Annotated in this window: 50 protein-coding genes, 1 pseudogene and 1 other annotated feature (2 of these 52 only partly in view); of the genes and pseudogenes, 19 read left to right on the top strand and 32 right to left on the bottom strand. The window is 54.4% G+C overall.

Annotation, left to right across the window (positions count from 1 at the left end):
• The 5 genes from araA to rluA all read left to right on the top strand — a co-directional run.
• Positions 1–702: the final stretch of an L-arabinose isomerase gene (gene araA, locus ACMWKA_RS15430; RefSeq protein WP_020688483.1), read on the top strand. The gene continues 801 nt to the left of window position 1, outside the view; only the last 702 of its 1503 coding nucleotides appear in the window; its start codon lies beyond the left edge, outside the window; its stop codon occupies positions 700–702.
• 86 nt (positions 703–788) lie between these two features.
• Positions 789–1484, top strand: a complete 696-nt coding sequence (araD, locus tag ACMWKA_RS15425) for an L-ribulose-5-phosphate 4-epimerase (RefSeq protein ID WP_013095548.1) — start codon at positions 789–791, stop codon at positions 1482–1484.
• A gap of 74 nt (positions 1485–1558) precedes the next feature.
• Positions 1559–3916 carry a DNA polymerase II gene (gene polB / locus ACMWKA_RS15420; RefSeq protein WP_250181595.1) on the top strand — a complete coding sequence of 786 codons (2358 nt, stop codon included), beginning with the start codon at positions 1559–1561 and terminating at the stop codon, positions 3914–3916.
• Positions 3917–4044: 128 nt separating this feature from the next.
• On the top strand, positions 4045–6951 hold the full coding sequence (gene rapA / locus ACMWKA_RS15415) for an RNA polymerase-associated protein RapA (RefSeq protein ID WP_045292756.1): 2907 nt from the start codon (positions 4045–4047) through the stop codon (positions 6949–6951).
• A 12-nt stretch (positions 6952–6963) separates the two neighbouring features.
• Positions 6964–7623: a bifunctional tRNA pseudouridine(32) synthase/23S rRNA pseudouridine(746) synthase RluA gene (gene rluA, locus ACMWKA_RS15410; RefSeq protein ID WP_020688480.1), complete on the top strand. Its 660-nt coding sequence runs from the start codon at positions 6964–6966 to the stop codon at positions 7621–7623.
• Positions 7624–7655: 32 nt separating this feature from the next.
• Here the strand turns inward: rluA and djlA are convergent, their stop codons facing one another.
• Positions 7656–8474 (bottom strand): co-chaperone DjlA, encoded by an 819-nt coding sequence (gene djlA, locus ACMWKA_RS15405; protein WP_013095544.1) that lies wholly within the window; start codon positions 8472–8474, stop codon positions 7656–7658.
• A gap of 239 nt (positions 8475–8713) precedes the next feature.
• On the opposite strand from djlA, the gene lptD reads away from it, so the two are divergent.
• From lptD to apaH, 6 genes are read left to right on the top strand one after another with little or no spacing between them, the layout of a single operon-like run.
• The gene (gene lptD, locus ACMWKA_RS15400; protein WP_414760394.1) at positions 8714–11065 is read left to right on the top strand and encodes an LPS assembly protein LptD; all 2352 of its coding nucleotides are present in this window, start codon (positions 8714–8716) and stop codon (positions 11063–11065) included.
• 53 nt (positions 11066–11118) lie between these two features.
• Positions 11119–12405 (top strand): peptidylprolyl isomerase SurA, encoded by a 1287-nt coding sequence (gene surA / locus ACMWKA_RS15395; protein ID WP_013095542.1) that lies wholly within the window; start codon positions 11119–11121, stop codon positions 12403–12405.
• A complete protein-coding gene (gene pdxA, locus ACMWKA_RS15390; RefSeq protein ID WP_102751641.1) occupies positions 12405–13391 on the top strand; it encodes a 4-hydroxythreonine-4-phosphate dehydrogenase PdxA in 987 nt (328 codons plus the stop codon). The genes surA and pdxA overlap by 1 nt, the downstream gene beginning before the upstream one ends.
• Positions 13388–14209 carry a 16S rRNA (adenine(1518)-N(6)/adenine(1519)-N(6))-dimethyltransferase RsmA gene (gene rsmA, locus ACMWKA_RS15385; RefSeq protein ID WP_013095540.1) on the top strand — a complete coding sequence of 274 codons (822 nt, stop codon included), beginning with the start codon at positions 13388–13390 and terminating at the stop codon, positions 14207–14209. The genes pdxA and rsmA overlap by 4 nt, the downstream gene beginning before the upstream one ends.
• Positions 14210–14212: 3 nt before the next feature.
• On the top strand, positions 14213–14590 hold the full coding sequence (gene apaG, locus ACMWKA_RS15380) for a Co2+/Mg2+ efflux protein ApaG (protein WP_013095539.1): 378 nt from the start codon (positions 14213–14215) through the stop codon (positions 14588–14590).
• Positions 14591–14594: 4 nt separating this feature from the next.
• The gene (gene apaH / locus ACMWKA_RS15375) at positions 14595–15443 is read left to right on the top strand and encodes a bis(5'-nucleosyl)-tetraphosphatase (symmetrical) ApaH (protein WP_013095538.1); all 849 of its coding nucleotides are present in this window, start codon (positions 14595–14597) and stop codon (positions 15441–15443) included.
• Positions 15444–15482: 39 nt separating this feature from the next.
• Here the strand turns inward: apaH and folA are convergent, their stop codons facing one another.
• The 3 genes from folA to kefF form a co-directional block, all read right to left on the bottom strand.
• Positions 15483–15962 (bottom strand): type 3 dihydrofolate reductase, encoded by a 480-nt coding sequence (gene folA, locus ACMWKA_RS15370; protein ID WP_008502023.1) that lies wholly within the window; start codon positions 15960–15962, stop codon positions 15483–15485.
• 114 nt (positions 15963–16076) lie between these two features.
• On the bottom strand, positions 16077–17942 hold the full coding sequence (kefC, locus tag ACMWKA_RS15365) for a glutathione-regulated potassium-efflux system protein KefC (protein ID WP_414760393.1): 1866 nt from the start codon (positions 17940–17942) through the stop codon (positions 16077–16079).
• Complete coding sequence (kefF, locus tag ACMWKA_RS15360) at positions 17935–18465, bottom strand: glutathione-regulated potassium-efflux system oxidoreductase KefF (protein ID WP_023620041.1); 531 nt, start codon at positions 18463–18465, stop codon at positions 17935–17937. The genes kefC and kefF overlap by 8 nt, the downstream gene beginning before the upstream one ends.
• Positions 18466–19211: 746 nt before the next feature.
• On the opposite strand from kefF, the gene ACMWKA_RS15355 reads away from it, so the two are divergent.
• Complete coding sequence (locus tag ACMWKA_RS15355) at positions 19212–21755, top strand: autotransporter outer membrane beta-barrel domain-containing protein (protein WP_414760392.1); 2544 nt, start codon at positions 19212–19214, stop codon at positions 21753–21755.
• Between the two features lie 47 nt (positions 21756–21802).
• Here ACMWKA_RS15355 and ACMWKA_RS15350 read toward each other — a convergent pair whose 3' ends face one another.
• The 10 genes and pseudogenes from ACMWKA_RS15350 to ACMWKA_RS15305 form a co-directional block, all read right to left on the bottom strand.
• Positions 21803–22036, bottom strand: coding sequence for a YgdI/YgdR family lipoprotein (locus ACMWKA_RS15350; RefSeq protein WP_013095533.1), 234 nt, complete (start codon positions 22034–22036; stop codon positions 21803–21805).
• 139 nt (positions 22037–22175) lie between these two features.
• A complete protein-coding gene (gene carB, locus ACMWKA_RS15345; RefSeq protein ID WP_013095532.1) occupies positions 22176–25400 on the bottom strand; it encodes a carbamoyl-phosphate synthase large subunit in 3225 nt (1074 codons plus the stop codon).
• Between the two features lie 18 nt (positions 25401–25418).
• Positions 25419–26567 (bottom strand): glutamine-hydrolyzing carbamoyl-phosphate synthase small subunit, encoded by a 1149-nt coding sequence (carA, locus tag ACMWKA_RS15340; RefSeq protein ID WP_045292772.1) that lies wholly within the window; start codon positions 26565–26567, stop codon positions 25419–25421.
• A 454-nt stretch (positions 26568–27021) separates the two neighbouring features.
• A complete protein-coding gene (dapB, locus tag ACMWKA_RS15335) occupies positions 27022–27843 on the bottom strand; it encodes a 4-hydroxy-tetrahydrodipicolinate reductase (protein ID WP_349704915.1) in 822 nt (273 codons plus the stop codon).
• Positions 27844–28048: 205 nt separating this feature from the next.
• Complete coding sequence (ispH, locus tag ACMWKA_RS15330; protein WP_013095529.1) at positions 28049–28999, bottom strand: 4-hydroxy-3-methylbut-2-enyl diphosphate reductase; 951 nt, start codon at positions 28997–28999, stop codon at positions 28049–28051.
• A 1-nt stretch (position 29000) separates the two neighbouring features.
• Positions 29001–29450, bottom strand: coding sequence for an FKBP-type peptidyl-prolyl cis-trans isomerase (gene fkpB, locus ACMWKA_RS15325; protein WP_013095528.1), 450 nt, complete (start codon positions 29448–29450; stop codon positions 29001–29003).
• A 117-nt stretch (positions 29451–29567) separates the two neighbouring features.
• Positions 29568–30068 (bottom strand): signal peptidase II, encoded by a 501-nt coding sequence (gene lspA / locus ACMWKA_RS15320; RefSeq protein WP_013095527.1) that lies wholly within the window; start codon positions 30066–30068, stop codon positions 29568–29570.
• A complete protein-coding gene (gene ileS, locus ACMWKA_RS15315) occupies positions 30068–32899 on the bottom strand; it encodes an isoleucine--tRNA ligase (RefSeq protein WP_414760391.1) in 2832 nt (943 codons plus the stop codon). The genes lspA and ileS overlap by 1 nt, the downstream gene beginning before the upstream one ends.
• 45 nt (positions 32900–32944) lie before the next feature.
• Entirely contained in the window at positions 32945–33871 is a 927-nt protein-coding gene (ribF, locus tag ACMWKA_RS15310) for a bifunctional riboflavin kinase/FAD synthetase (protein ID WP_038981167.1), read from the bottom strand.
• Between the two features lie 7 nt (positions 33872–33878).
• Positions 33879–34097: pseudogene (locus ACMWKA_RS15305) on the bottom strand (DUF2575 domain-containing protein).
• A gap of 101 nt (positions 34098–34198) precedes the next feature.
• Between ACMWKA_RS15305 and rpsT the strand changes: the two are divergent.
• Positions 34199–34462 (top strand): 30S ribosomal protein S20, encoded by a 264-nt coding sequence (gene rpsT, locus ACMWKA_RS15300; RefSeq protein WP_003856458.1) that lies wholly within the window; start codon positions 34199–34201, stop codon positions 34460–34462.
• Between the two features lie 57 nt (positions 34463–34519).
• On the opposite strand, the gene nhaR is transcribed toward rpsT, so the two are convergent.
• The 4 genes from nhaR to dnaK all read right to left on the bottom strand — a co-directional run bounded on the left by nhaR (position 34520) and on the right by dnaK (position 39971).
• On the bottom strand, positions 34520–35419 hold the full coding sequence (gene nhaR, locus ACMWKA_RS15295; protein ID WP_020688469.1) for a transcriptional activator NhaR: 900 nt from the start codon (positions 35417–35419) through the stop codon (positions 34520–34522).
• Between the two features lie 56 nt (positions 35420–35475).
• Positions 35476–36651, bottom strand: coding sequence for a Na+/H+ antiporter NhaA (nhaA, locus tag ACMWKA_RS15290; RefSeq protein WP_038981162.1), 1176 nt, complete (start codon positions 36649–36651; stop codon positions 35476–35478).
• A 173-nt stretch (positions 36652–36824) separates the two neighbouring features.
• Positions 36825–37970, bottom strand: a complete 1146-nt coding sequence (gene dnaJ / locus ACMWKA_RS15285; RefSeq protein ID WP_014830600.1) for a molecular chaperone DnaJ — start codon at positions 37968–37970, stop codon at positions 36825–36827.
• Between the two features lie 87 nt (positions 37971–38057).
• Positions 38058–39971 (bottom strand): molecular chaperone DnaK, encoded by a 1914-nt coding sequence (gene dnaK, locus ACMWKA_RS15280; RefSeq protein WP_013095521.1) that lies wholly within the window; start codon positions 39969–39971, stop codon positions 38058–38060.
• A 297-nt stretch (positions 39972–40268) separates the two neighbouring features.
• Between dnaK and satP the strand changes: the two genes are divergently transcribed.
• Positions 40269–40835: an acetate uptake transporter gene (gene satP / locus ACMWKA_RS15275; protein ID WP_013095518.1), complete on the top strand. Its 567-nt coding sequence runs from the start codon at positions 40269–40271 to the stop codon at positions 40833–40835.
• Here the strand turns inward: satP and ACMWKA_RS15270 are convergent.
• The 3 genes from ACMWKA_RS15270 to tal form a co-directional block, all read right to left on the bottom strand.
• Entirely contained in the window at positions 40812–42134 is a 1323-nt protein-coding gene (locus ACMWKA_RS15270; protein ID WP_020688467.1) for an MFS transporter, read from the bottom strand. The genes satP and ACMWKA_RS15270 overlap by 24 nt on opposite strands.
• 122 nt (positions 42135–42256) lie before the next feature.
• Complete coding sequence (gene mog, locus ACMWKA_RS15265) at positions 42257–42844, bottom strand: molybdopterin adenylyltransferase (RefSeq protein WP_013095516.1); 588 nt, start codon at positions 42842–42844, stop codon at positions 42257–42259.
• A gap of 110 nt (positions 42845–42954) precedes the next feature.
• Entirely contained in the window at positions 42955–43908 is a 954-nt protein-coding gene (gene tal, locus ACMWKA_RS15260; RefSeq protein WP_013095515.1) for a transaldolase, read from the bottom strand.
• Positions 43909–44170: 262 nt separating this feature from the next.
• Here tal and ACMWKA_RS15255 point away from each other — a divergent pair, with 262 nt between their 5' ends.
• Both ACMWKA_RS15255 and yaaA read left to right on the top strand, forming a co-directional pair.
• Entirely contained in the window at positions 44171–45601 is a 1431-nt protein-coding gene (locus ACMWKA_RS15255; protein WP_029882677.1) for an alanine/glycine:cation symporter family protein, read from the top strand.
• A 66-nt stretch (positions 45602–45667) separates the two neighbouring features.
• Entirely contained in the window at positions 45668–46441 is a 774-nt protein-coding gene (gene yaaA, locus ACMWKA_RS15250) for a peroxide stress protein YaaA (RefSeq protein ID WP_013095513.1), read from the top strand.
• Positions 46442–46473: 32 nt separating this feature from the next.
• On the opposite strand, the gene ACMWKA_RS15245 is transcribed toward yaaA, so the two are convergent.
• The 7 genes from ACMWKA_RS15245 to yjjY form a co-directional block, all read right to left on the bottom strand.
• Positions 46474–46767 carry a DUF2502 domain-containing protein gene (locus ACMWKA_RS15245; RefSeq protein WP_013095512.1) on the bottom strand — a complete coding sequence of 98 codons (294 nt, stop codon included), beginning with the start codon at positions 46765–46767 and terminating at the stop codon, positions 46474–46476.
• A 243-nt stretch (positions 46768–47010) separates the two neighbouring features.
• Entirely contained in the window at positions 47011–48297 is a 1287-nt protein-coding gene (thrC, locus tag ACMWKA_RS15240) for a threonine synthase (protein ID WP_040020120.1), read from the bottom strand.
• A 3-nt stretch (positions 48298–48300) separates the two neighbouring features.
• The gene (gene thrB, locus ACMWKA_RS15235) at positions 48301–49230 is read right to left on the bottom strand and encodes a homoserine kinase (protein ID WP_013095510.1); all 930 of its coding nucleotides are present in this window, start codon (positions 49228–49230) and stop codon (positions 48301–48303) included.
• Between the two features lies 1 nt (position 49231).
• Positions 49232–51694 carry a bifunctional aspartate kinase/homoserine dehydrogenase I gene (gene thrA, locus ACMWKA_RS15230; protein ID WP_414760390.1) on the bottom strand — a complete coding sequence of 821 codons (2463 nt, stop codon included), beginning with the start codon at positions 51692–51694 and terminating at the stop codon, positions 49232–49234.
• 24 nt (positions 51695–51718) lie between these two features.
• Positions 51719–51836: a sequence feature (Thr leader region), on the bottom strand.
• Positions 51775–51843, bottom strand: coding sequence for a thr operon leader peptide (gene thrL / locus ACMWKA_RS15225; protein ID WP_015572623.1), 69 nt, complete (start codon positions 51841–51843; stop codon positions 51775–51777). Its footprint overlaps the feature before it by 62 nt.
• Positions 51844–52054: 211 nt before the next feature.
• Complete coding sequence (locus ACMWKA_RS15220) at positions 52055–52741, bottom strand: tRNA/rRNA methyltransferase (protein ID WP_150057578.1); 687 nt, start codon at positions 52739–52741, stop codon at positions 52055–52057.
• A gap of 399 nt (positions 52742–53140) precedes the next feature.
• Complete coding sequence (yjjY, locus tag ACMWKA_RS15215; protein ID WP_414760389.1) at positions 53141–53281, bottom strand: protein YjjY; 141 nt, start codon at positions 53279–53281, stop codon at positions 53141–53143.
• A 95-nt stretch (positions 53282–53376) separates the two neighbouring features.
• Between yjjY and arcA the strand changes: the two genes are divergently transcribed.
• On the top strand, positions 53377–54093 hold the full coding sequence (gene arcA, locus ACMWKA_RS15210) for a two-component system response regulator ArcA (protein ID WP_003856501.1): 717 nt from the start codon (positions 53377–53379) through the stop codon (positions 54091–54093).
• Between the two features lie 46 nt (positions 54094–54139).
• Here arcA and creA read toward each other — a convergent pair whose 3' ends face one another.
• Complete coding sequence (creA, locus tag ACMWKA_RS15205) at positions 54140–54613, bottom strand: protein CreA (protein WP_013095506.1); 474 nt, start codon at positions 54611–54613, stop codon at positions 54140–54142.
• A gap of 211 nt (positions 54614–54824) precedes the next feature.
• Between creA and robA the strand changes: the two genes are divergently transcribed.
• Positions 54825–55694 (top strand): MDR efflux pump AcrAB transcriptional activator RobA, encoded by an 870-nt coding sequence (gene robA, locus ACMWKA_RS15200; protein WP_013095505.1) that lies wholly within the window; start codon positions 54825–54827, stop codon positions 55692–55694.
• Here robA and gpmB read toward each other — a convergent pair.
• On the bottom strand, positions 55691–56338 hold the full coding sequence (gene gpmB, locus ACMWKA_RS15195) for a 2,3-diphosphoglycerate-dependent phosphoglycerate mutase GpmB (RefSeq protein ID WP_095455068.1): 648 nt from the start codon (positions 56336–56338) through the stop codon (positions 55691–55693). The genes robA and gpmB overlap by 4 nt on opposite strands.
• A gap of 49 nt (positions 56339–56387) precedes the next feature.
• Between gpmB and yjjX the strand changes: the two genes are divergently transcribed.
• Entirely contained in the window at positions 56388–56903 is a 516-nt protein-coding gene (gene yjjX, locus ACMWKA_RS15190) for an inosine/xanthosine triphosphatase (RefSeq protein WP_045292821.1), read from the top strand.
• 27 nt (positions 56904–56930) lie between these two features.
• Here the strand turns inward: yjjX and trpR are convergent, their stop codons facing one another.
• Both trpR and sltY read right to left on the bottom strand, forming a co-directional pair.
• Positions 56931–57260, bottom strand: a complete 330-nt coding sequence (trpR, locus tag ACMWKA_RS15185; protein WP_013095502.1) for a trp operon repressor — start codon at positions 57258–57260, stop codon at positions 56931–56933.
• Between the two features lie 55 nt (positions 57261–57315).
• Positions 57316–57671, bottom strand: the 3' portion of a protein-coding gene (gene sltY / locus ACMWKA_RS15180; RefSeq protein WP_414760388.1) for a murein transglycosylase. It continues 1582 nt past the right edge of the window; the window shows 356 of its 1938 coding nt (coding positions 1583–1938); the start codon falls outside the window, past its right edge; the stop codon is at positions 57316–57318.

Here is a 57671-nt window from a genome sequence, read left to right as displayed (position 1 = left end):
GAACAGGGTGGCTTCCACGCCTTTACCACGACATTTGAAGATCTCCATGGTCTGAAACAACTGCCGGGTCTGGCAGTACAACGTCTGATGCAGCAGGGCTACGGCTTCGCGGGCGAAGGCGACTGGAAAACTGCCGCTCTGCTTCGCATCATGAAAGTGATGTCAACCGGTCTGCAGGGCGGCACCTCCTTTATGGAGGACTACACCTACCACTTCGAAAATGGCAACGACCTGGTACTCGGTTCACACATGCTGGAAGTGTGCCCGTCCATTGCCGTCGAAGAGAAACCGATCCTCGACGTGCAGCATCTCGGCATTGGCGGCAAAGCGGATCCGGCACGTTTGATCTTCAACACCCGTACCGGCCCGGCCATCAACGCCAGCCTGATTGACCTGGGCGATCGTTTCCGCCTGCTGGTGAACTGTGTGGATGCGGTTGAAACGCCACACGCGCTGCCAAAACTGCCGGTCGCCAACGCCCTGTGGAAAGCGCAGCCCGATCTGCCAACCGCCTCCGAAGCCTGGATCGTCGCCGGTGGCGCGCACCATACCGTCTTCAGTCACGCGTTGGATCTCAACGATATGCGTCAGTTCGCTGAACTGCACGATATCGAACTGACCGTGATCGATAACGATACCCGCCTGCCCGCGTTTAAAGACGCGCTGCGCTGGAATGAAGTCTATTACGGTTCGAAACGTTAAGTACGACGTGCCCGGTGGCACTGAGTTTACCGGGCCTACGATTGTGTAGGCCGGATAAGCGAAGCGCCATCCGGCGGGAGACAACAATGCTAGAAGATCTCAAACGCCAGGTACTCGAAGCCAACCTGGCGCTGCCTAAACATAATCTGGTGACCCTGACCTGGGGCAACGTCAGCGCCGTTGACCGCGAAAAAGGGGTGTTCGTCATCAAGCCTTCCGGCGTGGATTATACGGTGATGACCGCTGACGATATGGTTGTGGTCAGCATTGCAACCGGTGAAGTGGTGGAAGGGAAGAAAAAACCCTCCTCCGATACCCCCACCCATCGCCTGCTGTATCAGGCATTTCCGACCATCGGCGGCATTGTGCATACCCACTCGCGTCATGCGACTATCTGGGCGCAGGCAGGCCAGTCCATCCCGGCTACCGGTACCACGCACGCAGACTACTTTTACGGCACCATCCCCTGCACCCGCCTGATGACCGATGCGGAAATCAACGGCGAGTACGAGTGGGAAACCGGCAATGTGATTGTCGAAACCTTTGAAAAACAGGGAATCGACGCAGCACAGATGCCCGGGGTGCTGGTGCATTCTCACGGCCCGTTTGCGTGGGGCAAAAATGCGGAAGATGCAGTGCATAACGCGATTGTGCTGGAAGAGGTAGCCTATATGGGCATCTTCTGTCGTCAACTGGCACCACAGTTGCCGGATATGCAACAGACGCTGCTGGACAAACACTACCTGCGCAAGCACGGTGCAAAAGCCTATTACGGGCAATAAACTGTATATAAACCCAGCATAAAACCGCTAACCAGGCTATAATCAGGCCTGGTTTTGTTTTATGGGATAACGGCGTGACGCAGGCGCAAGAAGGTTTTTTACTGACCCGACACTGGCGGGATACGCCTCAGGGAACAGAGGTGGATTTCTGGCTGGCGACGGACAACGGCCCGCTGCGTGTTACCCTGCCGCCACAGGAATCCGTGGCGTTTATTCCTGAAGCCCACGTCGACAAAGTAAAGCAGCTACTGCGCGGTGAAAACAACTGGCGCATCACGCCACTTGAGCTGAAAGATTTCCATCGCCAGCCGGTTTTTGGCCTCTATTGTCGCGCCCATCGCCAACTGATGCGCTATGAAAAACTGCTGCGCGAGGCGGGCGTCACCCTGTACGAAGCCGATATTCGTCCCCCGGAACGTTTTCTGATGGAGCGGTTTATTACCGCCCCTGTCTGGGTTGATGGCACGGCGCACAACGGCGGGCTGATTAACGCCCGTCTGAAACCCAACCCGCACTACCGTCCGCCATTGAAATGGGTCTCACTGGACATCGAAACCACCCGTCACGGTGAACTGTACTGTATTGGACTTGAAGGCTGCGGCGACCGGGTTGTCTATATGCTCGGGCCACCGAATGGCGATGCCTTCGCGCTGGACTTCCGGCTGGAGTACGTCAACAGCCGGCCACAACTGCTGGAAAAACTGAACCAGTGGTTTGCCGATCGCGATCCCGATGTCCTGATCGGCTGGAACGTGGTGCAGTTCGACCTGCGGGTACTGCAAAAACACGCCGAGCGTTACCGCATCCCGCTCATGCTTGGGCGGGGTCATAGCGAACTGGAATGGCGCGAGCACGGTTTCAAAAACGGCGTCTTCTTCGCACAGGCCAACGGTCGCCTGATTATCGACGGCATCGAGGCACTGAAATCCGCATTCTGGAATTTCTCTTCCTTCTCGCTGGAGGCAGTGGCGCAGGAGCTGCTGGGGGAAGGGAAATCCATCGATAATCCGTGGGACCGAATGGATGAGATCGACCGCCGCTTCAACGAAGACAAACCGGCACTTGCCACCTATAACCTGAAAGATTGTGAGCTGGTTACGCAGATTTTCCACAAAACCGAGATCATGCCTTTTCTGCTGGAACGCGCCACAGTGAACGGTCTTGCCGCTGATCGGCACGGCGGTTCCGTGGCGGCATTCAGCCATCTGTACTTTCCCCGCATGCACCGGGCAGGCTACGTCGCACCGAACCTGGGGGACGTGCCGCCGCAGGCAAGCCCAGGCGGCTACGTGATGGATTCCCGGCCGGGACTGTATAACTCCGTGCTGGTACTGGACTACAAAAGCCTCTACCCCTCGATTATCCGCACCTTTTTGATTGATCCGGTGGGGCTGGTAGAGGGGATGGCGCAGCCGGACAATACGCACAGCACCGACGGGTTTCTGGGGGCGCGTTTCTCACGGGAGAAACACTGCCTGCCGGAGATCGTGGGGCAGATCTGGCACGGGCGCGACGAGGCCAAGCGCCACGGCAACAAGCCGCTTTCTCAGGCGCTGAAAATTATCATGAACGCCTTTTACGGTGTGCTGGGCACCAGCGCGTGTCGCTTCTTCGACCCGCGTCTCGCCTCGTCTATCACCATGCGCGGGCATGAGATCATGCGCCAGACAAAGGCGCTGATCGAATCCCAGGGCTATGAAGTGATCTATGGCGATACCGACTCCACCTTCGTCTGGTTGAAGGGCGCACACGCCGAAGAGGAAGCCGCGCGAATTGGCAAACAGCTGGTGGCCTTCGTGAACGACTGGTGGCAAGCGCATTTGCAAAAAGAGCGGTTAACCAGTGCGTTAGAGCTGGAGTATGAAACCCATTTCAGCCGCTTTTTAATGCCCACTATCCGTGGAACCGATCAGGGCAGCAAGAAACGCTACGCCGGACTGATTCAGGAAGGTGAAAAGCAACGCATGGTGTTTAAAGGGCTGGAGACGGTACGCACAGACTGGACTCCGCTGGCTCAGCAGTTCCAGCAAACGCTCTATTTGCGGATCTTTCGTAATGAGCCTTATCAGGACTACGTCCGCGAGACGATAGCCAGCCTGATGGCCGGCGAGCTCGACAACCAGCTGGTGTATCGCAAACGCCTGCGCCGCCCGCTGGCCGAGTATCAGCGTAACGTTCCGCCGCACGTCCGCGCCGCGCGTCTGGCGGATGAAGAAAACGTCCGTCGGGGGCGCGCCCCGCAGTATCAGAACCGGGGCACCATCAAGTATGTCTGGACGACAAACGGGCCAGAGCCCGTGGATTATCAACACTCTGCGCTGGACTACGACCACTACCTGACGCGCCAGCTTCAGCCCGTCGCGGATGGAATTTTGCCGTTCATTGACGACGATTTTGCTACACTAGTGACAGGGCAGCTTGGCCTATTTTGACACGTGACGAAATCGCTGCCATCCAGTACCATAGCGCCCTTTCCACTCCCGGACCCATTTTTCGATGACCGTCTTTTTTGACGGTGGTTGAACTATTGCCTGCAATTAAAGATTAGAGCCGAACACATATGCCTTTTACACTTGGTCAACGCTGGATCAGCGATACAGAAAGCGAACTTGGATTGGGAACCGTGGTTGCAGTCGATGCACGCATGGTCACCCTCCTTTTCCCTGCTACCGGTGAAAACCGCCTGTACGCTCGCAATGACTCCCCTGTTACCCGCGTGATGTTCAATCCAGGTGACACCGTGACCAGCCACGACGGCTGGCAGCTAAAGGTTGAAGACGTAAAAGAAGAGAATGGTCTGCTCGCCTACATTGGGACTCGCCTCGACACTGACGAGAGCAATGTCATCCTGCGTGAAGTGCTGCTCGACAGCAAACTGGTTTTCAGCAAGCCGCAGGATCGCCTGTTTGCCGGGCAAATCGACCGTATGGATCGCTTCTCCCTGCGCTATCGCGCACGTAAATTCCAGAGTGAACAGTACCGCATGCCGTGGAGCGGCCTGCGTGGTCAACGCACCAGCCTGATCCCTCATCAGTTGAATATCGCCCATGACGTTGGTCGTCGTCATGCGCCTCGCGTACTGCTGGCAGACGAAGTGGGCCTCGGTAAAACCATTGAAGCCGGTATGATCCTGCATCAACAGCTGCTTTCTGGCGCCGCCGAGCGCGTGCTGATCGTGGTACCGGAAACGCTGCAACATCAGTGGCTGGTTGAGATGCTGCGCCGCTTTAACCTCCGTTTCTCGCTGTTTGACGACGAGCGCTACGCCGAAGCCCAGCATGACGCGGACAACCCGTTTGAAACCGAACAGCTGGTCATCTGCTCCCTGGACTTCGTGCGCCGCAGCAAGCAGCGTCTTGAGCATCTGTGCGACGCAGAGTGGGATCTGCTGGTGGTCGACGAAGCGCACCACCTGGTCTGGAGCGAAGAGGCACCGAGCCGTGAATACATGGCAATTGAACAGCTTGCCGAGCGCGTGCCGGGCGTCCTGCTGCTGACCGCAACGCCGGAACAGCTGGGGCTGGAGAGCCACTTCGCCCGTCTGCGCCTGCTCGATCCAAACCGCTTCCATGACTTTGAGCAGTTTGTCGAAGAACAGAATAATTACCGCCCGGTTGCCGATGCTGTCGCCATGCTGCTGGCGGGCAAACGCCTCTCGAATGACGAACTCAACACCCTGAGCGATCTGATTGGCGAACAGGATATTGAGCCGCTGCTGCAGGCAGCCAACAGTGACAGCGACAACGCGGGTTCCGCGCGTAAAGAGCTGATCGATATGCTGATGGATCGCCACGGCACCAGCCGCGTGCTGTTCCGTAACACCCGTAACGGCGTGAAGGGCTTCCCGAAACGCGAACTGCATACCATCAAGCTGCCGCTGCCGACGCAGTATCAGACGGCAATAAAAGTCTCCGGCATTATGGGGGCGCGCAAAAGCCAGGAAGAACGTGCGCGCGACATGCTCTACCCGGAGCAGATTTATCAGGAATTTGAAGGCGATACCGGAACCTGGTGGAACTTCGACCCGCGTGTTGAATGGCTGATGGGTTACTTAACGGCTCATCGTTCACAGAAAGTGCTGGTGATCTGCGCCAAGGCGGCCACCGCGCTGCAGCTGGAGCAGGTTCTGCGCGAGCGCGAAGGTATTCGAGCCGCCGTGTTCCACGAGGGCATGTCCATTGTCGAGCGCGACCGCGCCGCGGCCTGGTTCAGTGAAGAAGACAGCGGCGCACAGGTTCTGCTGTGCTCTGAAATCGGTTCTGAAGGGCGTAACTTCCAGTTCGCCAGCAACCTGGTGATGTTCGATCTGCCGTTCAACCCCGACCTGCTGGAACAGCGTATCGGCCGTCTGGACCGTATCGGTCAGGCGCATGATATTCAGATCCACGTCCCTTACCTGGAAAAAACCGCTCAGTCGGTGCTGGTACGCTGGTTCCACGAAGGTCTGGACGCGTTCGAACATACCTGTCCGACGGGACGCACCATTTACGATCAGGTGCATACGGATCTGATCGGTTACCTGGCAGCGCCGGAAAATACGGACGGTTTTGATGAGCTGATCAAATCCTGTCGCGAAAAGCATGAGGCTCTGAAAGCGCAGCTGGAGCAGGGACGTGACCGCCTGCTGGAAATCCACTCCAACGGTGGCGAAAAAGCGCAGGCGCTTGCCGAAAGCATTGAAGAGCAGGATGACGACACCAGCCTGATCAGCTTCGCCATGAACCTGTTCGACATCGTCGGGATTAACCAGGACGATCGCGGCGAGAACATGATCGTGCTGACCCCATCCGATCATATGCTGGTTCCGGATTTCCCGGGCCTGCCGGAGGATGGTTGCACCATCACCTTTGAGCGTGACGTGGCGCTGTCTCGCGAAGACGCGCAGTTCATCACCTGGGAACACCCGTTGATCCGCAACGGCCTCGACCTGATCCTTTCCGGCGACACGGGTAGCAGCACGATTTCCTTATTGAAAAACAAAGCATTACCCGTTGGTACGCTGCTGGTTGAGCTGATCTATGTTGTGGAAGCGCAAGCGCCGAAACAGCTGCAGCTCACCCGCTTCCTGCCGCCAACGCCAGTGCGTCTGCTGCTGGATAAAAACGGCACCAACCTGGCTGCACAGGTTGAATTCGAGAGTTTCAACCGCCAGCTGAGCGCAGTAAACCGCCACACGGGCAGCAAACTGGTCAACGCCGTACAACAGGACGTGCACGCCATTCTGCAGTTGGGTGAAACGCAGATCGAAAAAGCGGCCAGGACGTTGATTGATGCCGCTCGCGAGGAAGCCGATGAGAAACTGTCTGCAGAGCTGTCTCGTCTGGAAGCGTTAAAAGCGGTGAACCCAAACATCCGTGATGACGAACTGACCGCGATTGAGAGCAACCGTCAGCAGGTGCTGGAAAGCCTGAATCAGGCAAGCTGGCGTCTGGATGCCCTGCGTCTTATTGTTGTGACGCATCAGTAAACGGAGCACAAGATGGTGATGGAGCCTTACAATCCGCCGCAAGACCCGTGGCTGGTTATCCTTTATCAGGATGAGCACATTATGGTGGTCAACAAGCCTAGCGGCCTGTTGTCCGTGCCGGGGCGTCTGGATGAGCACAAAGACAGCGTGATGACACGTATTCAGCGTGATTATCCCCAGGCGGAGTCCGTTCATCGCCTGGACATGGCAACCAGCGGCGTGATTGTGGTGGCGCTGAACAAAGCGGCTGAACGTGAACTCAAACGTCAGTTCCGCGAGCGTGAGCCGAAAAAGCAGTATGTCGCACGCGTCTGGGGCCATCCCGCTCAGGCGGAAGGGCTGGTGGATCTGCCGCTGATTTGCGACTGGCCAAATCGACCAAAGCAGAAGGTATGCTATGAGACGGGCAAGGCCGCGCAAACCGAGTATGAAGTGCTGGAGTACGCGCCGGATAACACCGCGCGCGTGCTGCTTAAGCCCATTACCGGGCGTTCACATCAGCTGCGTGTGCATATGCTCGCGCTGGGGCACCCGATTCTGGGAGACCGTTTTTACGCCCCCCCGGAGGCGCTGGCTTCAGCGCCGCGTTTGCAGCTTCATGCCCAGACGCTCACCATCACCCACCCGGCGTTTGGCAACGCAATGACGTTTAAAGCCCCGGTGGACTTCTAAAAAAAATGGCCCGACTGTGTCGGGCCATTTTTTTATTTGAAATTTTTCTGCTCTTTTATCAGCTCGTACGCTTTCTGGATTTCCTGCGCTTTTTGCTTCGCCATCTCCATCATCTCTGGCGGTAAACCCTTCGCGACCAGTTTATCCGGGTGATGTTCACTCATCAGCTTACGATAGGCGCGCTTGATGGTTGTCGCATCATCCGAAGGTTTCACGCCAAGCACGTTACAGGCGTCTTCCAGCGTCGGGCCTCGCTGCGCCTGCTGCCAGCCGCCGCCAGAGGATTGATGCTGTTGATAGCCGCCACCAAAGTGTGCGCCGCCCTGCATCATGCGCAAGAACTGGTCGAACTGCATGCGGGAGATCCCCAGCTCTTCGGCAATCACGTATAACACATCGCGTTCATTTGGATGAAGAGACCCGTCGGCAAACGCCGCCTGAATCTGGATCTCCAGAAACATCCGAATTAAATCAAAACGGCCGAAACAGATACTGCGGAACTGACGCATTTTTTCGCGCAGCGGATAGTTATCCGATTTACCGATGCGAAACGCATTTTGCGCCGCCACACGAGATTCCCCGTGCAGATTCATGCGGTCCATAAATACGCTGGCAATCTGGATATCGGCTTCCGTTACCCGCCCTTTTGATTTGGTTAAGTGCCCCATCACCTCAAAGGTGGTGGAGAAAAAGAGGGACTGACGCTCGCGCTGGTTGGCGAACCACGCCATTTTGCGGCTGCGTGCCTTATCGAACATATGGCCAATAATCAGGCCAAGTACGATGCCCCAAAACCCGGCACCCATGATGATGGCGAACGCAACGCCGATGATTTTACCCCAATACTGCATATACTCCCCGGATAGTCATGTCCCTTGTCGACGCAACGCCATCATTACAGTGGTCGAGCCACGGTCAATTGAGGGACATCGCCTATAATTTGCATTATCATACTCGTCATTCGATAGCGAGCCTAACACTCTGGCACGCAAACGGGCAGGATTAACGCTGGTACTGCGCTGATGAGTAAGATAGTCTCTGAGCGTTTGTAAGCCGTAGCCACTGATGACGGAACACTAAAATATAACGTATGAAAAAACGTATCCCCACCCTCCTGGCCACAATGATTGGCACCGCCCTGTACAGTCAACAGGGGCTGGCGGCCGATCTTGCCTCGCAATGTATGCTTGGCGTCCCAAGTTATAATCGCCCACTGGTGAGTGGCGATACAAATAGCTTGCCGGTAACCATTACTGCCGACAGTTCAAAAGGAACTTATCCTGACAATGCCACGTTTACGGGCAGTGTGGATATTAATCAGGGCAATAGCCGCCTGCAGGCAGATGAAGTGCAGTTGCACCAGAAGCAGCCGGAAGGTGCGGCCGAACCGGTACGAACGGTGGATGCGCTGGGTAATGTGCACTATGACGACAATCAGATCATCCTGAAAGGTCCGAAAGCATGGTCAAACCTGAACACCAAAGATACGAACGTCTGGGAAGGTGATTACCAGATGGTGGGTCGTCAGGGGCGTGGTAAAGCAGATCTGATGAAACAGCGCGGTGAAAACCGCTATACGATTCTGGAAAACGGTTCCTTCACCTCCTGTCTGCCGGGTTCGAATACCTGGAGCGTGGTTGGAAGTGAGGTAATTCACGACCGTGAAGAGCAGGTCGCAGAAATCTGGAACGCCCGGTTTAAACTCGGCCCGGTGCCGGTTTTCTATAGCCCATACCTGCAGCTTCCCGTGGGCGACAAACGTCGTTCAGGCTTCCTGATCCCAAATGCCAAATACAGCACCTCGAACTATTTTGAGTTCTATCTGCCGTATTACTGGAACATCGCGCCCAACATGGACGCCACGATCACGCCGCACTATATCCATAAGCGCGGCAACGTCATGTGGGAAAACGAGTTCCGCTATCTGACCCAGGCGGGTACCGGTTTGATGGAACTGGATTATCTGCCATCAGATAAGGTCTTCCAGGATGAGCACCCAACAGAAGGTGATAAACACCGTTGGATGTACTACTGGCGCCACGCTGGTGTTATGGATCAGGTCTGGCGTTTTAACGTCGACTACACCAAAGTCAGCGATCCTTACTATTTCAACGACTTCGATTCCAAGTACGGTTCCAGTACCGATGGCTACGCCACGCAGAAATTTAGCGTTGGCTATGCCATCGAGAACTTCAACGCCACGGTGTCGACGAAGCAGTTCCAGGTCTTTAGCAGTCAGAATACCAGCACATACGGTGCAGAACCGCAGCTGGATGTGAACTGGTATCAGAACGATGTTGGTCCATTCGATACCCGCGTCTACGCGCAGGCAGTGCATTTCGTCAATACCAACTCGGACATGCCGGAAGCCACGCGTGTACATTTAGAACCGACGATCAATTTACCGCTGTCGAACAACTGGTCGAGTCTGAATACCGAAGCCAAGCTGATGGCGACCCATTACCAGCAGAAAAATGTGGACTGGTATAACAACCGTTATGGCACCGACCTTGACGAATCCGTGAACCGCGTTCTTCCGCAATTCAAAATGGACGGTAAGCTGATCTTCGAGCGCGATATGGGTCTGCTGGCGGATGGGTATACCCAGACGCTTGAGCCACGTATGCAGTATTTGTACGTGCCTTATCGCGATCAGAGCAAAATCCAGAACTATGACTCCGCTTTCCTGCAGTCTGACTACAGCGGCCTGTTCCGTGACCGTACCTACGGCGGTCTCGACCGTATTGCTTCCGCAAACCAGTTAACGACCGGCGTCACAACGCGCGTTTATGATGAATCTGCCGTTGAACGTTTTAACGTTTCTGTTGGTCAAATCTACTATTTCACCGAGTCTCGTACCGGTGATGACAATATCAACTGGGAGAAAGACAACAAAACAGGTTCGCTGGTGTGGGCGGGCGATACCTACTGGCGCATGACCGATCGCTGGGGCTTACGCGGGGGTCTGCAGTACGACACGCGTCTCGACAATATTGCGACCAGCAGTGCAGCCGTCGAGTACCGTCGCGATGAAGATCGTATGGTGCAGTTGACCTATCGTTACGCCAGCCCGGAATATATTCAGGTAACTCTGCCGAACTATGCCACCAGTGAACAGTATAAAGACGGGATTTCGCAGGTGGGTGGTGCAGCCAGTTGGCCAATCGCTGACCGCTGGTCAATTGTTGGCGCTTACTACTTTGACACTAACGCCAACAAGCCTGCTGACCAGATGGTTGGTCTGCAATATAACTCCTGCTGTTACGCGCTGCGTGTCGGCTACGAACGCAAGCTTAACGGCTGGGATACTCAAAACAATCAGAGCAAATACGATAACGTGATTGGCTTTAATGTCGAATTGCGCGGCCTGAGCTCCAACTACGGCCTGGGCACGCAGCAGATGCTGCGCTCGAACATTCTGCCGTACCGCAGTTCCTTGTAATGTGCTTGTTTTGCAACGTAATCCGCTTTGCGGTTAATTGAAATGGAAAAAGTATGAAGAACTGGAAAACGCTGCTGCTCGGTGTCGCTATGGTTGCGAATACCAGCTTCGCGGCCCCCCAGGTTGTTGATAAGGTCGCCGCTGTGGTTAACAACGGTGTCGTGCTCGAAAGTGACGTTGACGGTTTGATGAAATCTGTGAAGCTCAATTCGGGCCAGGCGGGTCAGCAACTTCCGGATGACGCAACGCTGCGCCATCAGATCCTGGAACGTCTGATCATGGATCAGATTGTCCTGCAAATGGGTCAGAAAATGGGCGTGAAGATCACTGACGAGCAGCTTGATCAGGCGATCGCTAACATCGCTAAGCAGAACAATATGACCCTGGATCAGATGCGTAGTCGTCTGGCCTATGATGGCATCAGCTATTCAACCTACCGTAATCAGATCCGTAAAGAGATGCTGATCTCAGAAGTGCGTAACAATGAAGTTCGTCGCCGCGTCACCATCCTGCCGCAGGAAGTCGACGCGCTGGCAAAACAGGTGGGCAACCAGAACGATGCCAGCACCGAGCTGAACCTGAGCCATATTCTGATCCCGCTGCCAGAGAACCCAACGTCTGACCAGGCCGCTGAAGCGGAAAGCCAGGCGCGCGCTATCGTTGAGCAGGCACGTAACGGCAGTGACTTTGGCAAGCTGGCCATTACCTACTCTGCCGACCAACAGGCGCTGAAAGGTGGCCAGATGGGCTGGGGACGTATTCAGGAACTGCCATCCATCTTTGCCCAGGCGCTGAGCACGGCGAAGAAAGGCGACATCGTGGGTCCAATCCGTTCAGGTGTTGGCTTCCACATCCTGAAAGTCAACGACCTGCGTGGTCAGAGCCAGAACATCTCCGTCACCGAAGTTCATGCTCGCCACATTCTGCTGAAACCGTCACCGATCATGACGGACGATCAGGCGCGTGCGAAGCTGCAACAGATTGCTGCGGACATTAAGAGCGGAAAAACGTCGTTTGCGAATGCCGCAAAAGAGTTCTCTCAGGATCCTGGCTCTGCTAACCAGGGCGGCGACCTGGGCTGGGCGGCTGCGGATATCTACGATCCGGCATTCCGCGATGCGCTGATGAAGCTGAACAAAGGCCAGATGAGTGCGCCGGTACACTCCTCCTTTGGCTGGCATCTGATCGAACTGCTGGATACCCGCAACGTTGATAAAACCGACGCAGCGCAGAAAGACAGAGCCTATCGTATGCTGTTCAACCGTAAGTTCTCTGAAGAAGCGGCAACCTGGATGCAGGAACAACGCGCCAGCGCTTACGTGAAAGTTCTGAGCAACTAATGAAACAGCATCGTGTTGTGATCACCCCCGGCGAACCCGCCGGGATTGGGCCTGACCTCGTGGTCCAGCTTGCCCAACGTAGCTGGCCGGTGGAACTGGTCGTCTGTGCTGATGCAACACTGTTACAAGACCGGGCTTCACTGCTCGGTCTGCCTTTAACGCTTATCCCCTACGTTGAAGGCCAGCAGCCTGCACCGCAGCAAGCCGGAACGCTCACGCTTCTTCCCGTCCCTCTTCGTACTCCTGTTATTCCGGGTCAGCTCAGCACTGAAAACGGCCACTATGTTGTCGAAACCCTGGCGCGCGCCTGCGATGGTTGCATACAGGGAGAATTTGCTGCCCTGATTACAGGCCCTGTCCACAAAGGGGTGATTAACGAAGCCGGTATTCCGTTCACCGGACATACCGAGTTTTTTGAAGAGCGATCGCACAGCCCGAAAGTGGTGATGATGCTGGCGACGGAAGCGATGCGGGTGGCTCTGGTAACAACCCATCTGCCGATTAAGGCCATTCCTGACGCCATCACCCCTGAACTGCTGCGGGAGATCATCGGGATACTGCATCACGATCTGCAGACCAAATTCGGCATTAAACAGCCGCACGTTCTGGTCTGTGGCCTGAACCCACACGCCGGGGAAGGCGGGCATATGGGGACTGAAGAGATCGACACCATCATTCCGGTGCTGAATGAAATGCGGGCGAAAGGGATGAACCTGAGCGGGCCATTGCCTGCCGATACCCTTTTCCAGCCCAAATACCTGGATAATGCCGATGCCGTGCTCGCGATGTACCACGATCAGGGCCTGCCCGTGCTAAAATACCAGGGCTTTGGCCGCGGTGTGAATATCACCCTCGGTTTACCTTTTATTCGAACGTCCGTTGACCACGGTACTGCGCTGGATCTGGCAGGCCAGGGAAAAGCGGATGTCGGCAGTTTTATTACGGCGCTTAATCTCGCCATCAAAATGATTGTTAATACTCAATGACTAATCGAGTCCATCAGGGCCACTTAGCCCGTAAACGCTTCGGGCAAAACTTCCTCAACGATCAGTTCGTGATCGACAGTATTGTCTCGGCCATTAATCCGCAAAAAGGCCAGGCGATGGTTGAAATCGGCCCCGGTCTGGCAGCACTGACTGAACCCGTCGGCGAACGTCTGGACGAACTGACCGTTATCGAACTCGACCGCGATCTCGCTGCTCGTCTGCAAACGCACCCGTTCCTTGGGCCGAAGCTGACGATTTATCAGCAAGATGCCATGACCATGAATTTTGGCGAGCTGTCGGAAAAAATGGGTCAGCCGCTGCGCGTATTCGGTAACCTGCCCTATAACATCTCCACGCCGCTGATGTTCCACCTCTTTAGCTATACTGATGCCATTGCCGACATGCACTTCATGTTGCAAAAAGAGGTGGTAAACCGTCTGGTTGCAGGGCCGAACAGTAAAGCGTATGGTCGTTTAAGCGTGATGGCACAATATTTCTGCAATGTGATCCCGGTACTCGAAGTGCCGCCGTCTGCCTTCACGCCGCCGCCAAAAGTCGACTCTGCGGTTGTGCGCCTTGTGCCGCATAAAACGATGCCATACCCGGTCAAAGACCTGCGCGTACTGAGCCGCATCACCACAGAAGCCTTTAACCAGCGCCGTAAAACGATCCGTAATAGCCTCGGCAATCTGTTCACCGTTGACGTGCTGGCCGAACTGGGCATTGACCCGGCAATGCGAGCAGAAAACATCTCTGTTGAGCAGTACTGTAAACTGGCTAATTACATTAGCGAAAATGCGCCGCCGAAGGAGAGTTAAGCCATGATTGATTCGCCCCGCGTCTGTGTCCAGGTACAAAGCGTTTACGTTGAGTCGCAGTCCTCACCCGATGAAGAACGTTTTGTTTTCGCCTACACCGTGACCATTCGCAACCTGGGGCGGATGCCTGTGCAACTGCTCGGGCGTTACTGGCTTATCACTAACGGCAATGGCCGTGAAATCGAAGTTCAGGGTGAAGGTGTGGTTGGTGAACAGCCCCACATCGCCCCTGGCGAAGAGTATCAGTACACCAGCGGTGCAGTGATCGAAACGCCGCTGGGTACCATGCAAGGCCATTATGAAATGGTCGACGTCGATGGCAATGTGTTCCGCGTTGCTATTCCTGTGTTCCGTCTCGCCGTTACAACACTCATTCATTAATCTAATGTCTACATATCTGATTGGCGACGTTCACGGTTGCTACGATGAACTGATCGCATTATTAAAACAGGTCGACTTTACGCCAGGACGGGATATTCTCTGGCTGACGGGCGATTTAGTGGCGCGTGGGCCAGGCTCCCTGGAGGTTTTACGCTTCGTAAAATCGCTGGGCGACAGCGTACGCATGGTGCTGGGGAACCATGATTTGCATCTGCTCGCCGTCTTTGCCGGCATCAGCCGCAATAAGCCGAAAGATCGCCTCACCCCGCTGCTGGAGGCGCCAGACGCCGACGAACTGATCAACTGGCTGCGTCGTCAGCCCCTGTTGCAGATCGATGAAGAGAAAAAACTGGTCATGGCACACGCCGGGATCACCCCACAGTGGGATCTTGAGACGGCAAAAACCTGCGCGCGTGACGTAGAAGCCGTGCTGGCGAGCGATTCCTATCCCTTCTTCCTTGATGCCATGTACGGCGACATGCCAAATCACTGGAGTGAAGATCTGAGCGGTCTGGCGCGCCTGCGTTTTATCACGAACGCGTTCACACGGATGCGTTTCTGCTTCCCGAACGGGCAACTGGATATGTACTCAAAAGAGACGCCGGAGAGCGCACCTGCACCGCTTAAACCGTGGTTTGCGATTCCCGGGCCGGTCACCAGTGAGTACAGCGTGGTGTTTGGTCATTGGGCCGCGCTAGAAGGGAAAGGCACGCCGGAAGGGATCTACGGTCTTGATACCGGTTGTTGCTGGGGCGGGGATTTAACCTGCTTACGCTGGGAAGATAAAACATACTTCGTGCAGCCGTCCAACCGACAGCTGGATCTGGGGGAAGGTGAGGCAGTCGCCTCCTGAGAGTGAATTCCCTCTCCCGGCCGGGAGAGGGTCTATCAACTAGCGACGTTCAAGAATCTCGAAGCAGTAGCTGTGTGAGTTCTGCGCATCCGCGTCGTGAAATTCGCTGAATACCGATTCCCACTCGTCCGGATCGTAGTCCGGGAAATGGGTATCGCCTTCCACTTCCGCATCAATATGCGTCAGATAGAGCTTTTGCGCTTTTGGCAGGAACTGCTCATATACACGCCCACCACCAATCACCATGATCTCTTCGGCGTTACCGCACGCGGCAATCGCCTCGTCCACGGATTTCACCCATTCGACGCGATCGTCAGTGCCTGGCTGGCTACTGATCACGATATTCTTACGGCCCGGCAATGGACGACCAATCGACTCCCAGGTCAGGCGGCCCATCACTACCGGCTTGTTTAACGTCGTACGTTTAAACCATGCGAGATCGGCAGGCAGGTTCCACGGCATGGCATTTTCCATACCGATAACACGGTCCACCGCCAGCGCTGCAATCAGACTGATCATTGAAAATTTCCCGGATGCAAAAAATTGCCGCCACTATACGGAAAGCTTAATCTTTCGTCGACTGGCGGCATGGTAAAGAGAGAGAAATTTTTTAATATTGCTGGCAACTCCACTTCACGCGGAAGGTTTACTCTCCGGTTCGTCCGCCGGATCGCCGGTATGCTTGCCCTCCTCCGTTCCCTGCCAGCCATGACGCTGCACCAGCGACAGATGATTACGATCCTCATTAATGATCTCTGTCAGCATCGCACTGGTGCGTTTAAACACCGCCGCACGCTCTGTGGCCGTACTGCCCGCCATCGCCACCATCTCTTCCACCATATCGGTATTGAAGTGACGGAACAGATCCGCACGCTCGCGCGCTTCATACGCGCCCAGGCCCAGACTTTCCAGCGCCATGCGGCCAGACTTAAGCGCCCCTTCGAAGGTTTCACGCTCGGGTGCGTCCACCCCCGCCTGTCGCAGCTGGATATAGTGATCCACATCGCGCGCGCGGGAGATAATGGTCAGGTTCGGGAAATGCTCCTTCACCAGCTCAACCAGCTGCATACTGGTCTGGGGATCGTCAATCGCGTTGATGAGGACTTCCGCTTTCGCTGCCCCGGCTGATTCCAGCAGATCGACACGCGTTGCATCGCCGTAGAAGACTTTCATATCGAACTTACGCAGGGTATCCACATGGTCCGGATCGTGATCGAGGATGACCATTTTTACCCCGCTTGAGAGCAGTAAACGACCGGTGATCTGCCCAAAGCGACCGAATCCGGCGATGATGACCCGCGGCTGTTCCTCATCGATCTCATCGGCCTCACGTTCCTGTTCGCTGCCGTTTTTTTCCAGACGCGTCAGCAGCACCAGCAGGATCGGCGTTGCCGCCATCGACAGCGCGACCGCCAGCGTCAACGCTTTCGCCCACTCGGGATCGAGCACATTGGCCATTTGCGCTGCGCCGAAGACCACAAACGCGAATTCGCTTCCCTGTCCGAGCAGCACGGCGAACCAAAGACGCTGTCTGCCAGGCACGTTCAGCGGACGGGCGATCAGCCACAGCATCACCATTTTGATGACCAGGAAACCGACCAGCAGAATGAGGATCCGCAGTGGATGCGTGACCAGCGTGCCAAAGTCGATAGACATCCCGACCCCGATGAAAAACAGCCCCAGCAGCAGTCCTTTAAATGGCTCGATATCACTTTCAAGCGCGTGCCGGTACTCTGAGCTGGCCAGCAGAACGCCCGCGAGGAAGGCTCCCATCGCCATCGACAGCCCGGCTTCCTCCAGCAGCAGACCAAAACCAAACACCAGGAACAGCGCCACGGCACTGAACACTTCCCGCAACCCCGAGCGGGCGACAAATCGAAGCAGCGGACGTGTTACATACCGGCCAAGCAAGACAACCAGTGCCAGCGCACCGACCACCTTTAATGCAGAGAGGGCAAAAGCGCCGAGTGTGGTGGAGGCCCCACTTGCGGCCAGCAGCGGGATCATCGCCACCAGCGGAATCGCCGCGATATCCTGAAACAGCAGCACCGAAAACGCACTGCGTCCCATCTGTGAAACGGTCAGGTTTCGCTCGTTCATTGCCTGCATGGCAATCGCCGTCGAAGAGAGTGCCAGCGTCATGCCAATAAGCTCTGCCACTTTCCAGTCCATTCCCAGCAGAATACAGAAGCCGCCCAACAGCAGACCACAGGCCGCCATTTGTAGCGCCCCGCCGCCAAACACTGAGGCGCGCAGCTTCCACAACCTCTGCGGGTCAAGTTCCAGACCAATGACAAACAGCATCAGTACGACACCAATTTCGGCGAAATGCAGGATCGCCTCCGCGTCGGTGACCAGGCGGAATCCCCAGGGTCCGATAACACACCCGGCGATCAGGTAGCCCAGCACAGAGCCCAACCCCAGGCGAACCGCCACGGGCACAATCAGCGCCGCCGCGCCAAGGTAAATCAGCGCCTGTATCAGCGTATGGCTATCCATTGTGCGTCTCCTGCCACTCAAGTAAGCGTTGTTTATAATGACGAGCCTGCGCCTGCAACGTCTCATCGTCACAAACAAATGTGCAGTGCATAGCAAAAGGAGGAAGCCAGGTAAGGCCACAGTAGAGTGCTGTCGCCTGAAGCGGTTGTGCCAGCACCTCAAAACCCGGGAAAGAGCCAATATCGAAGTGGCTTTCTCCTCCACCGGTGGTCACAGCCCACATCAGGCTTTTTCCCTTCAGCGCATGCCCGTTGTGACCATACGCCCAGCCGTGGGAAAAGACTTTGTCGATCCACAATTTGAGGAGCGGAGGTGTGCTGTACCACTGCATCGGGTGTTGCCAGATGATCAGATCGGCGCGAGTGAGCGCCTCCTGTTCAGCGGCGATGTCGATGTTAAAATCAGGATAAAGTTGATAGAGGGAACGTATCTCTACGTTGTCGAGTGTCCTTACCTGTTCAAGCATGCGCTTATTCGCATGGGAGTGATGCGGATAGGGATGCGCATAAATTATCAGAATCATCAGTTAGCCTGTCTTTACGGTTCCGTTCTCTCTGGTAGCAGTGAGTGTAGACATTTAACTCGCTCACTGAAAGTCTCCCATTGCCTGGTGTCGGCAAATCGCAAGTAGCGTAACTGCTTCTTTAACCATCAATGTTGTTCATATATGTGCGTCTTTGAACAAACAGGAATCCATAGTCGCCAGAAATATCTAACCAATTTTACATTTACCACACTGAAATATTAAGCATTCTTAAAACGACTTTTTAATAAAACAAAGTATACATAACCTATTGAAAAAATAATAATTTTAGATGGTTTTGCGATAACCGCTCTTCAGAAATGTATACGCAATTATTAACCTGAACATTTCACGAACTTTTCATTCAAATGGATGTGTGCATGAGTAATATACGCATTGAACTTAACAGAACAACCAGAATGCTCGGAAGACTGTTCCCCGCCATATTGGCATTCACACCAGCAATAACCTCAGCAGGAATTATTGAACAGTCTACTTCCGTCCCACAAGATTTTTCCGCTGATACCGAATATGTTATCAATAAAGATGTAACGATTTCTTCCTCAAGCAATAAAGCAGCCGTATCCGTATCAGGTATTGATGTCACATCAGTAACAAATAAAGGTAATATATCTGGAGCGGCCAACGGTCTTGATATTAACACCGGCGCTCAACGAGTCATCATTACGAATGAAACTGGAGCAACCATTTCTTCTACTGAAGCAAATGCGGTAAACATCGAATCAATGCAGGGGAATTTAATCAACGAAGGTAATATAAAAGGTGTTCAGACGGGTATTTTCATTAGCGAAAATTCATCAACGGTAAATATTACGAATACAGCAACGGGGAAAGTCGAAGGCAATACAGGGCTTAGTACTGAAGTTGCTACAGCAATTAACAATGAAGGGACATTCAATGGCCTGGAAGGTGATGGTATTGCGCTAAAAAATGGCAATTCCAAAATATCAAATAGCGGTACCATAACAGGCACGCAGAACGGTATTTATGTCTCAGGTAACGCTAAAGTTGATATTACGAATAGCGGTTCGCTCGGGGGTGGAAATGCGGCAGTATTTTTTGCCAGCGATAAAAATAACACCCTGGTGCTTAATACTGGCTCATCATTATCAGGTGACGTTATTTCGACAGTCTCGAAAGGTAACACCCTAACCCTGGTAGGCACCGGTACAGAAGACAGCAATTTTATCGGGCTGAACGAAGGCGATGGTTTCGCCTCTGTCAAAATGAACGGTGAAGACTGGACGCTGACGGGTAACGTCGACATCATTGGTGCCGGTGATTCACTGCAGGTGAATAGCGGCAACCTGACCCTGGCGGGTACCGTTTCCAATGCTGGCAATACGCTGGTGGCGAATGAAGCCATGCTCCAGTTGGGCAATGGCGAAGGTATGGCAAGTCTCAGCGGCGGCCTAACCAACAATGGTACGGTTATCTTTAACCAGGGAGGCAATTTTACGTTTTCTACCGACATGACCGGCAGCGGAAACGTAGAGAAAGTTGATGCGAATACGCTGACGCTGACCGGCAACAACAGCTATACCGGCGATACGACCCTGCGAAACGGCACAACGCTGGTAGCGGCAGGCGCAAAGTTAGGTGTTGAAAACAGCAATGCCACTCTCACCGTGCAGAACGGGGCAAAGTTTGCCACCGCAGGAACCGTCTACAACAACATCACTATTCTCAGCGGCGGTACGCTGGCAGCGTGGAATGCAATTGAGGGTAATGCAACCCTCAGAGACGCCGGCATTGATACCATTAACGGCAACGTGACCAATAGCGGCACGCTTTTGCTCAGTGCAGCCGACCACAGCGTGGGTAATGACTTTACCATTAATGGTGACTATACCGGCGCAGAAGGTAGCCAGATTGTGTTAAACAGCGAGCTGGGCACTGACACGGCACCTACCGATCATCTCACAATAACCGGCAGCAGTTTTGGCCAGTCCGGCGTGACCGTCAGCAACATGGGTGGACTTGGCGCACAGACCGTGAACGGCATGGAGATTGTCAGCGTCGCCGGCAGCTCTGAAGCACAGCTAACCCTGGCCAAACCGGTTGTGGCAGGCGCATACGAATACTCTCTTTACCAGCATAGTGACGGGAACTGGTACCTGGAATCGAAGGCCACGCCACCTGTCGATCCAACAGATGATACTGATGACGGAGATAATACCGACAACGGTGGCAATACCGACGATGGCGGTAGTACTGATAATGGCGGTAACAGTGACAATGGCAGCAATACCGACGATGGCGGCAACAGCGGCGGCAATGATAACGGCGACGGTGGTAATAATACCGATAACGGCGGCGGCAATACCCCAGCACCAGAAGTGATGGCACCTGAAGTGGGCGCGTATTTAGGCAACTATCTGGCTGCTCAGAGTATGTTCCTGCACAAACGTGACGATCGCGATCAGCTCACTTTCCGTAACGAAGACGATCTGAATACCTGGATGTATGTTAAAGGTCGTTACCATGAAAATGATGCAGGCGGCGATAAAGTCAGCTACGACACCACGACCACCGTTCTGCAAGTCGGCAGCGATTTCCTCAGCAAGCCAATGGACAGCGGTATCCTGCGTGCCGGTGGCATGTTCGGTGCAGGCCAGGCGAAGACCCACTCAGATGCGAAACACAACGTGCGTGATGCACAGGGTAAAGTCGATGGCTTCAACGTTGGGCTCTACGCCACCTGGCAGGAAGATCAGAAATTACGCCTGGGCAGTTACATTGATACCTGGGCCGCCTACAGCTGGTACAACAACAAAGTGACCAGCAACCGCAACGATGAAGATTACAACAGCGAAGGTTTTGCCGCGTCTGTTGAAGTCGGCCATGCGTGGGTTATCCCATCTGAAAACGAGCGTACCTGGAAGATCGAGCCTCAGGCGCAGGTGATCTACAGCTATCTTGATCAGGAAAATCATACGGACCGCGATGGCGTCCGGGTGACGACTCTGGATAACGACAGCGTCTTCGGTCGTCTGGGTGTGAAATCCAGCTATTTCCAGCAAAAGGACGTCACGGCCTGGCAGCCATACGTTGCGGTGAACTGGCTGAAGGGTGCAGGTCAAAACGATCTGGCCTTCAACGACGAAACCGTAAGTAATGATACGCCGGAGGATCGTGGTCAGGTAGAGCTGGGTATTACCGGCAATCTTAACGAGACCACGACAATTTCACTTCGCGCCAGCGGCGAATGGGGTGAAAACAACTATGCCGCTTACGGCGGTCATATTTTGTTAAACCACCGCTGGTAATCCATCCGCATCAAGCAAAAAAGCAGTGGCGGATGCCACTGCTTTTTTTAATTATCCAGTTCACCCATGGATTTGACCTGGTCACGGTTAATCTGCTCGGTTTGACCAGTTTCCGCGTTTTTATACGACACCAGACCGGTATCGTCATCCACCTGCGGTTTGCCGTCCGTAATGATGGTGCGGCCATCAGTGGTTTTTACCGCCTGATTAGACGAACACCCCGCTACGGTGAACATTGCAGTGGCAGCCAGAACGGAAGCGATCAGTAGTTTATTTTGCATGGTGTTTTCCCCTGCTCTCAGTTGAATTTCATTATCGACCTAACCATTTTAGGCTAACTGACTGAATGCGGATGGAAAACCAGAAGGTTCTGAAGAGGGGAAGAATGCCCGGTAGCCGAACGGTACCGGGCAATTTGTCTTACTTGTTAATCTGGGCGTGCATTTCCTGGACCGAAATCACCTTCTCGGTGGCATCCGCGTTCAGCGCCATGGCTGTTGCGAAACCGCCGTTCAGGGTGGTGTCGTAATGCACTTTGTACTGCAGCGCGCTGCGGCGAATCAGCTTGGAGTCTTCAATCGCCTGGCGGCCCGCAGTGGTGTTGATGATGTAGGTGTATTCGCCATTCTTGATGCGATCCTGAATGTGCGGACGACCTTCATGCACCTTGTTCACCAGACGCGGGTTGATTCCCGCTTCACCCAGCACAATCGCCGTACCGTGGGTTGCATCCAGCTCGAAGCCCTGTTTCAGCAGTTTGGCCGCCAGGTCAACCACGCGCTCTTTATCGCCTTCGCGAACAGAGAGCAGCGCACGGCCAGATTTCTTCATGGTGGAGTTGCTGCCCAGTTGCGCTTTAGCAAACGCTTCTGCGAAGGTGCGGCCCACGCCCATCACTTCCCCGGTAGAGCGCATTTCTGGCCCTAACAGCGGGTCAACGCCCGGGAATTTGTTGAACGGCAGCACCACCTCTTTTACAGAGTAGTACGGCGGGATAATCTCTTTTGTGACGCCCTGCTGAGCCAGCGTCTGGCCGGCCATCACGCGCGCCGCCACTTTTGCCAGCGGAATACCGGTCGCTTTAGAGACGAACGGTACGGTACGTGCCGCACGCGGGTTCACTTCAATCAGGTAGACTTCGTTGTCTTTCACGGCGAACTGGACGTTCATCAGGCCGCGAACCTGCAGTTCGAAGGCCAGTTTCTGCACCTGCTGACGCATCACGTCCTGAATTTCCTGGCTCAGGGTGTACGCTGGCAGAGAACAGGCGGAGTCGCCTGAGTGCACGCCCGCCTGCTCGATGTGCTCCATGATGCCGCCAATCAGCACCATTTCACCGTCGCAGATAGCATCCACATCCACTTCAACCGCATCGTCGAGGAAGCGATCCAGCAGCACCGGCGCATCGTTGGACACGCTAACTGCCGTCTGGAAGTAACGACGCAGGTCAGCTTCGTCGTAGACGATTTCCATCGCGCGGCCGCCCAGCACGTAAGAAGGACGCACCACCAGCGGGTAGCCAATCTCTTTCGCCTTCTCAACCGCTTGTTCAATCGCAGTCACGGTGGCGTTTGCCGGCTGTTTCAGCTTCAGACGGTCAACCGCCTGCTGGAAACGCTCGCGGTCTTCTGCACGGTCAATGGCATCCGGGCTGGTACCGATAACCGGCACACCTGCGGCTTCGAGCGCGCGCGCCAGTTTCAGCGGCGTCTGGCCGCCGTACTGCACGATCACGCCTTTTGGCTTCTCGATGCGCACGATTTCCAGCACGTCTTCCAGAGTTACCGGTTCGAAGTAGAGACGGTCAGAGGTGTCATAGTCGGTAGAGACCGTTTCCGGGTTACAGTTGACCATGATGGTCTCGTAACCGTCTTCGCGCAGCGCCAGAGAGGCGTGTACGCAGCAGTAGTCAAACTCGATGCCCTGGCCGATACGGTTTGGGCCACCGCCCAGTACCATGATTTTGTCGCGGTCAACGGACGGATTCGCTTCACACTCGTCTTCATACGTGGAGTACATGTAAGCCGTATCGGTCGCGAACTCTGCCGCACAGGTATCAACACGCTTGTAGACCGGGTGCAGGTCATACTGGTCGCGCAGCTTGCGGATTTCCGCTTCACGCACGCCGGCCAGTTTTGCCAGACGCGCGTCGGCAAAGCCTTTGCGTTTCAGCATGCGCAGGAAGTCAGCGTCCAGGCCATTGATGCCCAGCTCCGCCACTTTCTCTTCCAGACGCACCAGCTCTTCAATTTGCACCAGGAACCAGCGGTCGATGTTGGTCAGGTTGAACACGCCGTCCACGGACAAGCCTGCGCGGAAGGCGTCGGCGATATACCAGATACGCTCTGCGCCCGCGTCTTTCAGCTCGCGGCGGATTTTGGTCAGTGCTTCCGGGTCGTCCAGGCTCACTTTCGGATCGAAGCCGGTCGCGCCCACTTCGAGGCCGCGCAGCGCTTTCTGCAGGGATTCCTGCTGCGTGCGGCCAATCGCCATCACTTCACCCACAGATTTCATCTGGGTGGTCAGACGGTCGTTCGCGCCAGCGAATTTCTCGAAGTTGAAGCGTGGAATTTTGGTCACAACGTAGTCGATAGACGGTTCGAAGGACGCAGGCGTGCGGCCCCCGGTGATGTCGTTCATCAGCTCGTCAAGGGTGTAACCGACCGCCAGTTTCGCCGCCACCTTCGCAATCGGGAAGCCGGTCGCTTTAGAAGCCAGCGCGGAGGAGCGGGACACGCGCGGGTTCATTTCGATAACAATCAGACGGCCGGTTTTCGGGTTCACCGAGAACTGCACGTTAGAACCACCGGTTTCGACGCCGATTTCACGCAGTACCGCCATCGAGGCGTTACGCATGATTTGGTACTCTTTGTCGGTCAGCGTTTGCGCTGGCGCAACGGTAATGGAGTCGCCGGTGTGGATACCCATCGCATCGAAGTTTTCGATGGAGCAGACGATGATGCAGTTGTCGTTTTTATCACGCACCACTTCCATCTCGTACTCTTTCCAGCCAATCAGCGATTCATCAATCAGCAGCTCTTTGGTTGGGGAGAGATCCAGGCCGCGCTCGCAAATCTCTTCAAACTCTTCGCGGTTGTAGGCGATACCGCCGCCGGTGCCGCCCATGGTGAAGGAAGGACGGATGATGCACGGATAACCCACTTCAGCCGCTACGGCCAGTGCCTCTTCCATGTTGTGAGCGATACCGGAACGTGCGGTGTCGAGGCCGATTTTTTTCATCGCCACGTCGAAGCGACGACGGTCTTCTGCTTTATCAATCGCGTCGGCGGTCGCACCAATCATGGTCACGCCGAACTCTTCCAGCACGCCCTGACGCTCCAGCTCCAGCGCGCAGTTCAGTGCAGTCTGGCCACCCATGGTCGGCAGAACTGCATCCGGACGCTCTTTCTCGATGATTTTACGTACCACTTCCCAGTGAATCGGCTCGATGTAGGTTGCATCCGCCATTTCCGGGTCGGTCATGATGGTCGCCGGGTTAGAGTTTACCAGGATAACGCGGTAACCCTCTTCGCGCAGGGCTTTACATGCCTGTGCACCGGAGTAGTCAAATTCACAGGCCTGACCGATAACAATCGGGCCAGCGCCAAGGATCAGGATGCTTTTTATGTCTGTACGTTTTGGCATGGTCTTCTCGGCTCCTGATTATTTAGCGGTCTTACGGTATTGCTCGATAAGTTCGATGAAGTGATCGAACAGCGGTGCGGCATCGTGCGGCCCCGGGCTGGCTTCCGGGTGTCCCTGGAAGCTGAACGCTGGCTTATCGGTACGATGGATCCCCTGCAGGGTGCCATCGAACAGGGATTTGTGCGTCACGCGCAGATTAGCTGGCATTGACGCTTCGTCTACTGCGAAGCCGTGGTTCTGTGCCGTAATCATCACCGTGTTGTTGTCGATGTCTTTCACCGGGTGGTTACCACCGTGGTGACCGAACTTCATCTTAATGGTGTTCGCCCCGCTCGCCAGCGCCAGCAGCTGATGGCCGAGGCAGATGCCGAATACCGGAATATCGGTTTCGAGGAAGGACTTGATGGCATCGATAGCGTAATCGCACGGTGCCGGGTCGCCAGGTCCGTTAGAGAGGAAGATGCCATCCGGGTTCAACTTCAGTACGTCTTCGGCAGAGGTTTTCGCCGGCACCACCGTCAGACGGCAGCCGCGATCAACCAGCATGCGCAGGATATTGCGCTTGGCGCCGAAATCGTAGGCAACCACGTGGAACGGCAGCTCGCTCTCTTTTTTCGCTTCCGGCAGGTCATCTGACAGCGTCCAGCTACCTTGCGTCCAGCTGTATGCTTCAGTGGTCGTCACTTCTTTCGCCAGGTCCATGCCATTCAGGCCCGGGAAGGCTTTCGCTTTTTCCAGCGCCAGCGCCGCATCGAGATTGTCCCCTGCGATGATGCAGCCGTTCTGTGCACCCTTCTCGCGCAGCAGACGCGTTAACTTACGGGTGTCGATATCGGCAATCGCCACAATGTTATGGCGCTTCAGGTAGGAAGAGAGGTCTTCGGTATTGCGGAAGTTGCTGGCAATCAGCGGCAGGTCGCGAATGACCAGGCCTTGCGCATGTACCTGAGAAGATTCTTCGTCAGCAGCATTGGTGCCGACATTGCCGATATGAGGATAAGTAAGAGTAACGATTTGGCGAGAATAGGAAGGATCAGTGAGGATTTCTTGATAACCGGTCATTGAAGTATTGAAAACGACTTCCCCAACCGCCGAACCCGTTGCCCCTATGGCCCGACCGATAAACTGGGTTCCGTCTTCCAGAACCAATAGCGCTGACTTAATCAAAACACCCTCCAGAGAATATTCACTCACTTTATTTGCATATTAATTCACAACCATGTCATAAATCAATGCAAATGTGTTGCCAGCGGATTTTTGGCAAACGGCGGCATTCTGGAGATTTGCCAGGTAAAAGTCAACTCAAAACGGATATTTTAATTATCCTTTTGCAAGCCTGGCGGCCTGAAAAGATGTTAAGCGGCAAAAAGATCAGGTAAATCACGACAGAAAACGCTTGCGTGGCAAGTTTATTGGAATTTCTGGTACGCAGATAATAAAAAGTGGACCAAACGGTCAAAATTTACATACCAGCAACACAAAATGGCGGGATAACACCTACTTTTAGTCAAAAAAGACAAAAATAAACATGGAATGGACAAAATAAAAGGGCAATAAATTATTGCCCTATGCAATCAAAAAGTTACGACTGCAATAACCACATCACGATGGGTAATATCTCTTACAAATTGTTGAGATCTAGCACATCACGCATATCAAAAAGACCATTTTCTTTGCCTTTCAGCCACAAAGCGGAGCGAACGGCACCATTCGCAAATGTCATGCGGCTGGATGCTTTATGCGTGATCTCTACACGTTCTCCAATATCGGCGAACATCGCAGTATGTTCCCCGACGATGTCACCCGCTCGCACGGTTGCGAAACCAATCGTTCCCGGGACGCGTTCGCCCGTATGGCCTTCGCGCGTATATACCGCGCAGTCTTTTAAATCTTTATCCAGTGCATGCGCAATCGCTTCGCCCATTGCCAGCGCCGTGCCGGAGGGAGCATCGACTTTGTAACGGTGGTGAGCTTCGACAATCTCAATGTCGGTATAATCGCCCATCACTTTTGCGGCCTTCTCCAACAGCTTAAGCATAACGTTGACGCCCACGCTAAAGTTAGCAGCGAAGACAATAGCAATCTCATGTGACGCATCCTGAATGGCTTGTTTACCGGCTTCATCAAACCCAGTGGTGCCAATCACCATGCCTTTGCCGTGCTGACGGCAAAATGCCAGATGGGTCAGTGTGCCTTCTGGCCGGGTGAAATCGATAAACACATCAAAATCATCTTTCACCGCATCAAGGCTGCTCTGAACGGTAACGCCCGTCTTGCCCGCGCCTGCCAGTTCACCGGCATCGGCCCCAAGAAGCGATGAACCTTCACGCTCCAGTGCTGCGCCCAGCACTACGCCATCCATCTGAAGTGTCGCCTGAATGAGCTGGCGACCCATACGTCCACCCGCGCCCGCAATAGCGACACGGATCTGTGCATCATGCATAGTTATTCTCTTACGTTAAAATGATGTAAACCGTTTTCAGATTAACCAGCCTTTGTCAGGCCTGCCAACTGAAAACACCGATAATTAGAATTTAACGTGAAACGGACTCAAATATCAGTAAAAGACATGATTTTGTCGTCACGATAAAGTAGCAGATAAAAAAAAGGCCAGCACAGGAGGTGCTGGCCTTTCCTCAGAAGAAGGATTATTCCACTTCGCGTGCATCAATACGCAGCTCTTTCGGGACTTCGAAGACGATGTTTTCTTCGCGGCCTTCCAGCGGAACGGCTTCACCACCACCCAGCTCCTGCAGACGGGTGATCACGTTCTGCACCAGGATATCCGGCGCGGAAGCCCCTGCGGTGACACCGACACAGGCCGCGTTTTTCACCCACGCTTCCTGAATGTCCGTCGCGTCGTCAATCAGAAACGCCGCCTTGCCCATGCGCTGCGCCAGTTCGGCCAGACGGTTGGAGTTAGAGGAGTTTTTCGAGCCGACCACCAGCACCACGTCCGCCTGTTCAGCCAGCGCACGCACCGCTTCCTGGCGGTTAGTGGTTGCGTAGCAGATATCATCTTTACGCGGCCCGACGATTTTCGGGAAACGCTGGCGCAATGCGTCAATCACATCCGACGTATCATCAACTGAAAGCGTGGTCTGCGTCATGAACGACAGACGGGCTTCGTTTTTCACGTTCAGCGTCAGGACATCTTCCGGCGACTCCACCAGATACATCCCCCCTTCCGGGTTGCTGTACTGGCCCATAGTGCCTTCGACTTCCGGATGACCCGCATGACCAATCAGGATCGACTCTTCACCGCGACGGCTGGCGCGCGCCACTTCCATATGCACTTTGGTTACCAACGGACAGGTGGCGTCGAACACCGTCAAATCACGGCTTTTCGCTTCGTTACGTACCGCCTGGGAGACACCGTGTGCGGAGAAAATCAGGATCGCGCCGTCTGGCACTTCACTGATCTGCTCAATGAAGATTGCACCGCGTTCACGCAGGCTGTCGACCACGTAACGGTTATGTACAACTTCGTGACGCACGTAAATCGGCGCGCCGTAAATCTCCAGCGCGTTTTCAACAATGCTGATAGCGCGGTCTACACCGGCGCAGAAGCCGCGCGGGTTAGCCAACAGGATCTGCATTTCAGGCCTCCAGTACCGGATCGATCTCCAGCACTTCAATATCAAAATGGACGGTGCGCCCGGCAAGAGGATGGTTGAAATCTACGGTGATGGAGTCGCCGTTGATTTCGCGGATCACGCCAGGCATTTCGCTGCCATCCATAGCGGTAAAGAGCATAATCGCCCCGATTTCCGGTTCGCCCGCATCCATAAACTCACGACGAGAGAAGTACTGGATAAGATCCGGGCTTGGCACGCCAAACGCCGCATCCGGCTCCAGCGAAAACGCCTTCTTCTCCCCCTCTTTCAGACCCAGAAGCTGCTGCTCCAGACCTTCAGATAACGACGTATCGCCAAGACGAAACAGGGCTGGTTTGCCGTTATTGCGGGTGGATTCGGCCGTAGAGCCGTCATCCAGTTTCAGCGTGAAGTGAACGAGAACCGCGCTATTGCTTTGTACGGATTTAGACATGCAAATTGCTCGCTTGTTTTGGGTCACCTGTTGCCCGGTGGCGCTGCGCTTACCGGGCCTACGGGAGGCCACAAATTCTGTAGGCCGGGTAAGCGCAGCGCCACCCGGCATTTACAACTAAGCCTGCTCTTTCGCGGCGGGTTTCGGCAAGAAACCTTCCAGCACGATTAACGCCGCACCGATACAAATTGCGCTATCGGCGAGGTTAAAGGTCGCAAAGTGCCAGTCGCCGACGTAGAAGTCGATCATATCGACCACAAAGCCATGCCACAGGCGATCGAACAGGTTACCTAACGCGCCGCCAATGATCAGTGCATAGGCGATGTTGTTCAGCTTTTGCGTCGCTTTCGAACGGTACATCAACACCGCCAGCACCACACAGATACCGATAGCAATACCCGCAAAGAACCAGCGCTGCCAGCCACCGCTGTCAGCAAGGAAGCTAAACGCCGCACCGTAGTTACGCGCATAGTGCAGGTTAAGCGACGGGAACAGCGGAACCGTATCCCCCAGAGCAAAGTTCTGGAGGATCAGGAACTTGCTGCCCAGATCAATAATCAGCACCACCACAACCAGCCACAGCCAGCGCAGTCCTGTTGAACAGAGAGTTTTACTCATCAGGCAAACTTACGTTTTTCGCCGTCACCGGCGACGTTGCTTACACAGCGTCCGCAGATGTCTGCGTGTTCCGCCACCTGGCCGACATCGGTAGTGTAGTGCCAGCAGCGCGGGCACTTCTCACCTTCGGCTGGAGTTACAACAGCTTGAACCGCGGTTCCTCCCGCAATATATGGAAGGTTATCATCGCTGGTAACTCCACCGGGTTCTTTGGCAATTTCAAATTGGGAAGTAATAAAGATGAATCTTACCTCATCCCCTAACTTACGTAATTTGCGAATCGTCCCAAATGAATCGTCGTCATACTTAAGCAATACCTTAGCTTCCAAGTTTGACTTGATGCCGTTTACTTTCTGAGCCTCTAGTTCTTTGTTAACTTGATCCTTAATACGGCGCACATCGCCCCAGAATATATCATTAAATTCTTCTCCTTCCTCCAAACCGAACAGACCTTCATACCACTCGCCGGTGAAGACATACTTCTCACGCTCACCTGGCAGGTAGCCCCAGATTTCATCCGCGGTGAAGGACATAATTGGCGCCATCCAGCGCACCAGTGCTTCTGCGATGTGATACAGCGCAGTCTGGCAGCTACGACGCGCCACGCTGTCCGCTTTCGCGGTGTACTGGCGATCTTTGATGATGTCGAGGTAGAACGAGCCCATCTCGATGGAGCAGAATCGCATCAGGCGCTGCACCACTTCATGGAAATCGTAAGACTCATATGCCTTAACGATATCTTCTTGCGCCGCTTTCGCACAGCCTACCGCCCAGCGATCCAGCAACACCATCTCTTCCGGTTTCACCATGTCTTTTGCCGGATCGAAACCATTCAGGTTCGCCAGCAGGAAGCGCGCGGTGTTACGGATACGACGATAGCTGTCGGCAGCACGTTTCAGGATCTCATCTGATACCGCCATTTCGCCGGTATAGTCGGTAGATGCCACCCACAGACGCAGAATGTCTGCGCCCAATTTGTTCATCACGTCCTGCGGAGAAACGGTATTACCGATAGATTTGGACATCTTACGGCCCTGACCATCGACGGTGAAACCGTGGGTCAGAACCTGACGGTAAGGTGCTTTACCTTTCATGGCGGTGGAGATCATCAGGGATGACATGAACCAGCCACGGTGTTGGTCAGAACCTTCCAGATACATATCAGCCGCGTGACCGGCAAACTCAGGGCGCACGTCAACCACGGAGGCTTGAGTAGACCCGGAGTCGAACCACACGTCCAGGGTATCTGGCACTTTCTCGTAGTTGTCCGCGTCTGCGCCCAGGATATCGCGGGCATCGAGATCCCACCACGCCTGAATGCCATCAACTTCAACACGCTTCGCCACTTCTTCCATCAGTTCCAGCGTGTTCGGGTGCAGTTCGTGCGTCTCTTTATGCACGAACAGCGACATCGGCACGCCCCAGGTGCGCTGACGGGAGATACACCAGTCAGGACGGTTAGCCACCATGGATTCAATACGCGCCTGGCCCCAGTCCGGGATCCACTGCACGCCTTTGATCTCTTTCAGAGACTGCTCGCGCAGGCCTTTCTGATCCATGCTGACGAACCACTGTGGGGTCGCACGGAAGATGATCGGCGTCTTGTGACGCCAGCAGCACGGGTAGCTGTGCTGCATTTTCTCAACGTGCAACAGCGCGCCGCGCTCACGCAGCATCTCCACGATGATGTCGTTCGCTTTGAAGACGTTGATACCGTCCAGCGATGGATACGTACCAGGCAGGTATGATCCGTCCGGCCCTACCGGGTTCGCGATTTCCAGACCATATTTCAGGCTGATGTTGTAGTCGTCAGGACCGTGCCCACCGGCGGTATGTACTGCACCGGTACCGGCTTCCAGCGTCACGTGGTCGCCCAGGATTGCCGGAACGTCGAAGTCCAGGAACGGGTGTTTGAAGCGCATCAGTTCCAGCGCGTCGCCCTTCACGGTGCCCAGTACGGTGTAGTCGGTGATGTTCGCGCGTTTCAGCACGCTTTCCACCAGATCTTTCGCCAGGATCAGTGCCTGACCGTCAATCTGAACCAGTGCATATTCGAACTCACCGGAGAGGGAGATCGCACGGTTAGCTGGCAGCGTCCATGGGGTGGTGGTCCAGATAACCAGCGAGATCGGGCCGCTTACGCCCGGCAGGCCGAATTTACCTTTGATCGCATCCTGATCGACCGCTTCGAAGGCCACGTCGATTGAAGGCGAGGTTTTGTCGTAATACTCAACTTCTGCTTCTGCCAGCGCAGAACGGCAGTCCACGCACCAGTGCACCGGCTTCGCGCCTTTGTGCAGGTGGCCATTGCCGATGATTTTACCCAGCGCACGGATGATGTTGGCTTCGGTTTTGAAGTCCATGGTCAGGTACGGATGCGACCAGTCGCCCAGCACGCCCAGACGAATAAAGTCTGCACGCTGGCCGTCAACCTGAGTGGCCGCGTATTCACGGCATTTCGCACGGAATTCCGCCGCGGTGAATTTCTCACCCGGCTTACCAAATTCCTGCTCAACTTTCAGTTCAATCGGCAGACCGTGGCAGTCCCAACCCGGAACGTAAGGCGAGTCATATCCCGCGAGTCCTTTGGACTTCACGATAATGTCTTTCAGAATCTTGTTAACAGAGTGACCAATATGAATGCTGCCATTCGCATATGGAGGGCCATCATGCAGAATGAAGGTTTTTTTGCCTTTCTTGGCTGCACGAATGATGCCGTACAGGTCATCATCGGTCCAACGCGCCAGCATTCCCGGTTCGCGCTTGGCGAGATCGCCGCGCATCGGGAACCCTGTTTCCGGCAAATTCAGGGTTGATTTATAGTCACTCATCAGATTCTCGGTTCCGTATTTATCACGTAGGCATTTAAGCCGGGTTCAAAGCCCAAAAAACTCGCGGGCCGTTAATTCATCTCGCGCGATTTGCGCTTTTAGTTCATCCAGCGAGGCAAATCGCTGCTCATTGCGTATTTTTTTACGCAGTATGACATCTATATGGCGACCGTAGAGGTCCATTACAACGTCCAGCAGATGCACTTCCAGCTGCTGTCGCACACCGGCGACCGTAGGACGTGTGCCAATATTGGCGACACCGTAAAAAGGTTTCTCGTCCAGTCCAGCCACTTCCACCGCATATACCCCTTTAACCGGGGAGACCTGACGACGCAGCGGTATATTCGCCGTCGGGAAACCTATCGTACGGCCCAGCGCATCGCCATGAACCACACGACCAGAAATGGTAAACGGATGCCCCAGCAAATTCTCTGCGGTCTCCAGTTCATCATTGGCCAGAGCCTGACGAACCGCCGTACTGCTGACGCGCACGCCACCTTCGCAAAAGGTCATCGCGCTGGTGACGTCAAAACCATATTCCAGGCCAGCCTTCTGTAATAGCAAGAAATCGCCCTGACGACCAGCGCCAAAGCGGAAATCATCACCCACGGCGAGAAACTGCACGCCAAGGCGCTTGACCAACAGGTCGCTGACGAAATTTTGTGCTGTCAGCGCGGCAAAACGACGATCAAAACGGACACACAATACGTAGTCCACACCGGACTGTGCCAGATAGCGCAACTTCTCGCGCAGGCGAGTAAGTCGGGCAGGCGATTTATCGCCCGCGAACAGTTCCAGCGGCTGCGGCTCGAAAATCATCACTACCACGGGCAGGCCACGTGCCTCCCCTTCTTTACGCAATCCCTGCAACAGCGCCTGATGCCCACGATGCACGCCGTCGAAATTACCAATGGTCAGCACGCACCCGTGGGGGGCTTTGCTGAGATTATGTATGCCGCGTATCAGCTTCATGTCTGGCTCAAAACAGTGAAAATCGCCAAAGTATACCTTGTACAGCGATTAAGGTTAACCGACGATTGTCTGCACAAAACAGAAAGCCGTAATGATTTCATCATGCTGACCTTTCACAGCAAAAAAATCTGTCCGGGAACTGCGATTTTTATGCCGAAAAGCTGTATTCACGAAAGACAAGCTGGTAGAATCCTGCGCCATCACTACGTAACGTAGCGTCGCTAATTAACGGCGCTTATTTGCACAAATCCATTGACAAAAGAAGGCAAAGAGGGCATATTCCTCGGCCTTTGAATTGTCCACATAGATCATATTTGGGAGTTGGACTTGGCTAATATCAAATCAGCTAAGAAACGTGCCGTTCAGTCTGAAAAGGCTCGTAAGCACAACGCAAGCCGTCGCTCTATGATGCGTACTTTCATCAAGAAAGTATACGCAGCAATCGAAGCTGGCGACAAAGCTGCAGCGCAGAACGCATTTAACGAAATGCAACCAATCGTGGATCGTCAGGCTGCTAAAGGTCTGATCCACAAAAACAAAGCAGCGCGTCATAAAGCAAACCTGACCGCGCAGATCAACAAACTGGCTTAATCGCCGCTTGTTGTTGCTTGTTTAAAGAACCCGCTTAACGCGGGTTTTTTTATACCTTCAGTTTGCTGGCGGGGTAAACAGCGCCGAGTAGTCGCGGTTACAGATACGCTGCACCGCCGGGTGTTGAATCATCCTTTCGGCGAAGATGGCGTGGTACTCCTCCATGACGTTATCGACTCTGCCAATCTCGGTAATCTTGTTATCTGAATAGAGATCGTGCATGTACAGCGTCGGCGCAACAAAGATTGCGTTGTGCGCCTCACCAAAAGCTTTCATCAGTGCTGCATCATCGAACTCACCCAGGATCTCCACGTTCAGCCCCTGAGAGTTAAACCAGTTCTGCAGCTTACGCCCCAGCATGGAGCGCCTTCCCGGCACCAGCAAGCGGCGTTCTTCCAGACAGGCAGGGAACGGTTTTTCCGGAGGCGGGTTGATACACCAGAAGCTTACCCCGCATTCACCAATCTTGACTGAGAACAGCCCCTCCTGCTGCGTGGAGTCGATGGGGCAATCCGAGATAATCATATCCAGCTTATGCTGGCTCAACTGCTCCAGCAGCATCTCGTGTGTGGATTCAAAACAGCGCAAATGGATCTGCTCGTCTTCAACCACCGCCGCATCCAGCACGCCGCTTACCAGCCGTTTCGAGAGGGCATCCGCCACGCCCACGTCAAACAGCAAATTAGACTCTTTGCGGTAGTTGACGATATCCAGCATCTCCTGGCTCAGGGTAAACATCTTGTCCGCATAGCGAAAAACCAGTTCACCCAACTCGCTTGGCTCTATCCCACGTCCTTTACGCTTGAATAGCTTGCCTTGCAGGCGTTCTTCCAGGGCTTTGATTTGCCCGGTGATAGTTTGTGGCGTCAGAAAAAGAGCTTCTGCCGCCCCGACCACCGAGCCTTGTTTGTAAACATGCCAGAAGTAATAAAGATGGTTGTAATTCAAATGAGACATCGCGTCTTCTCTCCCTGAGTGTATCGGGAGAAGAATGACCTCCTCCCGGTTTTCCGTTATGCCTGGACGGCCTGCCCGGACAACTTCACCTTCAATAAGGTATAACCAATAACTGCGGCCAGTAATGAACCGATAAGAATGGCGAGTTTTGCCCAGATAATCAGCTCAGGCGCGTTTGCACCAAACGCCAGCGTCGAGATAAAGATCGACATGGTAAATCCGATACCGCACAGCACGCCGACCGCCATAATCTGACCAAATGTTGTGCCGTTCGGCAACGATGCCAGCTTAAACTTCAGCGCCAGCCAGCAGAACAGGCTGATCCCCAGCGGTTTACCAATAAACAGCCCGGCAATAATACCCAGCGGCAGCACGGAAGTGAGCCCCTCCAGCGTAACCCCTCCCAGGGAAACGCCCGCGTTGGCAAACGCAAACAGCGGCAGGATCATAAAGGCGACCCACGGGTGCAGCACATGCTCCAGTTGTTTGGCCGGTGATTTACCCTCCTGCGGCTTAAGCGGCACAAAGAAGCCGACGATCACCCCGGCCAGCGTGGCATGGACACCCGATTTCAGCACCGCCGTCCACAACACCATCCCCACAAGGATGTAAATTCCAATGCGACGGACATTGAAAATGTTCAACAGCGCCAGAACGGCAATCGCCCCTGCTGCCACGCTCAGCGACAGAATCGACAGATCGCTGGTGTAGAACAGCGCGATAATGACGATAGCCCCCAGGTCATCAATGATCGCCAGCGCCATCAGGAAGATTTTCAGTGCAACCGGAACCCGGCTCCCGAGCAACGCTAAAACGCCAAGCGCAAACGCGATATCCGTTGCCGCCGGGATCGCCCACCCGTCACGCGCGACAGGATCCTGCCAGGCAAACGCGAGGAAGAGCAGCGCCGGAACAACCATCCCGCCAATGGCGGCGATCACCGGAAACGCTGCACGCTGGCGGCTGGCTAACGAGCCCATCACCAGCTCACGTTTCACCTCAAGCCCCACCAGCAGGAAGAACACCGCCATCAGCGCATCGTTGATCCACAGCAGCATGTTCTTGTTAATTTCCAGCGCGCCGACCTTAAGCTCGACGGGCGTTTCCAGAAATGCGTGATAGAGATCGCGCGTCATGCCCATGTTGGCGAGCAGCATCGCGGCCGCAGCAGCAATAATCAGGATCACGCCGCCGGATGCTTCACTGCTAAAAAAACGGTGTAGTAATTTCACGTTAATTCTCTCTTTTACAACAATACCTCGATAAAACCATAATATCAGCGCAAACAAATCGGTAAAAACAGATTAATATTGAATATATACTCAGTTTAACCGAGCTTTTGAACAAGAAAAAAAAAACCCGGAATCGCTTCCGGGTTTTTAAAGGATAGTTACCAGCTAACGATTTAGCGGGTCAAATCATCGAAGAATTTTTTGACGCCATCGAAGAAGCTTTTGGAGCGTGGGCTGTTTTTCTCACCCGTCGGGCCGCCAAAGCTTTCCTGCAGCTCTTTTAACAGCTGTTTCTGCTTGTCGTTCAGGCCAACCGGGGTTTCAACCACCACGCGGCACAGCAGGTCGCCCTGCGCACCACCGCGAACGGATTTCACGCCTTTACCGCGCATGCGGAACAGCTTACCGGTCTGCGTTTCGCCTGGGATTTTCAGGTTCACGCGCCCATCCAGTGTAGGCACTTCTATTTCGCCACCGAGCGCTGCCATAGCAAAGTTGATCGGGACTTCACAGTAGAGGTTGTTGCCTTCACGCTCAAAGATAGCGTGCTGTTTCACCTGCACCTGAACGTACAGATCGCCTGCTGGTGCGCCGTGCTCACCTGCTTCGCCTTCACCTGCCAGACGGATGCGGTCACCCGTATCTACGCCAGCCGGGATTTTAACGGACAGGGTTTTGGTTTTCTCAACGCGACCGTGGCCGTGGCATTTGGTGCATGGATCTTTAATCAGCGTCCCACGACCATGACAGTGCGGACACGCCTGCTGGACGGCGAAGAAGCCCTGACGCATCTGCACCTGACCGGAACCGTGACAGGTTGGACAGGTTTGTGGCTGCGTACCCGCTTTCGCACCGCTGCCATGGCAAACGTCACACTCTTCCAGCGTCGGGATACGGATCTCTTTGGTGACACCGCGAACGGCCTCTTCCAGCGTCAGCTCCATGTTGTAGCGCAGATCCGCACCACGCGCTGCGCGTTGACGACCGCGGCCACCACCGAAGATATCGCCGAAAACGTCGCCAAAGATATCGCTGAAATCAGCGCCGCCGCCAAAGCCGCCGCCACCGAATCCACCGCCACCCATGCCGCCCTGTTCAAAGGCTGCGTGACCGTACTGGTCATAGGCCGCACGTTTTTGTGCATCGGTCAGGACTTCGTAGGCTTCTTTGATCTCTTTAAATTTAGCTTCAGCCTCTTTGTCACCCTGGTTGCGATCCGGGTGGAATTTCATGGCCAGGCGCTTATACGCCTTTTTGATTTCACGCTCTTCCGCAGTTTTCGGAACGCCTAAAATCTCGTAATAGTCTTGCTTTGCCATTGGTTTTTTTAAGCCCCTTAACATGCGAGCACGGGCGTGGAGAGTTCTCCTACGCCCGTGCCGATTAATTACCCTGCATCAGGGCGATTATTTTTTGTCTTTAACTTCTTCGAACTCAGCGTCGACAACGTCGTCGTCTTTCGCGTTGTTCGCTGAAGCGTCAGCGCCTGCCTGCTGCTGGGCATGCTGCTGCTGAGCGATTTCCATCAGCTTCTGAGAAGCCTGTGCCAGCTCCTGCATCTTCGCTTCGATATCCGCTTTGTCTTCGCCTTTCAGAGACGTTTCCAGCGCGCTCAGTGCAGCTTCGATAGCAGTTTTGTCTTCCGCTGGCAGTTTATCGCCTGCTTCTTCAACCTGCTTACGGGTGCTGTGCAGCAGATGGTCACCCTGGTTACGGGTCTGAACCAGTTCTTCGAACTTACGGTCAGATTCCGCGTTGGCTTCCGCTTCACGAACCATTTTCTGGATCTCTTCCTCGTTCAGACCGGAAGAGGCCTTAATGGTGATCTTCTGCTCTTTCCCGCTGTTTTTGTCTTTCGCGGAAACGTGCAGAATACCGTCAGCATCGATATCGAAGGTCACTTCGATCTGCGGCATGCCGCGTGGTGCCGGGTTAATACCATCCAGGTTGAACTGACCCAGAGATTTGTTATCAGACGCACGCTTACGCTCACCCTGCAGCACATGGATGGTTACCGCAGACTGGTTATCTTCAGCGGTAGAGAACACCTGGCTGTGCTTGGTTGGGATGGTGGTGTTTTTGCTGATCAGCGCCGTCATTACGCCACCCATGGTCTCGATACCCAGAGACAGTGGGGTAACGTCCAGCAGCAGAACGTCTTTAACATCACCGGTCAGCACGCCGCCCTGAACCGCAGCACCAATTGCCACTGCTTCATCCGGGTTAACGTCTTTACGTGGTTCTTTACCAAAGAATTCAGCCACTTTCTTCTGAACCATTGGCATACGGGTCTGGCCACCAACGAGGATAACGTCGTTGATATCAGACACGGACAGGCCAGCATCCTGCAGTGCAACTTTCAGTGGCTCGATAGAACGGTTCACCAGGTCTTCTACCAGGCTTTCCAGTTTCGCACGGGTCACTTTGATGTTCATGTGCTTAGGACCGGTCGCGTCTGCAGTAATGTACGGCAGGTTCACGTCGGTCTGCTGAGCGGAAGAGAGTTCGATCTTCGCTTTCTCAGCGGCTTCTTTCAGGCGCTGCATAGCCAGCGGGTCGTTACGCAGGTCAATGCCCTGATCTTTCTTAAATTCGTCAACGAGATAGTTGATCAGTCGGGTATCGAAGTCTTCACCACCCAGGTGCGTATCACCGTTGGTTGCCAGAACTTCGAAGGTTTTTTCGCCGTCTACTTCGTCGATTTCGATAATAGAGATATCGAAGGTACCACCACCCAGGTCGTAAACCGCGATAGTACGGTTGCCAACTTCTTTATCCAGACCGTAAGCCAGAGCAGCAGCGGTTGGTTCGTTGATGATACGTTTTACTTCCAGACCTGCGATACGGCCAGCATCTTTAGTTGCCTGACGCTGAGCATCGTTAAAGTACGCAGGAACGGTGATAACTGCTTCAGTTACCGGCTCACCCAGGTAATCTTCTGCGGTTTTCTTCATTTTTTTCAGCACTTCAGCAGAGATCTGAGGTGGTGCTGTTTTGGTGCCTTTCACATCAAGCCATGCATCGCCGTTATCTGCTGCGATGATTTTGTAAGGCATGATAGAAACGTCACGCTGAACTTCTTCGTCCTGGAAGCGGCGGCCAATCAGGCGTTTAATCGCAAACAGGGTGTTTTGCGGGTTCGTCACTGCCTGACGTTTAGCCGGCTGACCAACCAGAGTTTCACCATCCTGGGTATAGGCAATGATAGAAGGCGTGGTGCGATCGCCCTCGGCGTTCTCCAGCACACGTGCAGTAGTGCCATCCATAATCGCTACACAAGAGTTGGTAGTACCCAGGTCGATACCAATAATTTTACCCATCTAAACGTCTCCACTAAAAATTCAGTCAACATGTGGTTGTGTACCTGTAATAAGGGCAGAACGTGCTTTTTCAACTGCCCAGATTTGATTTTTTTCAGGTCCACACACTGCGGTTGCTTACAAGATGGGGTCGCAACGTCATCCATCAAGGGGGGAAGGATAAAAAAAATTTTAATTTCACCCTGACGAGATCATAGACGGCATCGTTTGCGCCCATTATGATGCCGCGCCCCTTCAGGGAGTACTGTCGCGGGTTTAACCATTTCACCATATTAATGATGATTTTTTTGAGGACTTATGGGCAACACTAAGTTGGCTAATCCGGCTCCGCTGGGCCTGATGGGTTTTGGCATGACCACCATTCTGCTGAACCTGCACAACATCGGGATGTTCCCGATGGACGGCATTATCCTGGCGATGGGCATTTTTTACGGCGGTATCGCGCAAATCTTCGCGGGCCTGCTGGAATATAAGAAAGGCAATACCTTCGGCTTAACCGCCTTTACCTCTTACGGTTCCTTCTGGCTGACCCTGGTCGCCATTCTGCTGATGCCTAAAATGGGCCTGGCAGAGGCGGCAAACGCCCATTTCCTGGGCGTTTACCTGGGCCTGTGGGGTGTCTTCACCTTGTTCATGTTCTTTGGCACCCTCAAGGGTAACCGCGCACTGCAGTTTGTCTTCCTGAGCCTGACCGTGCTGTTCGCCCTGCTGGCGATTGGTCATCTGGTGGACAACGAAGGCATCGTTCACGTTGCAGGCTGGATTGGTCTGGTTTGCGGCGCAAGCGCTATCTACCTGGCAATGGGTGAAGTGCTGAACGAGCAGTTTGACCGCACCATTTTACCGATTGGTGAAAAACACTGATCCCTCTGTCGTGTCCGCCTCGCGGGCACGACATTCTCCCATCTGGCGAAGCCAAATCCCCAACACCAGCCCCATCAACGACAACGCCAGCACATACCAGGCAGGTGCCAGCGGTGACACGCCCATCAATACCGTAACCGCAATCGGCGTCAGTCCACCGAAGATGGCATATGAAACATTGTATGAGAATGAGATGCCGGTGAAGCGGACTTCTGGCGGGAAGGCCCGAACCATCACATAAGGCACCGCCCCCACCACGCCAACACACAACCCTACCACGCCGTATAAAAGGAACAGCTGTTCAGGATGACTACCGGCCAGATGGTAAAACGCCCAGCTTGAGCCCGCCAGTAACAGGCTGCCAACGATAAAGGTTACGCTGGCACCGAAACGATCCGCAGCCAGCCCGGCGGCCAGGCAGCCGAAGCAGAGCATAACCGTGGCGATACTGTTCGCCTGTAAGGTCACCGCCGGGGCAAAGCCGTACTGCTTTTGCAGCCAGACCGGCGACATCAAAATCACCACCACAATGCCTGCCGAGAGCAACCAGGTAAGCAGCATCGACACCACCACCGCTTTTTTATGACGCACCACGACGGCTTTAACAGGCAACTCTTGTGCCAGCGCTTTGCGCTGCTGCATTTCGAGGAAAATCGGTGTCTCCTGGAGCCAACGGCGCAGGTACATCGCCACCAGGCCAAACGCCCCGCCCAGCAGGAACGGCAGACGCCAGCCCCAGTCGTGTACGGCCTGTTGCGTCATGCTGGTATTCACAATTGTCGCGACCACGGAACCGAGCAAAATCCCCACCGTTAGCCCCGCGGTTAAGGTTCCGCAGGCGATACCAATGCGGCGCGCCGGAACATGCTCCGCGACAAATACCCACGCCCCCGGCACTTCACCGCCGATGGCCGCCCCCTGAAGAATACGCATCAGCAGCAACAATAACGGGGCGAGAATGCCCATCGAGGCGTAGGTTGGCAGCAGACCAATGGCCAACGTCGGCACGGCCATCAGCAGGATACTGAGGGTAAACATCTTCTTGCGCCCGACAAGATCGCCAAAGTGCGCCATCACAATCCCACCAAGAGGACGCGCCAGATACCCGGCAGCAAAAATACCGAAGGTTTGCACCTGACGCAGCCATTCCGGGATATCCGCCGGGAAGAACAACTCCCCCACCACAGCGGCAAAGAAAACAAAGATGATGAAATCGTAAAACTCCAGCGCGCCGCCCAGGGCCGCGAGCGTAAGAGTTTTGTAGTCCTGTCGATTCAGAGGTCGGGTGTTATGTGACATAGCGAACCATTTAGCGTGTGTTGTGGAATTATTATTACAGCTATCGTAAAGAAAAAATTACTATACCGTAAAACTTTTAGCACACCACAGCAGCTTCAGCTAATGTCACATAATGATTATTTTCAGGAGATTGTTTCGCGGCGTGCGCTTTTAGGACGAAATGCTGCTACTACTTTGTCATCGGTTTCGACATACGGCCCGTCCAGCAGCTGTATACAATACGGTACACTTGCAAAGATCCCATGGACGATCACGCTGCCGTCATCCGCTTTTAACCCTTCCAGCGTCTCTTTGATCGACTTAGGCTGGCCCGGCAGATTCAGGATCAGCGCCTGCTTGCGAATCACCCCCACCTGACGGGAGAGGATCGCCGTTGGAACAAAGTGCAGGCTAATCTGGCGCATCTGTTCACCGAAGCCCGGCATTTCACGGTCAGCTATAGCAAGCGTAGCATCTGGTGTCACATCACGACGTGCAGGACCGGTTCCGCCGGTGGTCAGCACCAGGTGGCAGCTCATCTCATCCACCAGCTCACACAACGTCTGCTCAATGATCGGCTGTTCGTCCGGGATCAGGCGGGTCTGGATTTCAAACGGGGTGGTCAGCGCGCTACCCAGCCACTCTTCAAGAGCAGGGATGCCTTTGTCCTGATAGACACCGCTTGAGGCGCGGTCAGAAATCGACACTAAGCCGATGCGTAAGGTATTCATATCCATTCCATTCAAAAAGTACTGATTAAAGGGAATGATACACGCAGAGGGGAATTTCAGACAGAGTACGAAAGAAGTCGCGTGACCGGGAGCCCGGTCACGCAGAATGATTACAGCAGATCGCCGATCATTTTTTCCAGTTTTTCCTGGTCAATAGCAAACTTACGGATACCGTCAGCCAGTTTGTCTACCGCCATTGGATCCTGGTTGTGCTGCCACAGGAACTCGGATTCAGTGATACGCTCTGGACGCGCTTTCACTTCACCGGTGTAAGACAGTTTACGCTCGATGGTACCTTCGCTTTCAGCCAGCTCTTTCAGCAGCGCTGGTGCGATGGTCAGGCGGTCACAGCCAGCCAGTTCGATGATTTCGCCGACGTTACGGAAGCTTGCGCCCATAACAACGGTCTCATAACCGTGCTGTTTGTAGTATTCGTAGATTTCAGTCACGGAAATCACGCCTGGGTCTTCAGACGCGGCGTACTCTTTTTTGTCGGTATTGGCTTTGTACCAGTCCAGAATACGACCCACGAACGGAGAAATCAGGTATACGCCCGCTTCCGCACATGCACGCGCCTGAGCGAAGGAGAACAGCAGCGTCAGGTTACAGTTGATACCGTCTTTTTCCAGCTGTTCAGCAGCGCGGATACCCTGCCAGGTAGAAGCCAGTTTGATCAGGATACGGTCATTGCTGATACCCGCATCGTTATACATTTTGATCAGACGTTTGGCTTTCGCGATAGACGCTTCGGTGTCGTAGGAGAGACGCGCATCCACTTCGGTAGAGATGCGGCCAGGAACCAGTTTAAGGATCTCCAGACCGATGTTCACTGCCAGTTTATCAGTGGCATCCACAACCTGCTGCGCGCGGTCGTTGCTCTGTGCTTTCGCCCAGGTCACGGCGTCGTCAATCAGTTTGCGATACTCAGGGATCTGCGCGGCGTTAAGGATCAGAGAAGGGTTAGTTGTGGCATCCTGCGGCTGGTACAGCTTCATTGCCGCGATATCTCCGGTGTCAGCGACGACAGTGGTGAACTGACGAAGGGAGGTCAATTTATCCGTCATGATAGTGTTTCTCTTTTAACGTGCCCTGGATAATTCACGCTACCGACAGCATGCCTGCAGCGGAAAAATGACAGGTTTACTTGTTAGGGGGATGTAACCGGTCTGCCCTGATGATAACACGACAGAGGGGTAGCGCAACCGCAGACAGTGCGCTTAGCCAATGTATGATAAACTCGGAATATTAAGAGGTAGCTACGTAACAGTACGCCCAATATGTGGTAGCGCTTACATCCTTATCCTGGCATCAACATGAGGGACGTTAATGCCTGATTTCTTTTTCTTTATTAACGAAGTGCTCTGGGGTTCGATAATGATATACCTGCTTCTGGCAGCAGGTATATGGTTTACGTTACGCAGCGGTTTTATCCAGTTTCGTTATATCCGCAAATTTGGCAGAAGTCTGAAAAACAGCGTCACGCCACAACCCGGTGGATTAACCTCGTTCCAGGCGCTGTGCACCAGCCTTGCGGCACGGCTTGGCAGCGGTAACCTGGCGGGGGTCGCGCTGGCTATCAGCGCCGGTGGGCCGGGGGCGGTTTTCTGGATGTGGGTGACGGCAATTATCGGCATGGCAACTTCCTTTGCCGAATGCTCTCTCGCCCAGCTCTACAAAGAAAAAGATCATCATGGCCAGTTTCGCGGTGGCCCTGCCTGGTACATGGCGCGCGGCTTAGGGATGCGCTGGATGGGCGTGCTGTTCTCGCTTTTCTTACTCGTCGCCTATGGCCTGATTTTCAACACCGTCCAGGCAAATTCTGTCGCCCATGCCCTGCGCTATGCCTTCGCCTGTCCGGAATGGCTCACCGGCGCGGGGTTAGCCCTCTGCATACTGCTGACCATCTCTACCGGTCTTAAGGGTACAGCCCGCCTGATGCAGTGGCTGGTTCCCATTATGGCCTTGCTCTGGGTTGCGGCCAGCCTGCTGGTCGCTGCGTTGCATATCGACCAGGTGCCGGATGTGATTGCGACCATTTTCAGCAGCGCCTTTGGCTGGCGTGAAGCGGCTTCGGGTGCGCTGGGCTATACCTTTAGCCAGGCGCTGATGGCGGGTTTTCAACGCGGTATGTTCTCTAACGAAGCCGGAATGGGGTCTACCCCCAATGCCGCGGCGGCGGCCGCTTCCTGGCCCCCTCACCCGGCCGCGCAAGGCATTGTGCAAATGATTGGCGTCTTCACGGACACGATTATTATCTGCTCCTCCAGCGCCATGATCTTGCTGCTGGCAGGCCCAATCTCTCACTCAACGGAAGCCGGCGGGATACAGCTTCTTCAGCAGGCGCTGGTGAACCTTACCGGTGGCTGGGGAGCGGGATTTGTTTCGCTCATTCTGCTGTTGTTCGCCTTCAGCTCAATGGTCGTCAATTACCTTTACGCCGAGAACAACCTCATTTTCCTGAAGCTCAACTCTCGCCCCATGCTCAACCTGTTGCGCCTGGGCATGTTGCTGATGGTCATCGTGGGTTCTCTGCTTAGCATGCCGGTGGTCTGGCAACTGGCGGACGTGATTATGGCGCTGATGGCGATCACCAACCTGACGGCGATTTTGCTGCTCTCGCCCGTAGTCACCCTCATCGCCCGGGACTACCTTCGCCAGCGTAAGCTGGGGGTTCCGCCGGTGTTTGACGCCTCGCGCTATCCCGAAATCAAGTCGCAGATTGCGCCCGGCACGTGGGATGATTTGCCGCGGCAATAACAGCTATCGATCAATTCAGGGCGATTTTTTGCTAAAGTCGCCTTAAATTTCCTGCAAGGACTGGATATGCTGATTCTGATTTCACCTGCAAAAACGCTCGACTACCAGAGCCCGCTCGCGACCGAGCGTTATACCCAGCCTGAACTGCTGGACTACTCGCAACAGCTGATTCACGAGGCGCGTAAGCTCTCCGCGCCGCAAATCGCCTCGCTGATGAGCATCAGTGATAAGCTCGCCGATCTCAACGCGACCCGCTTCCATGAGTGGCATCCTGACTTTACTCCTGCGAATGCGCGCCAGGCGCTTCTGGCCTTCAAGGGCGATGTCTATACCGGCCTGCAGGCAGAAGAGTTCAGCGAAGCCGATTTCGATTTTGCCCAGCAGCATCTGCGTATGCTTTCAGGCCTGTACGGCGTGCTGCGCCCGCTGGATCTGATGCAGCCCTATCGTCTGGAGATGGGCATCCGCCTGGAAAACGCCAAAGGCAAAGATCTGTACCATTTCTGGGGCGACATTATCACCGATAAGCTGAACGCAGCCCTGCACGCGCAGGGGGATAACGTGGTGATTAACCTCGCCTCCGATGAATACTTCAAATCGGTGAAGCCGAAGAAGCTCGATGCGGAAATTATTAAACCGGTCTTCCTTGATGAGAAAAACGGCAAGTTCAAGGTCATCAGCTTTTATGCCAAAAAAGCGCGTGGCCTGATGAGCCGCTACATCATTCAAAACCGCCTGACGAAGCCAGAGCAGCTCACCGGATTCAACAGCGAGGGGTATTTCTTTGACGAGGAAGCGTCAGGGAAAGGGGAACTGGTGTTTAAGCGCCACGAACAGTAAAAAAACACCCCCGCCTGCTGGCGGGGTTTGTATTAGTGATGCTTCCAGTCCGGGCCTGGTCGGTGATCATCGTGGCGGTGGTCATGACGATCGTCACGATCGCGATGCTCATCATGTGGACGCCAGTGGTTATCGCGCCACTCATAATGCGCCTTCCACCAGTCATGGTCGCGCCAGCGGCCGCCGTCCCAGTAATGGCCGTTATTATCCCGATCGCCAATCTGCAGTTTGACCGCCGGAACCAGGGTGATTTCGGATGCCTGTACCGCCATGGGAGCGACCAGCATCAGTGAAAGCGCAATCAGCGCAGGTTTCAGTTTAGACATCGGTGACTCCTTATGATTCTTGCCCAACGTGGGCCGATGTAAGGAGATTACGTGAGGGGAACCGGGGATGTTATTCTCTGCAATCCTAAACGCTAAGTGACCGCATTTATTGGGAATTTCTGCTTTTTCCCTGCTATTTTTCTCCTTATTTTCTTCACAAAAAAGCCGGGTGATGCTTCGCTTACCCGGCCTACGATTGAGATTGTTGCAGGCCCGGTAAGCGCAGCGCCACCGGGCAAAAAATCACGCTCGAGTCATCATCAGCTTACGCAGCGCGGCAAAATCCGCTGGCAGCTCATGAGAGAGCAGCGGCAGGTCAGCGCGATCCGCCAGCTCTTTCGGCAGCGGCAGCGTTTCACCCAGAATCTCTTCCACGCTCTCTTTGAATTTTGCCGGATGCGCCGTCCCCAGGAACAGGCCATACTCGCCAGGATTCAGCTGGTCGCGCAGCGCACGGTAAGCAATCGCCGCATGCGGTTCAGAGGTATACCCCACCGCTTTCAGCTCACGCATAGTGCTTTTGGTGGTTTCATCGGTGACCGCCGCATAGCCCAGATCGCCCAGACGCCACACTTTACGGCGGAACAGCTCTTCCACGCGCGGCCAGTTGTTTGGCTGTGACACGTCCATCGCGTTAGAGAGCGTCGCCTGGGTCGCGTTCGGCGCCCATTTACCGTCTTTCAGGAAGCGTGGCACGGTGTCGTTGGCGTTGGTCGCCGCAATAAAGCGTTTCACCGGCAGCCCGAGGGATTTCGCCAGCAGGCCCGCGGTCAGGTCGCCAAAGTTTCCGCTCGGTACCGAAACCACCAGCTGATTACGCGCCTCTTGCGGCAGTTGGGCAACCGCTTCGAAGTAGTAGCAAATCTGCGCCAGCAGACGGCTGATGTTAATGGAGTTAGCAGAGTTGAGCCCCAGCGCGGCCTTCAGTTCTTCATCATCGAAGGCCTGTTTCACCAGCGCCTGACAGGCATCGAAGTCGCCATCTACCGCCACGGTTTCAATGTTGCCGCCGAGGGTGCAGAACAGTTTTTCCTGGAGCGGGCTGATCTTGCCTTTCGGGTAGAGGATCACCACGCGGACGTTCTTCAGACCGTAAAAAGCATGCGCCACGGCGGCACCGGTATCCCCGGAGGTGGCGGTCAAAATGGTGACCGGCTTGTCGCCGCTGATGTGGGTAAGCATCTGCGCCATAAAGCGGCCGCCGAAGTCTTTAAACGCCAGCGTTGGGCCGTGGAACAGCTCCAGACAGCCCACATCCGGCTCAACCTGCTGAACCGGTGCCGGGAAGGCGAACGCCGCACGTACGCGCTCTTCCAGCAACTCCTGCGGGATTTCGTCGCCGATAAACGCAGACAAAATTTTTGTGCTGCGAGTGACAAAGTCCTGCTTCAGCAGCTCATCAATGTCGGTCAGCGGGAATTCAGGGAGATCGTGAGGGAAGAACAGCCCCTGATTTTTGCCCAGTCCCTGAGTCACCGCCTGCGCGAAGCTGACCTGCTCGTTATGATCTTTCAGATTGTAGAGTTTCATTCGTTATCCCAGTACTCGTGCGCCAGCCGTGTCCAGACGGCAAATATGAACAAAGCCTTCCTGATTTTGCAGGTAGTGTTTAGAGAGCCAGTCCGCCACGCGCTGCGCGGTGTCTGGCTTATCGCACAGGGCGAACAGCGTCGGGCCGGAGCCGGAGATGCCGCACGCCTGCGCGCCAATATCAAGCGATGCCTGTCGCGCCTCATTAAAGCCAGGCAGCAACTTCGTACGATACGGTTCGGCAATCACATCTTTCATCAATTTCGCCGCCAGCTGTGGCTGACGGGTATAACAGGCGTGAATAAAGCCTGCCAGATGACGCCCGTGGGCGATGCAGTCCTGACGGCGATACTGCGCAGGCAGGATCGCCCGCGCTTCCGCAGTAGACACTTTGATACCCGGGTAGGCCAGCACCCACAGCCACTCATCAAACCCTGGCACCTGCTGGCTGATGATGCCATTTTCTTCGATCATCAACTGCATACCGCCGAGGAAACACGGCGCGACGTTATCGTAGTGGATACTGCCAGAGATGCGGCCTTCCAGCTCACCCATTAACCCCAGCAGACGGCTATTGTTCAGGGGTTTGCCGCAGTGCTCATTCATCGCCACCAGCGCGGCCACAACAGAGCAGGCACTTGATCCCAGGCCAGAGCCAATCGGCATACTTTTTTCCAGCGTCATGGCGACCGGCACGTTTTTCCCGATCTCCTGACAGAAACGCTCCCAGCACTGATAGACAATATTCTCGCGCGGTTCGGACGGCAGCTTGCTGGCAAAACGTCCCACGTTATTCAGGCTGAAGCTTTCTGCTGCTTCCACCGTGACCGTATCGCCCAATAGTGAACCGTCCACCGGCGTCACCGCCGCACCCAGCACATCAAACCCGACGCTCATATTGGCGCTGGAAGCCGGGGCATAAACTTTGACCATGTTAAACTCCTAACTTCCATGACAGGGTACGCAGCAGATCGGCAAACACACCCGCCGCCGTAACATCGTTCCCTGCGCCATAGCCGCGAAGCACCAGCGGCAATGGCTGATAATAGTGGCTGTAAAACGCCAGGGCGTTTTCGCCGTTTTTGACTTTGTACAGCGGATCGTTGCCATCGACTTCGGCAATCTTCACCCGGCACACGCCATCTTCTTCAATGTTGCCAACATAGCGCAATACCTTACCTTCATCACGGGCTTTCGCCACGCGTGCGGCAAAAGCGTCATCCAGCTGCGGTAAATTATCCATAAAGGCGCTGACGTCACCGCTGCTGTCAAATTCAGCCGGCAGCACGGGTTCTATCACGATATCGGAAAGCTCCAGCTCACGGCCCGTTTCGCGCGCCAGAATAAGCAGTTTGCGCGCCACGTCCATACCGGAGAGATCGTCACGCGGATCCGGCTCGGTGTAGCCCAGTTCACGCGCGGCGCGGGTTGCTTCTGAGAGGCTCATCCCTTCATCCAGCTTACCGAAAATAAAGGACAGCGAACCGGAGAGAATGCCGGAGAAACGTTGCAGTTCGTCGCCCGCATTCAGCAGGTTCTGCAGGTTTTCGATAACCGGCAGGCCCGCCCCCACGTTAGTGTCGTACAGGAACTTGCGACGCGATTTGCTCGCCGCCAGACGCAGCTGGTGATAGTAATCCATCGACGAGGTGTTGGCCTTTTTGTTCGGCGTGACCACGTGGAAGCCTTCGCGCAGGAAGTCCGCGTACTGATCGGCAACCGCATGGTTCGACGTACAATCGACAATCACCGGATTCAGCAGGTGATACTCTTTCACCAGACGGATCAGACGCCCCAGGTTGAACGGCTCTTTTGCCTCGTTCAACTCGGCCTGCCAGTTTTCCAGGTTCAGCCCGTGAACGTTGGTCAGCAGCGCTTTTGAGTTGGCGATCCCGCAGACGCGCAGATCGATATGCTTCTTCTTCAACCACTCCTGCTGACGCTTCACCTGCTCCAGCAGCGCACCGCCAACGCCGCCCACGCCAATCAGGAACAGCTCAATCACCTGATCGGTGTTGAACAGCATCTGATGAACCACGCGTACGCCGGTAGTCGCGTCATCGTTATCAACCACCACCGAAATAGAACGCTCGGATGAGCCCTGGGCAATCGCCACGATATTAATATTGGCACGCGCCAGCGCGGCAAAGAATTTGGCGGAGATACCGCGCAGCGTGCGCATACCGTCGCCAACCACGGAGATAACCGCAAGACGTTCCTGAATGGATAACGGCTCCAGCAGCTCTTCTTTCAGCTCCAGATAGAACTCTTCTTCCAGCGCACGACGGGCGCGCAGGCAGTCACCCTGCGGCACGCAGAAGCTGATGCTGTATTCCGATGAGGACTGGGTGATCAGCACCACAGAGATCCCGTTGCGTGACATTGCGGCAAACACGCGCGCCGCCATGCCAACCATCCCTTTCATACCAGGCCCGGAGACGCTGAACATTGCCATGTTGTTGAGGTTAGAGATGCCTTTCACCGGCAGGCCATCTTCGTCGGTGCTGGCGCCAATCAGCGTGCCAGGCGCTTGCGGGTTACCGGTATTTTTAATCAGGCAAGGGATCTGGAACTGGGCAATGGGGGAGATGGTACGAGGGTGAAGCACTTTCGCGCCGAAGTAGGAAAGCTCCATCGCCTCCTGGTAAGACATCGACTTCAGCAGCCTGGCGTCCGGTACCTGGCGCGGGTCGCAGGTGTATACGCCGTCAACGTCAGTCCAGATCTCGCAACAGTCCGCGCGTAAACAGGCGGCCAGCACGGCAGCAGAGTAATCAGAGCCGTTACGGCCCAGCACCACCAGTTCACCCTTTTCATTGCCGGCGGTGAAGCCCGCCATCAGGATCATATGGTCAGAAGGAATTTTGCTCGCAGCGATGCGGCGGGTTGATTCAGCAATATCAACGGTGGATTCGAGGTAGTGGCCCACCGCCAGCAGTTTTTCAACCGGATCAATCACCGTGACGTGATGCCCGCGCGCTTCCAGCAGGCCCGCCATGATGGCGATAGAGAGTTTCTCACCGCGGCAAATTAACGCCGCGTTGATGCTGTCCGGGCACTGACCCAGCAGGCTGATACCGTGCAGCACATGTTTAATCTGGGCAAATTCTTGTTCTACGAAGGCTTTCAGCTGTACGAGCGGGAAACCTGGCTGTGCCTCCGCCAGTCCCTGCAGCAGCTCGGCGAAGATACGCTCGGCATCGCTAATGTTCGGAAGTGCATCCTGACCGCCAATGGTCTTTTCAATCATCGCCACCAGGTGGTTAGTGATTTTTGCCGGCGCAGAGAGAACGGTCGCGACCTGTCCCTGCCTGGCGTTGCTCTCCAGGATATCGGCAACACGCAGAAAGCGTTCTGCATTTGCCACTGATGTACCGCCGAACTTCAACACTCGCATGGTTCTACCTCGTTTCCTTTAGCCGAAAAAAAAGCCCGCACTGTTCAGGTGCGGGCTTTTTTCTGTTTTTCCTGTACGCGTCAGCCCGCATCGTTACCTGTGGTAATGATGATGGTTGTGGTAATGGTGGTGATGCTGATGCGTTTCATGGATGTTGTGTACTCTGTCATTATTATCTGTCTGTGCTGTATTCTTTTAGGGTTAAAGGATCGGGCACCTTAAGTCAATGAATTTTTAATTTGATCACAATTCAGCGGATTCTTACGTCCCGCTGCGTGCAGATTTATTTTCATCCGATTCCGCCAGAGGCAACCCTTAACGTCAGACGCTTACGCCATAGTAAAAACTTATGGCAGCATTTTACTCGGATAATTTTTTTTCGATATCGTGCAGCAAACGGTGCAGCATTGCCGTATCGCGCTGCTCCAGACGCCCAAGACGCTGCTGCAGCCAGTCAGCCATTTTTTGATCATCCGCCACACCAAGTTGCATCAGCAGGTTGTCAACGCGCGTACGCAGCGCGGCCAGTTGGTTTTCGTCGGTACCCACCGCTGGCGGTTGAGGAATTTGTATTAAGGACGCTAATTGATAGCAATAGACCATCACCGCCTGGCCTAAATTCAGGGACGGATAATCCGCGACCATTGGAGCCCCCGTCAGCACATCCGCGAGCGCCAGTTCGTCGTTTGTTAATCCTGAATCTTCCCGCCCAAACACCAGCGCCGCTTTTTCCAGCCACTGGCTTTTCTCGCTCATCATCGGTACCAGTTCCGCTGGCGTGGCGTAATAGTGGAACTTAGCCCGACTGCGCGCCGTGGTCGCAACGGTAAACGAAATATCGTGCAGCGCGTCGGCGAGCGTGTCGTAAGTGGTTATATTATCAAGAATATCGCCCGACCCGTGCGCCACCCAACGCGCCGCGGGCTCCAGGTGAGCAGCGCTGTCCACAATACGCAAATCGGTGAACCCCATGGTCTTCATGGCACGCGCCGCAGCGCCTATATTTTCAGCTCTGGCTGGCGCGACCAGTACAATCGACAGATGCATTTATGCTCTCTTTTTAATCAGTTAGCGGGGATTAATGTGATGCGCGTCAACATATTACGCGGCGCGAATTTACAATTTTGCAACACAAATCACCGAAATAGCGTTTCATAACAAATTAAAAGCGCTAAACTATTTTGTAGCTGAACAATCATTTAGAATGTTAACAGAACCTGATTATCCTTATGTTTTATAATGATAATGACAGGGTGAATACGCGATTTAAGTTGGATTCGTAACGTTTATCAATCAAGATCCGCAACTAGTTGGTTTATTGAAAAATTGTGACAAAGGCTAGCATTTAGCTATGATGATTTCATCAAACTGTTAACGTGCTACAATTGAACTTGATATATGTCAACGAAGCGTAGTTTTATTGGGTGTCAGGTGTCACTTAGCCTGTTATGTTGCTGTTAAAATGGTTAGGATGACAGCCGTTTTTGACACTGTCGGGTCCAAAGGGAAAGTACCCACGACCAAGCTAATGATGTTGTTGACGTTGATGGAAAGTGCATCAAGAACGCAAATACGTACTTTAGTCACGTTAGCCCGGTCATGTTAATTTGCGACATGCATCAGGCAGGTCAGGGACTTTTGTACTTCCTGTTTCGATTTAGTTGGCAATTTAGGTAGCAAACATGCAGACCCCGCACATTCTTATCGTTGAAGACGAGTTGGTAACACGCAACACGTTGAAGAGCATTTTCGAAGCAGAAGGCTACGATGTCTTTGAAGCGACCGATGGCGCAGAGATGCATCAGATCCTTTCTGAAAATGATATCAACCTGGTCATTATGGATATCAATCTGCCAGGTAAAAACGGCCTTCTGCTGGCGCGCGAACTGCGTGAACAGGCGAACGTCGCATTAATGTTCCTGACAGGCCGTGATAACGAAGTTGATAAGATCCTTGGCCTGGAAATCGGTGCGGATGACTACATCACCAAACCGTTTAACCCACGCGAGTTAACCATTCGTGCACGCAACCTGCTGTCCCGCACCATGAACCTGGGTACCGTCAGCGAAGAGCGTCGTAGCGTAGACAGCTACAAATTCAACGGCTGGGAACTCGATATCAATAGCCGTTCACTGATCAGCCCGAACGGTGAGCAGTATAAACTGCCGCGCAGTGAATTCCGCGCGATGCTGCACTTCTGTGAAAACCCGGGCAAAATTCAGTCCCGTGCAGAACTGCTGAAGAAAATGACCGGCCGTGAGCTGAAGCCACACGACCGTACTGTAGACGTGACCATCCGTCGTATTCGTAAACATTTCGAATCTACGCCAGATACGCCGGAAATCATCGCCACGATCCACGGCGAAGGCTATCGTTTCTGCGGTGACCTGCAGGAGTGATCCCGCAGTCAGCACCATAAAAAACGGCGCTTTCGCGCCGTTTTTTTTATTCCCGCCACGGCATAATCGGCACCGCGCTAATCGCGTTTTTCGGTGAGCCTTCCACTACTTTGTCGGAGTAGGCAAGGTAGGCCAGGGTGTTACGCTTAGCATCATAAAAACGCACCACCTGCAGCTTTTTGAAGACCAGCGACGTCCGTTTCTGGAACACCACATCCCCCTGCGCTTTGCCGTTTTTGATTTTCTCGCTCAGTTCAACCGGCCCGACCTGCTGGCAGGAGATGGCCGCATCGGATGTATCCTCGGCCAGCCCCAGACCGCCTTTAATCCCCCCGGTTTTTGCCCGGCTAACGTAGCAGGTAACGTTTTTCACATCCGGATCGTCAAACGCCTCCACCACAATTTTGTGGTCCGGCCCAAACATTTTAAACACGGTATCGACAGAACCAATCTGTTCCGCCTGCGCCGCGCGGCCCGCTATCAGCAGTAAGGCTGTTAAGAGCAATGTCTTATATTTCATATTGTTACCATTTCTTAATATTACGTTGAGCGATTATTCAACACGTTAGACAAAAATGTAGCAAGATCACAGGATTAGAATATATTCACCCAAAACGCAGGACAAAAAGCATTAATGAGCAAAAAAAACACTGAATGCTAAAACATCAAAAAATGCTATTATCCGCTAACCTGTTATCAGGCACCTGCTGTTTTAAGGATGAGGATAGTATATGGATCAGGCTGGAATTATTCGCGACCTGCTAACCTGGCTGGAAGGTCATCTTGACCAGCCTTTGTCACTGGATAATGTGGCGGCTAAAGCAGGCTATTCCAAGTGGCATCTGCAAAGGATGTTCAAGGATGTCACCGGTCATGCTATCGGTGCCTATATTCGCGCACGTCGTTTATCTAAATCTGCGGTGGCCTTACGCCTGACCGCGCGGCCCATTCTTGATATTGCCCTGCAGTATCGTTTCGACTCGCAACAAACGTTCACCCGAGCCTTTAAAAAACAGTTCTCGTTGACGCCAGCACTCTATCGCCGTTCACCTGACTGGAGCTCATACGGTATGCGCCCGCCGCTGCGTCTGGGCGAGTTCGCCATGCCGAAGTACGAAATCATTACCCTGCCGGAAACCCATTTGATCGGTACGACACAGAGCTACACCTGTTCTCTGGAGCAGATTTCTGAGTTCCGCCATCAAATGCGCGTTCAGTTCTGGCGCGACTTCCTGAGCCATGCCCCGGCGATCCCGCCTATCCTGTATGGTCTCAACGAAACGCATCCAAGCCAGGAAAAAGACGACGAGCAGGAGGTGTTCTACACCACCGCGTTAACGCCGGAAATGGCCAATGGCTATATTCAGGGCTCTAAACCGGTCGTGCTGGAAGGCGGAGAGTATGTGATGTTCTCCTACGAAGGGCTGGGAACGGGCGTACAGGAATTCATCCTGACCGTTTACGGAACATGCATGCCTATGCTGAACCTGAATCGCCGTAAAGGTCAGGATATTGAGCGCTACTACCCGGCAAGCGATGCGAAACCGGAAGAAGGCCCCATTAATCTGCGGATGGAATTCTTAATCCCGATCCGTCGTTAGCGCTGCAGTTCATCCAGTGCAGGGGCATCAAGATGCGAAATGTCCCCTGCCATCTCAACGACCCATCCCGACGCCAGCCACGCGCTTTCCTGATAATCAATACGGGAAATAGAGCAGTTGCGCAGACGCAAACGGCGCTCCGCATAGGCCGGTAACCCCAGAATGGTGCTGACCAGACATCCCAGCGCAATCCCGTGACTCACCAGCAGTGGACGGCTTCCGGTGGGCAGCTTCAGGCATTCCGCCAGCGCAGCATGCATACGCACGCTCAGCTCCTGCATGGATTCGCCCTCAGGGATACGGCCATCCTCGGTACCGTTAACCAGCGTGCGACGCCAGCCCTCTTCCGTTTCCGTCAGCGTATCGATATGGCGTTTTTCGAGCACCCCCATATCCAGCTCGCGCAGGCGCGGTTCAAGCAGCACATCACAACCACAGGCATCAGCAATAATGCGCGCCGTCTGCTGCGTGCGACCTAAATCGCTGGTGATGACATGGGTAATGCCCAGCGTTCTGGCACGTTCTGCCACCTGCCACGCTTGCTGCACACCCTTTTCAGTGAGAGGACTGTCGGACTGGCCTTGAATACGTCGCTCGGCGTTCCACTGCGTTTCACCGTGGCGAACAAGGTATACCTGTAACATGCTTTTTTTCCGTTATACTGCGATGAGTTTTTTTGAATCGAGCTTAATTATGCACCATGTTGTCTCTGCTACCACCAATCCTGCCAAAATTCAGGCAATTCTAAGGGCATTTGAAGAGATTTTCGGCGAAGGATCCTGCCATATTGATGCCGTCGGCGTCGAGAGTGGCGTTCCTGAACAGCCGTTTGGCAGCGAAGAAACGCGCGCTGGCGCACGAAATCGCGTGTTAAATGCGAAAGCGGCCGCACCCGGTGCCGACTTCTGGGTCGCCATTGAAGCGGGAATTGACGAAGGCGCGACGTTTAGCTGGGTGGTTATCGAAAGCCGTGAACAGCGCGGTGAAGCACGCTCGGCCACCCTGCCGCTGCCGGACATCATTCTGGAAAAAGTGCGCGCAGGCGAAGCGCTCGGGCCAGTGATGTCTCAATACACCGGCATTGATGAAATAGGCCGTAAAGAAGGGGCGATTGGCGTCTTTACTGCTGGCGCGCTTACGCGCTCAAGCGTTTACCATCAGGCGGTGATCCTGGCGTTAAGCCCGTTTCATAACGCCATTTATCGTTGAACGTGTAGGCCGGATAAGGCGCAGCCGTCATCCGGCGTTTTTCAGCAATACCGCTTCCAGCCACTGACGCAGCTCAACCGGCGCAGACTTCAGGCTGTTTGAACCGCGGGTGATCGTCGCGATCCCCGCGCCCAGTTCGTTTTTGAGTTCACGCTGGCTCATCTCACCGCGCAGTAACTCTTCGATGATCCGCACGCGCGTGCCCAACGCCTCACGCTCGTCCGGCGTCAGCATCAGTTGCAGCAGGGGTAAATGCAGATCCTGGTCGTAAGACTGGCGGAGCAACTCCACAAAACGAAGCCACTCCTGATGACGTTGTTCGGCCAGTGCCGAGGAATACGGGGAATGCTGGGTCATGTTATGCCGCCTGTTGTACTCATTAACGAGTACAGCATAACACAACCCATCCCAATCAGTAACGTCTCTGCCACTCCGCATCGCTCATCAGGGTATCTTTTTGCCCCATGAAGTAACGGTAATAGGCATCATACGCCAGCACGTTCTTCACGTAGCCGCGCGTTTCTGAGAACGGAATGCTCTCGACAAACGCCACGGCGTCGATGCGTCCGGCGCTGTTACCCAGCCAGGTACGCACACGCCCTGGGCCCGCGTTATACGCCGCAGAGGCGAAAATGCGGTTGTTACCAAACTGCTGATAGACGTACTGCAGATAGCTGGTACCAATGTTGATGTTGGTATCCGGATCCAGCAGCTGTGATGGGCTGCTGTATCCCGGGATATTAAACATCTTCACCGTATGCGTCGCCG

Source organism: Enterobacter sp. 03-F-07-AD-ECC, assembly GCF_047530935.1.
In the GTDB taxonomy this organism is placed as follows: Bacteria; Pseudomonadota; Gammaproteobacteria; order Enterobacterales; family Enterobacteriaceae; genus Enterobacter; species Enterobacter cloacae.
This window is presented reverse-complemented; position numbering and strand designations above follow the sequence as displayed.

What these genes read in the sequence shown, in the direction of transcription:
- surA (WP_013095542.1), top strand. Translation starts at nt 11,119, where the DNA reads ATGAAGAACTGGAAAACGCTGCTGCTCGGTGTCGCTATGGTTGCGAAT.
- mog (WP_013095516.1), bottom strand. Translation starts at nt 42,844, where the DNA reads ATGAATACCTTACGCATCGGCTTAGTGTCGATTTCTGACCGCGCCTCA.
- rluA (WP_020688480.1), top strand. Translation starts at nt 6,964, where the DNA reads ATGGTGATGGAGCCTTACAATCCGCCGCAAGACCCGTGGCTGGTTATC.
- lptD (WP_414760394.1), top strand. Translation starts at nt 8,714, where the DNA reads ATGAAAAAACGTATCCCCACCCTCCTGGCCACAATGATTGGCACCGCC.
- dnaJ (WP_014830600.1), bottom strand. Translation starts at nt 37,970, where the DNA reads ATGGCAAAGCAAGACTATTACGAGATTTTAGGCGTTCCGAAAACTGCG.
- thrB (WP_013095510.1), bottom strand. Translation starts at nt 49,230, where the DNA reads ATGGTCAAAGTTTATGCCCCGGCTTCCAGCGCCAATATGAGCGTCGGG.
- rsmA (WP_013095540.1), top strand. Translation starts at nt 13,388, where the DNA reads ATGACTAATCGAGTCCATCAGGGCCACTTAGCCCGTAAACGCTTCGGG.
- ACMWKA_RS15255 (WP_029882677.1), top strand. Translation starts at nt 44,171, where the DNA reads ATGCCTGATTTCTTTTTCTTTATTAACGAAGTGCTCTGGGGTTCGATA.
- apaG (WP_013095539.1), top strand. Translation starts at nt 14,213, where the DNA reads ATGATTGATTCGCCCCGCGTCTGTGTCCAGGTACAAAGCGTTTACGTT.
- creA (WP_013095506.1), bottom strand. Translation starts at nt 54,613, where the DNA reads ATGAAATATAAGACATTGCTCTTAACAGCCTTACTGCTGATAGCGGGC.
- gpmB (WP_095455068.1), bottom strand. Translation starts at nt 56,338, where the DNA reads ATGTTACAGGTATACCTTGTTCGCCACGGTGAAACGCAGTGGAACGCC.
- pdxA (WP_102751641.1), top strand. Translation starts at nt 12,405, where the DNA reads ATGAAACAGCATCGTGTTGTGATCACCCCCGGCGAACCCGCCGGGATT.
- kefF (WP_023620041.1), bottom strand. Translation starts at nt 18,465, where the DNA reads ATGATTCTGATAATTTATGCGCATCCCTATCCGCATCACTCCCATGCG.
- robA (WP_013095505.1), top strand. Translation starts at nt 54,825, where the DNA reads ATGGATCAGGCTGGAATTATTCGCGACCTGCTAACCTGGCTGGAAGGT.
- tal (WP_013095515.1), bottom strand. Translation starts at nt 43,908, where the DNA reads ATGACGGATAAATTGACCTCCCTTCGTCAGTTCACCACTGTCGTCGCT.
- dapB (WP_349704915.1), bottom strand. Translation starts at nt 27,843, where the DNA reads ATGCATGATGCACAGATCCGTGTCGCTATTGCGGGCGCGGGTGGACGT.
- ribF (WP_038981167.1), bottom strand. Translation starts at nt 33,871, where the DNA reads ATGAAGCTGATACGCGGCATACATAATCTCAGCAAAGCCCCCCACGGG.
- arcA (WP_003856501.1), top strand. Translation starts at nt 53,377, where the DNA reads ATGCAGACCCCGCACATTCTTATCGTTGAAGACGAGTTGGTAACACGC.
- ACMWKA_RS15220 (WP_150057578.1), bottom strand. Translation starts at nt 52,741, where the DNA reads ATGCATCTGTCGATTGTACTGGTCGCGCCAGCCAGAGCTGAAAATATA.
- folA (WP_008502023.1), bottom strand. Translation starts at nt 15,962, where the DNA reads ATGATCAGTCTGATTGCAGCGCTGGCGGTGGACCGTGTTATCGGTATG.
- dnaK (WP_013095521.1), bottom strand. Translation starts at nt 39,971, where the DNA reads ATGGGTAAAATTATTGGTATCGACCTGGGTACTACCAACTCTTGTGTA.
- ileS (WP_414760391.1), bottom strand. Translation starts at nt 32,899, where the DNA reads ATGAGTGACTATAAATCAACCCTGAATTTGCCGGAAACAGGGTTCCCG.
- thrA (WP_414760390.1), bottom strand. Translation starts at nt 51,694, where the DNA reads ATGCGAGTGTTGAAGTTCGGCGGTACATCAGTGGCAAATGCAGAACGC.
- kefC (WP_414760393.1), bottom strand. Translation starts at nt 17,942, where the DNA reads ATGGATAGCCATACGCTGATACAGGCGCTGATTTACCTTGGCGCGGCG.
- rapA (WP_045292756.1), top strand. Translation starts at nt 4,045, where the DNA reads ATGCCTTTTACACTTGGTCAACGCTGGATCAGCGATACAGAAAGCGAA.
- carB (WP_013095532.1), bottom strand. Translation starts at nt 25,400, where the DNA reads ATGCCAAAACGTACAGACATAAAAAGCATCCTGATCCTTGGCGCTGGC.
- ACMWKA_RS15270 (WP_020688467.1), bottom strand. Translation starts at nt 42,134, where the DNA reads ATGTCACATAACACCCGACCTCTGAATCGACAGGACTACAAAACTCTT.
- ACMWKA_RS15245 (WP_013095512.1), bottom strand. Translation starts at nt 46,767, where the DNA reads ATGTCTAAACTGAAACCTGCGCTGATTGCGCTTTCACTGATGCTGGTC.
- apaH (WP_013095538.1), top strand. Translation starts at nt 14,595, where the DNA reads ATGTCTACATATCTGATTGGCGACGTTCACGGTTGCTACGATGAACTG.
- satP (WP_013095518.1), top strand. Translation starts at nt 40,269, where the DNA reads ATGGGCAACACTAAGTTGGCTAATCCGGCTCCGCTGGGCCTGATGGGT.
- yaaA (WP_013095513.1), top strand. Translation starts at nt 45,668, where the DNA reads ATGCTGATTCTGATTTCACCTGCAAAAACGCTCGACTACCAGAGCCCG.
- thrC (WP_040020120.1), bottom strand. Translation starts at nt 48,297, where the DNA reads ATGAAACTCTACAATCTGAAAGATCATAACGAGCAGGTCAGCTTCGCG.
- araD (WP_013095548.1), top strand. Translation starts at nt 789, where the DNA reads ATGCTAGAAGATCTCAAACGCCAGGTACTCGAAGCCAACCTGGCGCTG.
- djlA (WP_013095544.1), bottom strand. Translation starts at nt 8,474, where the DNA reads ATGCAGTATTGGGGTAAAATCATCGGCGTTGCGTTCGCCATCATCATG.
- ispH (WP_013095529.1), bottom strand. Translation starts at nt 28,999, where the DNA reads ATGCAGATCCTGTTGGCTAACCCGCGCGGCTTCTGCGCCGGTGTAGAC.
- ACMWKA_RS15350 (WP_013095533.1), bottom strand. Translation starts at nt 22,036, where the DNA reads ATGCAAAATAAACTACTGATCGCTTCCGTTCTGGCTGCCACTGCAATG.
- fkpB (WP_013095528.1), bottom strand. Translation starts at nt 29,450, where the DNA reads ATGTCTAAATCCGTACAAAGCAATAGCGCGGTTCTCGTTCACTTCACG.
- ACMWKA_RS15355 (WP_414760392.1), top strand. Translation starts at nt 19,212, where the DNA reads ATGCAGGGGAATTTAATCAACGAAGGTAATATAAAAGGTGTTCAGACG.
- yjjX (WP_045292821.1), top strand. Translation starts at nt 56,388, where the DNA reads ATGCACCATGTTGTCTCTGCTACCACCAATCCTGCCAAAATTCAGGCA.
- trpR (WP_013095502.1), bottom strand. Translation starts at nt 57,260, where the DNA reads ATGACCCAGCATTCCCCGTATTCCTCGGCACTGGCCGAACAACGTCAT.
- nhaR (WP_020688469.1), bottom strand. Translation starts at nt 35,419, where the DNA reads ATGTCTCATTTGAATTACAACCATCTTTATTACTTCTGGCATGTTTAC.
- lspA (WP_013095527.1), bottom strand. Translation starts at nt 30,068, where the DNA reads ATGAGTAAAACTCTCTGTTCAACAGGACTGCGCTGGCTGTGGCTGGTT.